58 protein-coding genes (2 of these 58 only partly in view) are annotated in these 56,819 nt (G+C 68.7%); 34 read left to right on the forward strand and 24 right to left on the reverse strand.

Annotated features, from left to right (window positions below; translation table 11 throughout):
- The 6 genes in view from IU449_RS13285 to IU449_RS13310 are tightly spaced (at most 45 nt apart) and all read left to right on the forward strand, a layout consistent with a single transcriptional unit that may run on beyond the window.
- Window positions 1-2,402, forward strand: the 3' portion of a protein-coding gene (locus tag IU449_RS13285) for a sensor histidine kinase (protein WP_324188214.1). The gene continues 394 nt to the left of window position 1, outside the view; only the last 2,402 of its 2,796 coding nucleotides appear in the window; its start codon lies off the left edge, out of view; the stop codon is at window positions 2,400-2,402.
- Entirely contained in the window at window positions 2,399-2,809 is a 411-nt protein-coding gene (locus IU449_RS13290) for a roadblock/LC7 domain-containing protein (RefSeq protein WP_040798443.1), read from the forward strand. Before IU449_RS13285 ends, IU449_RS13290 begins: the two co-directional genes overlap by 4 nt.
- Before the next feature lie 7 nt (window positions 2,810-2,816).
- Window positions 2,817-3,191 carry a DUF742 domain-containing protein gene (locus IU449_RS13295; protein ID WP_051027397.1) on the forward strand — a complete coding sequence of 125 codons (375 nt, stop codon included), beginning with the start codon at window positions 2,817-2,819 and terminating at the stop codon, window positions 3,189-3,191.
- Window positions 3,172-3,807, forward strand: a complete 636-nt coding sequence (locus IU449_RS13300) for an ATP/GTP-binding protein (protein ID WP_324188215.1) — start codon at window positions 3,172-3,174, stop codon at window positions 3,805-3,807. The genes IU449_RS13295 and IU449_RS13300 overlap by 20 nt, the downstream gene beginning before the upstream one ends.
- A gap of 13 nt (window positions 3,808-3,820) precedes the next feature.
- On the forward strand, window positions 3,821-4,648 hold the full coding sequence (locus IU449_RS13305) for an MHYT domain-containing protein (protein WP_195002082.1): 828 nt from the start codon (window positions 3,821-3,823) through the stop codon (window positions 4,646-4,648).
- Window positions 4,649-4,693: 45 nt separating this feature from the next.
- On the forward strand, window positions 4,694-5,128 hold the full coding sequence (locus IU449_RS13310) for a hypothetical protein (RefSeq protein ID WP_195002083.1): 435 nt from the start codon (window positions 4,694-4,696) through the stop codon (window positions 5,126-5,128).
- Window positions 5,129-5,517: 389 nt separating this feature from the next.
- Here the strand turns inward: IU449_RS13310 and rpmF are convergent, their stop codons facing one another.
- Genes rpmF through mrf form a run of 3 tightly spaced genes read right to left on the reverse strand, consistent with a single transcriptional unit; the run spans window position 5,518 to window position 7,377 of the window.
- On the reverse strand, window positions 5,518-5,691 hold the full coding sequence (gene rpmF / locus IU449_RS13315) for a 50S ribosomal protein L32 (RefSeq protein ID WP_195002084.1): 174 nt from the start codon (window positions 5,689-5,691) through the stop codon (window positions 5,518-5,520).
- Between the two features lies 1 nt (window position 5,692).
- Entirely contained in the window at window positions 5,693-5,959 is a 267-nt protein-coding gene (locus tag IU449_RS13320; RefSeq protein ID WP_195002085.1) for a type B 50S ribosomal protein L31, read from the reverse strand.
- Window positions 5,956-7,377, reverse strand: coding sequence for a ribosome hibernation factor-recruiting GTPase MRF (gene mrf, locus IU449_RS13325; RefSeq protein WP_324188216.1), 1,422 nt, complete (start codon window positions 7,375-7,377; stop codon window positions 5,956-5,958). Before mrf ends, IU449_RS13320 begins: the two co-directional genes overlap by 4 nt.
- A gap of 105 nt (window positions 7,378-7,482) precedes the next feature.
- Here mrf and rpmB point away from each other — a divergent pair, with 105 nt between their 5' ends.
- From rpmB to IU449_RS13370, 9 genes are all read left to right on the forward strand, one after another.
- Window positions 7,483-7,719 carry a 50S ribosomal protein L28 gene (gene rpmB / locus IU449_RS13330; RefSeq protein ID WP_195002087.1) on the forward strand — a complete coding sequence of 79 codons (237 nt, stop codon included), beginning with the start codon at window positions 7,483-7,485 and terminating at the stop codon, window positions 7,717-7,719.
- An 11-nt stretch (window positions 7,720-7,730) separates the two neighbouring features.
- Window positions 7,731-7,901: a 50S ribosomal protein L33 gene (gene rpmG, locus IU449_RS13335; protein ID WP_195002088.1), complete on the forward strand. Its 171-nt coding sequence runs from the start codon at window positions 7,731-7,733 to the stop codon at window positions 7,899-7,901.
- Window positions 7,901-8,206: a 30S ribosomal protein S14 gene (rpsN, locus tag IU449_RS13340; RefSeq protein WP_195002089.1), complete on the forward strand. Its 306-nt coding sequence runs from the start codon at window positions 7,901-7,903 to the stop codon at window positions 8,204-8,206. The genes rpmG and rpsN overlap by 1 nt, the downstream gene beginning before the upstream one ends.
- A gap of 30 nt (window positions 8,207-8,236) precedes the next feature.
- Window positions 8,237-8,491: a 30S ribosomal protein S18 gene (rpsR, locus tag IU449_RS13345; protein ID WP_011211513.1), complete on the forward strand. Its 255-nt coding sequence runs from the start codon at window positions 8,237-8,239 to the stop codon at window positions 8,489-8,491.
- Between the two features lie 383 nt (window positions 8,492-8,874).
- Window positions 8,875-9,870 carry a beta-ketoacyl-ACP synthase 3 gene (locus tag IU449_RS13350; protein WP_267468266.1) on the forward strand — a complete coding sequence of 332 codons (996 nt, stop codon included), beginning with the start codon at window positions 8,875-8,877 and terminating at the stop codon, window positions 9,868-9,870.
- Window positions 9,871-9,905: 35 nt separating this feature from the next.
- Window positions 9,906-10,895: an AvrD family protein gene (locus tag IU449_RS13355; RefSeq protein WP_195002091.1), complete on the forward strand. Its 990-nt coding sequence runs from the start codon at window positions 9,906-9,908 to the stop codon at window positions 10,893-10,895.
- 25 nt (window positions 10,896-10,920) lie between these two features.
- Window positions 10,921-11,562, forward strand: coding sequence for a hypothetical protein (locus tag IU449_RS13360; RefSeq protein WP_195002092.1), 642 nt, complete (start codon window positions 10,921-10,923; stop codon window positions 11,560-11,562).
- Window positions 11,563-11,600: 38 nt separating this feature from the next.
- Entirely contained in the window at window positions 11,601-14,933 is a 3,333-nt protein-coding gene (locus tag IU449_RS29030) for a DHA2 family efflux MFS transporter permease subunit (RefSeq protein ID WP_228803955.1), read from the forward strand.
- 36 nt (window positions 14,934-14,969) lie between these two features.
- Window positions 14,970-15,758, forward strand: a complete 789-nt coding sequence (locus IU449_RS13370; RefSeq protein ID WP_195002093.1) for an AAA family ATPase — start codon at window positions 14,970-14,972, stop codon at window positions 15,756-15,758.
- An 84-nt stretch (window positions 15,759-15,842) separates the two neighbouring features.
- On the opposite strand, the gene IU449_RS13375 is transcribed toward IU449_RS13370, so the two are convergent.
- Window positions 15,843-16,409, reverse strand: coding sequence for a LysM peptidoglycan-binding domain-containing protein (locus IU449_RS13375; RefSeq protein ID WP_195002094.1), 567 nt, complete (start codon window positions 16,407-16,409; stop codon window positions 15,843-15,845).
- Between the two features lie 174 nt (window positions 16,410-16,583).
- Between IU449_RS13375 and IU449_RS13380 the strand changes: the two genes are divergently transcribed.
- Complete coding sequence (locus IU449_RS13380; RefSeq protein WP_228803956.1) at window positions 16,584-17,078, forward strand: hypothetical protein; 495 nt, start codon at window positions 16,584-16,586, stop codon at window positions 17,076-17,078.
- On the opposite strand, the gene IU449_RS13385 is transcribed toward IU449_RS13380, so the two are convergent.
- The 7 genes from IU449_RS13385 to sucC form a co-directional block, all read right to left on the reverse strand.
- Entirely contained in the window at window positions 17,065-17,952 is an 888-nt protein-coding gene (locus IU449_RS13385) for a TIGR01777 family oxidoreductase (RefSeq protein WP_195002095.1), read from the reverse strand. The two genes, IU449_RS13380 and IU449_RS13385, sit on opposite strands and share 14 nt — an antisense overlap.
- Window positions 17,953-18,051: 99 nt before the next feature.
- Entirely contained in the window at window positions 18,052-19,629 is a 1,578-nt protein-coding gene (purH, locus tag IU449_RS13390; RefSeq protein ID WP_195002096.1) for a bifunctional phosphoribosylaminoimidazolecarboxamide formyltransferase/IMP cyclohydrolase, read from the reverse strand.
- Window positions 19,626-20,258 (reverse strand): phosphoribosylglycinamide formyltransferase, encoded by a 633-nt coding sequence (gene purN, locus IU449_RS13395; protein ID WP_195002097.1) that lies wholly within the window; start codon window positions 20,256-20,258, stop codon window positions 19,626-19,628. The genes purH and purN overlap by 4 nt, the downstream gene beginning before the upstream one ends.
- A 242-nt stretch (window positions 20,259-20,500) precedes the next feature.
- On the reverse strand, window positions 20,501-22,153 hold the full coding sequence (locus IU449_RS13400) for a DUF6350 family protein (protein ID WP_324188217.1): 1,653 nt from the start codon (window positions 22,151-22,153) through the stop codon (window positions 20,501-20,503).
- A gap of 213 nt (window positions 22,154-22,366) precedes the next feature.
- Entirely contained in the window at window positions 22,367-23,440 is a 1,074-nt protein-coding gene (locus tag IU449_RS13405; protein ID WP_195002099.1) for a DUF5336 domain-containing protein, read from the reverse strand.
- 351 nt (window positions 23,441-23,791) lie between these two features.
- Complete coding sequence (gene sucD / locus IU449_RS13410) at window positions 23,792-24,706, reverse strand: succinate--CoA ligase subunit alpha (protein WP_195002100.1); 915 nt, start codon at window positions 24,704-24,706, stop codon at window positions 23,792-23,794.
- 25 nt (window positions 24,707-24,731) lie between these two features.
- Window positions 24,732-25,898: an ADP-forming succinate--CoA ligase subunit beta gene (gene sucC, locus IU449_RS13415; protein WP_195002101.1), complete on the reverse strand. Its 1,167-nt coding sequence runs from the start codon at window positions 25,896-25,898 to the stop codon at window positions 24,732-24,734.
- A 565-nt stretch (window positions 25,899-26,463) separates the two neighbouring features.
- Here sucC and IU449_RS29845 point away from each other — a divergent pair.
- A complete protein-coding gene (locus IU449_RS29845) occupies window positions 26,464-27,873 on the forward strand; it encodes a M23 family metallopeptidase (RefSeq protein ID WP_416382142.1) in 1,410 nt (469 codons plus the stop codon).
- 184 nt (window positions 27,874-28,057) lie between these two features.
- On the opposite strand, the gene IU449_RS13425 is transcribed toward IU449_RS29845, so the two are convergent.
- Both IU449_RS13425 and IU449_RS13430 read right to left on the reverse strand, forming a co-directional pair.
- The gene (locus IU449_RS13425) at window positions 28,058-28,486 is read right to left on the reverse strand and encodes a hypothetical protein (RefSeq protein WP_195002102.1); all 429 of its coding nucleotides are present in this window, start codon (window positions 28,484-28,486) and stop codon (window positions 28,058-28,060) included.
- A gap of 95 nt (window positions 28,487-28,581) precedes the next feature.
- Complete coding sequence (locus tag IU449_RS13430) at window positions 28,582-31,203, reverse strand: UvrD-helicase domain-containing protein (RefSeq protein WP_228803957.1); 2,622 nt, start codon at window positions 31,201-31,203, stop codon at window positions 28,582-28,584.
- A gap of 311 nt (window positions 31,204-31,514) precedes the next feature.
- Between IU449_RS13430 and IU449_RS13435 the strand changes: the two genes are divergently transcribed.
- Window positions 31,515-31,832 (forward strand): chorismate mutase, encoded by a 318-nt coding sequence (locus IU449_RS13435; RefSeq protein ID WP_067853569.1) that lies wholly within the window; start codon window positions 31,515-31,517, stop codon window positions 31,830-31,832.
- A 73-nt stretch (window positions 31,833-31,905) separates the two neighbouring features.
- On the opposite strand, the gene IU449_RS13440 is transcribed toward IU449_RS13435, so the two are convergent.
- Window positions 31,906-33,357 (reverse strand): NAD-dependent succinate-semialdehyde dehydrogenase, encoded by a 1,452-nt coding sequence (locus tag IU449_RS13440; protein ID WP_195002103.1) that lies wholly within the window; start codon window positions 33,355-33,357, stop codon window positions 31,906-31,908.
- A 129-nt stretch (window positions 33,358-33,486) separates the two neighbouring features.
- Between IU449_RS13440 and pgi the strand changes: the two genes are divergently transcribed.
- A complete protein-coding gene (gene pgi / locus IU449_RS13445; protein WP_195002104.1) occupies window positions 33,487-35,124 on the forward strand; it encodes a glucose-6-phosphate isomerase in 1,638 nt (545 codons plus the stop codon).
- Window positions 35,125-35,130: 6 nt separating this feature from the next.
- Here pgi and IU449_RS13450 read toward each other — a convergent pair whose 3' ends face one another.
- Window positions 35,131-35,703, reverse strand: a complete 573-nt coding sequence (locus IU449_RS13450; RefSeq protein WP_195002105.1) for a potassium channel family protein — start codon at window positions 35,701-35,703, stop codon at window positions 35,131-35,133.
- A 213-nt stretch (window positions 35,704-35,916) separates the two neighbouring features.
- Window positions 35,917-36,612 (reverse strand): nucleoside/nucleotide kinase family protein, encoded by a 696-nt coding sequence (locus tag IU449_RS13455; protein ID WP_324188218.1) that lies wholly within the window; start codon window positions 36,610-36,612, stop codon window positions 35,917-35,919.
- A 91-nt stretch (window positions 36,613-36,703) separates the two neighbouring features.
- On the opposite strand from IU449_RS13455, the gene IU449_RS13460 reads away from it, so the two are divergent.
- The 5 genes from IU449_RS13460 (at window position 36,704) to IU449_RS13480 (ending at window position 39,829) form a co-directional block, all read left to right on the forward strand.
- A complete protein-coding gene (locus IU449_RS13460; protein ID WP_195002106.1) occupies window positions 36,704-37,099 on the forward strand; it encodes a phosphopantetheine adenylyltransferase in 396 nt (131 codons plus the stop codon).
- A 39-nt stretch (window positions 37,100-37,138) separates the two neighbouring features.
- Complete coding sequence (locus IU449_RS13465; protein ID WP_195002107.1) at window positions 37,139-37,843, forward strand: helix-turn-helix domain-containing protein; 705 nt, start codon at window positions 37,139-37,141, stop codon at window positions 37,841-37,843.
- A 130-nt stretch (window positions 37,844-37,973) separates the two neighbouring features.
- Entirely contained in the window at window positions 37,974-38,573 is a 600-nt protein-coding gene (locus tag IU449_RS13470) for an NUDIX hydrolase (protein ID WP_195002108.1), read from the forward strand.
- A 283-nt stretch (window positions 38,574-38,856) separates the two neighbouring features.
- Entirely contained in the window at window positions 38,857-39,405 is a 549-nt protein-coding gene (locus IU449_RS13475) for a DUF3558 domain-containing protein (protein WP_195002109.1), read from the forward strand.
- Window positions 39,406-39,664: 259 nt separating this feature from the next.
- The gene (locus IU449_RS13480; RefSeq protein ID WP_195002110.1) at window positions 39,665-39,829 is read left to right on the forward strand and encodes a hypothetical protein; all 165 of its coding nucleotides are present in this window, start codon (window positions 39,665-39,667) and stop codon (window positions 39,827-39,829) included.
- 143 nt (window positions 39,830-39,972) lie between these two features.
- Here the strand turns inward: IU449_RS13480 and IU449_RS13485 are convergent, their stop codons facing one another.
- From IU449_RS13485 to IU449_RS13495, 3 genes are all read right to left on the reverse strand, one after another.
- A complete protein-coding gene (locus tag IU449_RS13485) occupies window positions 39,973-40,311 on the reverse strand; it encodes a hypothetical protein (RefSeq protein ID WP_195002111.1) in 339 nt (112 codons plus the stop codon).
- A 16-nt stretch (window positions 40,312-40,327) separates the two neighbouring features.
- Window positions 40,328-40,525 carry a hypothetical protein gene (locus IU449_RS13490; RefSeq protein WP_195002112.1) on the reverse strand — a complete coding sequence of 66 codons (198 nt, stop codon included), beginning with the start codon at window positions 40,523-40,525 and terminating at the stop codon, window positions 40,328-40,330.
- Between the two features lie 361 nt (window positions 40,526-40,886).
- The gene (locus IU449_RS13495) at window positions 40,887-41,219 is read right to left on the reverse strand and encodes a hypothetical protein (protein ID WP_195002113.1); all 333 of its coding nucleotides are present in this window, start codon (window positions 41,217-41,219) and stop codon (window positions 40,887-40,889) included.
- A gap of 211 nt (window positions 41,220-41,430) precedes the next feature.
- Here IU449_RS13495 and IU449_RS13500 point away from each other — a divergent pair, with 211 nt between their 5' ends.
- From IU449_RS13500 to IU449_RS13530, 7 genes are all read left to right on the forward strand, one after another.
- The gene (locus IU449_RS13500) at window positions 41,431-42,723 is read left to right on the forward strand and encodes an XRE family transcriptional regulator (RefSeq protein WP_195002114.1); all 1,293 of its coding nucleotides are present in this window, start codon (window positions 41,431-41,433) and stop codon (window positions 42,721-42,723) included.
- Window positions 42,720-43,595 carry a phosphotransferase family protein gene (locus IU449_RS13505; RefSeq protein ID WP_195002115.1) on the forward strand — a complete coding sequence of 292 codons (876 nt, stop codon included), beginning with the start codon at window positions 42,720-42,722 and terminating at the stop codon, window positions 43,593-43,595. The genes IU449_RS13500 and IU449_RS13505 overlap by 4 nt, the downstream gene beginning before the upstream one ends.
- A gap of 387 nt (window positions 43,596-43,982) precedes the next feature.
- A complete protein-coding gene (locus IU449_RS13510; protein WP_195002116.1) occupies window positions 43,983-44,411 on the forward strand; it encodes a DUF4189 domain-containing protein in 429 nt (142 codons plus the stop codon).
- A 1,016-nt stretch (window positions 44,412-45,427) separates the two neighbouring features.
- A complete protein-coding gene (locus tag IU449_RS13515; RefSeq protein ID WP_195002117.1) occupies window positions 45,428-45,724 on the forward strand; it encodes a type VII secretion target in 297 nt (98 codons plus the stop codon).
- A complete protein-coding gene (locus IU449_RS13520; RefSeq protein WP_195002118.1) occupies window positions 45,721-46,947 on the forward strand; it encodes a DUF6973 domain-containing protein in 1,227 nt (408 codons plus the stop codon). The genes IU449_RS13515 and IU449_RS13520 overlap by 4 nt, the downstream gene beginning before the upstream one ends.
- A 1-nt stretch (window position 46,948) precedes the next feature.
- Window positions 46,949-47,476, forward strand: a complete 528-nt coding sequence (locus tag IU449_RS13525) for a hypothetical protein (RefSeq protein ID WP_195002119.1) — start codon at window positions 46,949-46,951, stop codon at window positions 47,474-47,476.
- Between the two features lie 99 nt (window positions 47,477-47,575).
- Window positions 47,576-49,384, forward strand: coding sequence for a serine/threonine-protein kinase (locus IU449_RS13530; protein WP_324188219.1), 1,809 nt, complete (start codon window positions 47,576-47,578; stop codon window positions 49,382-49,384).
- Between the two features lie 129 nt (window positions 49,385-49,513).
- Here the strand turns inward: IU449_RS13530 and IU449_RS13535 are convergent, their stop codons facing one another.
- The 4 genes from IU449_RS13535 to IU449_RS13550 all read right to left on the reverse strand — a co-directional run bounded on the left by IU449_RS13535 (window position 49,514) and on the right by IU449_RS13550 (window position 53,666).
- Window positions 49,514-50,809 (reverse strand): RNA polymerase sigma factor, encoded by a 1,296-nt coding sequence (locus tag IU449_RS13535; RefSeq protein ID WP_195002120.1) that lies wholly within the window; start codon window positions 50,807-50,809, stop codon window positions 49,514-49,516.
- 37 nt (window positions 50,810-50,846) lie between these two features.
- Window positions 50,847-51,266, reverse strand: a complete 420-nt coding sequence (locus IU449_RS13540; protein ID WP_195002121.1) for a YciI family protein — start codon at window positions 51,264-51,266, stop codon at window positions 50,847-50,849.
- A gap of 143 nt (window positions 51,267-51,409) precedes the next feature.
- A complete protein-coding gene (locus IU449_RS13545) occupies window positions 51,410-53,032 on the reverse strand; it encodes an acyl-CoA dehydrogenase family protein (protein WP_195002122.1) in 1,623 nt (540 codons plus the stop codon).
- Window positions 53,019-53,666: a TetR/AcrR family transcriptional regulator gene (locus tag IU449_RS13550; RefSeq protein WP_195002123.1), complete on the reverse strand. Its 648-nt coding sequence runs from the start codon at window positions 53,664-53,666 to the stop codon at window positions 53,019-53,021. Before IU449_RS13550 ends, IU449_RS13545 begins: the two co-directional genes overlap by 14 nt.
- 76 nt (window positions 53,667-53,742) lie before the next feature.
- Here IU449_RS13550 and IU449_RS13555 point away from each other — a divergent pair, with 76 nt between their 5' ends.
- Window positions 53,743-54,534 carry a crotonase/enoyl-CoA hydratase family protein gene (locus tag IU449_RS13555; protein WP_195002124.1) on the forward strand — a complete coding sequence of 264 codons (792 nt, stop codon included), beginning with the start codon at window positions 53,743-53,745 and terminating at the stop codon, window positions 54,532-54,534.
- Window positions 54,531-55,979 carry a hypothetical protein gene (locus IU449_RS13560; protein ID WP_324188220.1) on the forward strand — a complete coding sequence of 483 codons (1,449 nt, stop codon included), beginning with the start codon at window positions 54,531-54,533 and terminating at the stop codon, window positions 55,977-55,979. Before IU449_RS13555 ends, IU449_RS13560 begins: the two co-directional genes overlap by 4 nt.
- 5 nt (window positions 55,980-55,984) lie before the next feature.
- Here the strand turns inward: IU449_RS13560 and IU449_RS13565 are convergent, their stop codons facing one another.
- On the reverse strand, window positions 55,985-56,680 hold the full coding sequence (locus IU449_RS13565) for a pyridoxamine 5'-phosphate oxidase family protein (RefSeq protein ID WP_195002125.1): 696 nt from the start codon (window positions 56,678-56,680) through the stop codon (window positions 55,985-55,987).
- A 79-nt stretch (window positions 56,681-56,759) separates the two neighbouring features.
- Here IU449_RS13565 and IU449_RS13570 point away from each other — a divergent pair, with 79 nt between their 5' ends.
- Window positions 56,760-56,819: the beginning of a PLP-dependent aminotransferase family protein gene (locus tag IU449_RS13570; RefSeq protein ID WP_324188221.1), read on the forward strand. Its footprint extends 1,557 nt past the window's final position; only the first 60 of its 1,617 coding nucleotides appear in the window; the start codon lies at window positions 56,760-56,762; its stop codon lies off the right edge, out of view.

Here is a 56,819-nt window from a genome sequence, read left to right on the forward strand (position 1 = left end):
CCGCCACCGCGGTGTCGAACTCGCTGGAAGAGGTCACGATCCAGCGGTACTTCCTGCAGCTGGGCCTGATCGCCAACAAGCGCCGCCTGCTGACGCAGGAACACATCATGGTGGCCTTCGCCGACGCCAACCCGGCGAGCCGGGCCAACATCCTGACGATGCTGGGCGCGGAGATGGTGCTCATCAACGTCTACGCCTATCTGAGCCCGGAGTCGGCGACCAACGCCGATGTCCTGCTCGAGGCGGTGCAGACCCGCATCGGCGCGCTCGGCCAGAACACCGGCAGTCTGTCGGACAACGAGGTCGTCTACGACTCGCTGCGCCGCAGCACCGCGGCCTATACCGAAGCCACCGGAACGCTGCTCGACCTGGTCGACCGCTCGCTGGCGGACCGGACCGCCGAACTGCGCGGCGTGGTCCTGCGCGATATCGCGATCGTGGTCACGACCCTGCTGGCCGGCCTGGCCCTCGCCCTCGCGGTCGCCCGCTCGCTGGTCGTTCCGATTCGCCGCCTGCGCCACGGCGCACTGCAGGTCGCCCATGTCGACCTGCCCAACGAGCTCGAGGTGGTGCGCTCCGGCGGCGCCACCCCGGAACCGACCCGCGTCGAGGTGCACACCACCGAGGAGATCGGCCAGCTCGCCCGAGCCGTCGACGACATCCACGGCGCCGCGCTCCACCTGGCCGCCGAACAGGCCCGTCTGCGCCTGCAGATCGGCAGCATGTTCGAGACCCTGTCGCGGCGCAGCCAGTCCCTCGTGGAGCAGCAGCTCTCGCTCATCGAGGAACTCGAGCACGACGAAGACGATTCGGGCCGGCTGCAGAGCCTGTTCCGCCTCGACCACCTCGCCACCCGCATGCGCCGCAACGGCGACAACCTGCTCGTTCTGGCCGGCACCGCGCTGCGCCGCGGTCATCTGCCGCCGGTGCCGCTGTCGGACATGCTCTGGAGCGCGGTCTCGCAGGTCGAGGACTATCAGCGCGTGGAGATCGGCGCCGCGCCCGACGGCGTGGTGCCCGGCGAGCCCGCCGTCGACATCGAGCACCTGCTCGCCGAGCTGATCGACAACGCGTTGCGTTACTCCCCGCCCACCACCTCGGTGGCGGTGTCGGTGGCCCGATCGGTCGATGGCGGCTACCTCATCGAGATCATGGACCGCGGCCTGGGCATGTCGGCCGAGGATCTGCAGACCGTGAACAGCCACCTGGCCTCCGGTGGTGAGGTCACCGTCGAGACCGCGCGCCGCATGGGCCTGTTCGTGGTGGGCCGCCTGGCCAAGCGCCACAACATCACCGTCAACCTGCGCCGCACCTCGGCGATGACCCAGCAGCCGGGCATCACCGCCAGCGTGCACCTGCCCGGCTCGCTGGTCACCGCGCTGCCGCCGAACGACAAGCACCCGAAGGAACTGCTCTCCCCGACGCCCTCGAAGTCCGAGCAGACTTCCTCCTTCGAACTGCCCGGCTCGCCGGCGCCGCGGATCCTGCAGCCGGTGCCCAGCCCGGCCTCGGCCGAGCACGGTATGCCCTCGGAGCCGGGGCCGCGCGGCGGCACCGGCAGCGGCCTGCCCCAGCGTCGGCCGGCCATCCGGGTGGCCCCCGCGCCCGATCGCGGTGGCGACCGGCCCGCGTCCGGCGGCTTCGCCGAGGAGTCGCCGAAGGTCGACGTGTGGGCCGAGCCGGAGAACTACGCGGACACCCCCGCCCCCGCCCCCTTCTCCTCGGAGACGCAGGCTCAGGACTCCTACTCCACCGCGGGCTACCCCTCGCAGTCCTACGCCACCGAGACCTACGAGCCCGCGCCGACCGGCGCCCAGCCCTCCGGATCGCTCGGCGCCGCCGACTCGCATCCGACAGAGGTCTACTCCAGCTCCTCGGCGCGGTCCTTCGAGGCGTACCAGGGCGACCCGTACGTCACCGACGTCTACGTCCCCGGCGACCCGGTGCCCCAGCAGGTCCCGATCCCCGGACGTGAGGAGGCGGGGTCCGCACAGACCGCGCCCTCGCAGACCACCTCGACCGGATTGCGTCCGGTCACCACCGAGTCGCCGACGCCGATCTACCAGCGCATGGTGTCGGAGTGGCTGGTGGAGCCCGCATCCTCGGGCTCGGAGAGCGAGGACGACAAGGACAACGGCGCGGGTGGCGGCGAATGGGCCGCACCGGGCGACACCGGCTGGGCCGCGGCGGCCGAGGCCAGCAAGCCCACGGTGTCGGGGCGGACCAACGGCGGTCTGCCGATCCGCCGCCCCGGCGCCCAACTCGTGCCGGGCGGTCTCGCACCGGCCAACGAATCGAATGCGCGTGATCCGGAAGAGATCCGCAACAGTTTGACCAGGCATCTCAGCGGGGTCCGCAGTGGGCGGGCCGACGCCCAGTACAACGACGGAGGGCTCGAGTGACCGAGAAACCAAGCACCACAACGGACGAGAACCTGAACTGGCTGGTCACCCGCTTCACCAGGGACGTGCCCGGGGTCACCCACGCGGTGCTGGTTTCCGCCGACGGCCTGCTCCAGGCGACCAGCCCGCACCTGCCCGCCGACCGTGCCGAGCAGCTGTCGGCGGTGACCGCGGGTCTGGCCAGTCTGTCCGCCGGTGCGGCCCAGCTGTTCAACGGCGGCAAGGTGATGCAGTCCATCGTGGACATGCAGCGCGGGTACCTGCTGGTGATGACGGTCGGCAACGGTTCGCACCTGGCGGTGCTGGCCAACAAGACCCACGACATCGGACGGATCGGTTACGAGATGGCGCTGCTCGTCGACCGGGTCGGCTCGGTGGTCCAGGCGACCGCGCGCAGCGCCGTCTGAGAGTGGCATGTCCACCCCATCCGGCGGGGGGCCGGGTATACCGCCTACCCGAGTCCGCCCATACGCGTTGACCTCGGGCCGGACCGAACCCGCGGTCGACCTTCCCCTGGAGGCGGTCATCGAGACCATCTCCTACACTGCCCATCTCGAATGGCCGGTCGGCGATATCCGCACCGATATCGTCAGGCTGGGCACCGCGCGTCTGTCGGTCGCCGAGATCACCGCCAAACTTCAGCGTCCGCTGGGTCTGGTGCGCGTCGTGATCGGAGATCTCGTCGTCGCTGGAACGCTGCGTGTGCATTGGACCCTGAGTGACCAGGCGAGCTATGACGAGCGCCTGTCCCTGATGGAGAGGACTTTGCGTGGACTCCGCGCCCTATAATCCCACGCCGTTCGGTGGCGGCCCGGCGCCGCAGGACAACCGCACTGCCTCGACCAAGATCGTCGTCGCGGGAGGTTTCGGCGCGGGTAAGACCACCTTTGTCGGTGCCGTCTCGGAGATCGTGCCGCTGCGCACCGAGGCGATGGTGACCGGGTTCTCCGACGGCATCGACGACCTCGCCGCGACGCCCGGCAAGGAAACCACCACGGTGGCGATGGATTTCGGTCGCATCATGCTGCCGGGCAACCTGACGCTGTACCTGTTCGGCACCCCGGGGCAGCGCCGGTTCTGGTTCATGTGGGACGACCTGATCCGTGGCGCCATCGGCGCGGTGGTGCTGGTCGACACCCGGCGCATCGAGGACAGCTTCGCGGCGGTCGACTTCTTCGAGGCCCGCGGCCTGCCGTTCCTGGTGGCGGTCAACCGTTTCCCCGACGCCCCCCGCTTCCCGGTGGCCGAACTGCGGGAAGCGCTCTCGGTGCGCCCGATCGTGCCGATCGTCGACATCGACGCGCGCAACGCGATGGAAGTGCGCCAGTCGCTGGCGGCGGTGACCGAGTACGCGATCCAGCGTCTGGCCGCGCAGCAGCGGGAACAACCGGTCGGACAGGTGTGAAGGTGCTGTCGCGGTGAGCTACTTCTCCATGGGCTATTGGGTCCTCGGCCTGGCGGCGCTGGTCTCGACGGTCGGCGCACTGGTCGGCTTGATCTGCGTGCGGCAGTCGACGCAGTCGGTGACCCAGAAATTCCGCCTGGTCTGGCAGGTCGCGGCGGCGGTGTGCCTGGGCGGTGTGGGCACCTGGCTGGCGATCTTCATCTCGATGCTCGGCGTGGCCCCCACCGACGACGGCCTGATCCGCTACGAATCCGCCCGTCTGGTCACCGCCGGCGTGATCGCGGTGGTCGCCGTGCTCGCCGCGCTGCTGGTGCTCGGGATGCACGCCGACCTGCCGCGCCTGGCGGTGGCCGGCCTGATCATGGGCCTGGGCACCACGGGGATGATGTACGTGGCGATGAACGGCGTCCATGTGCGCGGGTCGGTGCAGACCGCGTGGTGGGCGGTGTCGGTGGCCGCGGTGATCGCGATCGGCATCGCCACGGCCACCCTGTGGTTCATCCTGCGGCGCACGCCCATCCGGGTGCTGATCGCCGCCGCTGTGCTGTTCGCGGTGGGCACGCTGGGCATGCACTACGTGCGCCTGGCCGGTATGGCGATCGAACTCGACGAGAGCATCGCCCGCCCGCCCGGCGACGATCTGTTCGGCTTCCTGGTCCCGATGTTCGTGCTCGGCATGCTCTCGCTCGCGGTACCGATCACCGCGGTGCTGGTTGCGCCGGACCGGCGGCTGCGCACCGTGCCCGCCCCTGCCACCGCACCGGCTCAGGCGCCCGGCACCGGACAGCCGGGGGGCTTCGACGCGGGTGAGACGATGGTGATCGGCACCTCCCGCTTCTAGATCCCGCGCGCAACCTTCAGCCCTGCCCAGGAGAGAGGAACGGACGTGACGCCGGAGCAGGACGCCGTGCTGCGCGACATCCAAGTTCAATTGCGCGGTCCCAGCCTGGCCGGCTGGCCGCAGCTCGGCGTCGACGCCGAGGGTAGGGCCCGTTCGCTGGTGGACGGGCTGGCGGCGGCATTGCGCCGTATCGACGACTTGACCGCCGAAACCGCCGAGTTGCGTGCGCAGATCACCGAGCTGCGCACCGAGATCAGCGAATTGGAGGCCGGTGCGGCCGATCTCGCCGATCAGGTGCAGCGTTCGCAGGGCAGGAGCCTGCCGTGGCCGCTGTCGCTGATCGAGGGTCCGGTGGAGCTGATCGTGGCTCAGCTGGCCCGGCTGGAAGCGTTGCTGGCCGAAAGGCCGTCGGCCCCCGAACAACTGAGTCTGCCCTGCCGGCCCGGCGAGCGCGACGGATCGCATCGACCGGCGCGCTGATCGACCGGAGCAGGAGATCATCCGGCGAAGAGCCGGGCCGAACGAGTTTCTTCCGGGAATCACCGGAGATTGCCACAAGTTTGGCGATGAGCGGGTTCTCCCTGTACGGGAGAACCCGCCCTCGATGGATGAATGTACTCCGTCGCGGCGAGGAAAGCAGCTGTTCACCGAGAATTTCCCATCGAAAATCTGTCCGCGCCTGCGGTTTTCGATCTTCAGCTACTCCAGGGCAAGCACCTGCGACACGTTTCCGCTGCCGCCCCCACACACTTCCTTTGCCGCACATTTGCTCTCATGCCCCGCGGGTGGCGTGGCGAGATGCGAGTGGGGTGGGTTCCGGCGAACCCACCCCACTCCCCCTCATCGATGAACCGGCGACCGCGGCGGTCTCACAGCCGCTGCGGGTCGATCAATCCGCGCCGCACCGCCGCCACCAGTCGGCGCGGCACACGGTGGGTCACTCCCGCCACGGTCACCGTGACCAGTTCCGGCGCCTCGGCCTTCCACTGCGCCCGGCGACTGCGGGTATTCGACCGCGACATCCTGCGCTTGGGCACCGCCATCTCAGTCCTCCTTCCCGGCGCGCACCCGGCGGCCGTACTTGCGTTCGAATTTCTCCACTCGCCCCTGGGTGTCGAGCAGCCGCTGCGATCCGGTCCAGAACGGATGCGAATCCGAGGTCACATCCACCACGATGAGCGGGTAGGTGTTCCCGTCGGTCCATGTCACGGTCCGTTGCGCGGTCGCCGTGGAACGGGTGAGAAATCGCTTGCCCGTGCTCGAGTCCTCGAACACCACGGGCCGATACTCGGGATGGATTCCTGTCTTCACTGCACCTCTCCTGTCCGGCCTTTCGGCCCTGCGATATTGCCGCGGTAGGCATCGTCGATCTGCTCGTCCACGTCCGCACACGGGTCGGCGTGCCAATCGCCGAAGGGGTCCTCCCATCGCGCCACCCGTTCCGGCGCGCGCTCCACCATGCGCAGTTCGTCGTCGTCGACCAGCGCCCAGTGCAGCGCGGTCCGGATCTCGTCCGGATCGGCCTCGCAGGTCAGCACCACCAGTTCGGTGTGGCGATCCCCGAATCGCTCGTCCCAGCCGATGGCGGCCATCGCCCGCCGGGTCGGATCGGCAGCGGCGTAGTCCTCGGCGCTCATGGCGGCCAGCCACCGACCCGCGCCGCCGACCCGCAAGCCCCCGCCCGCGGATTCCAGCCACACCACCTCGTCGGCCTGCGTGGCCAGCCACGCCCTGCCGCGCGCGCAGATCACACCGTCGAGCAGGACATCGAGTGCGTCGTGCAGGCGAGCGGGGTGAAAGGGCCTGCGCGCGGAGAACTCCACGATCGTGACACCGTGTTCGACGGTCAACGGCGGCTCCCCGCGCAGCAACGGCGCATGCGCGTCGAAGATCCGGCCGCGGCGGGCAGCTGCGGGAATGCGCGCGAGCAGGTCGTCGACGAACGCAACGGCGTCGGTCACCTCGATTGCGACCCCGGTCTCGCGCAGCCCGTCGTCGAACACAGCGTCCGCCACCGCCTGCCCGTCGAGCCAGACGACCGGCGCGGTGGGCGCCAGCCTGTCCAGCGCCGCCGTCAGACGGGCGCGCTCGAGCGGGTCGGCCGGAGGGTCGGCGACGAGCACGGCGTCGGCGAATTCCACGGCGCCCACCGCCAGTTGGGCGACGGTGCGGTCGTCGTCGTCGGCGGTTGGTACGCCCGCGCCCGCGGCAGCTGATCCACGTTCGGCGACGGTCTCATCGCCGGTGGCGTCCGCGAGCCAGTGCTCGCCGTCCAGACAGGCGAGCACAGCCTCGACGCGAACGTTCCTGGCAGCGGGCCCGTCCACGCGCCCGTGCACCCCGGTCACCACCGTGTCGGCGATGGCGCCGCAGATCGCTTCGGCTTCGAAGGCCGGATCCAGGGCGAGCACGATGCGGTCCACCGAATCACGGGCGGCGAGCGTGCACAGCAAGGGGAGCAGATCGGCGCGCAGCGTGCAGGAAACACAGCAGTGCGCCAGCTCGAGCACCGTTCGGCTCTCGCGCCCCCCGATGGTCAGCGTGCGGCGCACGACTCCTTCACGCAGTTCGCTCAGGTCATGGCGCACGACGACTGTTCTCTCCGCTCGCCCCAGCGTCGCGGCCGACCGGCGCACGACGGACTCGGCGCGGCCGGGCGGACTCGTGAGCAGCAGCACCGGGGTACGGCGATCGGGATCGCCGATCTGCGGGGCGGAATCGAGCGGCACCGGGAGCCCCTTTCGATAATGATTGTCATTTCGGTCGCCGCCAGCGTACAGTGCCCCACGGTCGTTGTCGAAAATGATTACCAACAAACCGAGGAGGTCCCGGACATGTCCGCCCACTGCCAGGTCACCGGGCGCAAGCCCGGCTTCGGCAAGTCCGTCTCGCACTCGCATGTACGAACCGGCCGGCGCTGGGATCCCAATATCCAGCGCAAGACCTACTTCCTGCCCAGTGAAGGCAGGCGCGTCACCCTGACCGTGTCCGCCAAGGGCATCAAGACCATCGACCGCGACGGGATCGAGGCCGTGGTCGCACGCCTGCGCGCCCGCGGCGAAAAGATCTGAGGAGCGCCCGAGTGGCATCGAAATCCACCGAACTACGGCCCATCGTCAAGCTCAAATCCACAGCGGGCACGGGCTATACCTATGTCACCCGCAAGAACCGGCGCAACGACCCGGACCGCATGGTGTTGCGCAAATACGATCCGGTCATCCGCAAGCACATCGACTTTCGTGAGGAGCGCTGATGGCGAAGAAGTCCAAGATCGCCCGTAACGAGCAGCGCGAGCTGATCGTCGCCCGGTACGCCGAGCGCCGCGCGGAACTGAAGGAATTGATCCGCCGCCCCAGCACCCCGGTCGCGGACCGGGTGGCCGCGCAGGCCGCCCTGCAGCGACTGCCGCGCGATGCCAGTCCGGTAAGATTGCGCAATCGGGACGCCGCGGACGGACGACCGCGCGGTCACCTCCGCAAGTTCGGTCTCTCCCGTGTGCGTGTGCGCGAGATGGCCCACCGCGGAGAACTTCCCGGTGTGCACAAGTCGAGCTGGTAGAACCACCGATACCGCAGAAGGAATCCTGATATGGCAGTCAAGCGAGCACCGTCGAAGAAGGTCCGCGCGGAGCAGGCCCGCCGCCCGAAGAAGAACCCGCTCATCGCCGCCGGGATCGAGACGGTGGACTACAAGGACGTGAATCTGTTGCGCACCTTCATCTCCGACCGCGGCAAGATCCGCAGCAGGCGCGTCACCGGCCTGACTCCGCAACAGCAGCGACAGGTCGCGGTCGCGGTGAAGAACGCCCGCGAGATGGCGCTGCTGCCGTTCACCAGCCGCTGACGCAAGCCCCGTAAGTCGAGGGCGGGCCTGATCCATGGATCGGGCCCGCCCTCGTCGTTTCTCTGACGAAACGCGTCTGACCAGCAGCGTTCCGACGCTCGACGACTCCGGTGAACATATTTGTTCACTTTCCGGGTCCCGACCCATGCAGCGAACGATATAGTTCGCAATATGGCGAACTGACCAGTAGCTTCGGTTATGTCAATGCCGCATCAAAAAACGTGACCTTCATCACTGCCGCACGTTATGCACGTGTTATAGCCGTGTGATCTGATACCAGCACTTCACCCCGGTGCTAGGTTGATTCACAAGTGATTCACTTCATAAACGCTCAGGGGGGTGAGTATATGACGACGCTGCGAGAAAAGGCTGCAAGACAGGATATGACAGTCCAGCGAGCCGGAATGCTCATGATCGGATCGTATCGTCCTCACCGAATTATATCCAATTCGGAACTCGCCGCCCGTCTCGGCGTCGACGAGCAGTGGATCCTCACCCGGACCGGAATCGGCGAACGTCGTTTCGCCGGGCCCGAGGAGACCGTGATATCGATGTCGGTCCACGCCGCCGACAGCGCGCTGAGCGCTGCGGGTGTATCCGCGCGCGACGTCGACGTCGTCCTGCTGGCCACCTCCACACACATGAACCAGACCCCGGCCGCCGCCCCGATCATCGCCTCCGAACTCGGTTGCGCGGGGCCGGCGGCATTCGATGTTTCGGCGGGTTGCTCCGGCCTCGCGCACGGCGTGGGACAGGCCGCCGCGCTGATCAACTCCGGCCAGGCGGGCAATGTCCTGGTCATCGGTGCCGAAAAGCTCAGCAACGTAGTCGATCCCGACGACCGCGGGGTGGCGCCGATCTTCGGTGACGGTGCGGGCGCGGTACTGATCGCCCCGACCGCGAGCGGCCACATCCGCCGAACCGTCTGGGGCAGCGACGGTTCGCTCGCCCGGCTGATCCGCCAGGAGCCGACCTGGGAGGCGTTGCGCGCCGCACCCACCACCACCCCGACCCCGATGCTGCGGATGGAGGGCACCGAGGTATTCCGTTGGGCCACCGGCGCGGTGCCGCAGATCGTCGAGCGGATCGCGATCGCCGGCGAGATCGGCCTCGACGAGGTAGAGGTCTTCATCCCGCATCAGGCCAATCTCCGGATCATCGACAGTGTGGTCCGCAAACTGGGCTGGCGGGAAGAGTCGGTGGTGGTCGCCGACGATGTGCGCCACACCGGAAACACGTCCGCGGCAGCGCTGCCGCTGGCGATCGACGACCTGATTTCCTCAGGTCGGGCCAAGCCGGGTCAGCTCGCGCTCCAGGTGTCTTTCGGAGCGGGTCTGTCGTACGCGGGACAAGTTTTCGAGCTGCCTCGCGTCGCCTGAATACCGGATTATTTCGCTGTTCAAAGGTTGTACGTATGAGTGTTCACTTCTCCAGCTACGACGAACCCCTCGGGCCCCGTGCCACCCGATATTTCGGGGAAGGCTACCGAAAGGTCGGACCGGAACTGACCATGTTGCGTCTGGGTAATTCCGTCCGGCCCGGCGCGCGTCATTCCGCGGTGGCCCGGCTGGAATATCCGGCGGCCTGGTCGACCAAAAAACACCGGGAACTCGTCCCGCACGTGAGCAGCGTGGACACCATCATGCTCGCCGCGACACTCTGCGACGCCGCGGTGACCCGCGCCCGCGGCCTGACCCCTGAGCAGTCGGCCCGCACCTGGGTCCGGCACGGTGCGGTCCGGGCGGGCGCGGCCCCCCACGAAGACCTCGACCACATACCCGTGACGGCCGAGGTCACCGCTCTCGCCGAAGACGGTGACAGCGCCGAGACCACCTTCAAGTTCCAGGTCGCCAACCTCGCGGGCACACTGACGCTGGTGCACGCGCTCGGCACCGGCAGCGGCCCCGAACTCGAGGGCGTCGACGCCTTCGACAGCCTGACCGACATCTTCGGCCCGGCTCCGCACTACTACCTCACCGGTGTGAAGGACCACAGCCTCAGCGCCACCGCTCTGACCGTCGACGCCGCGGCCACCCGCGTCACCGGCAGGCAGAGCGTGCGTCCCGGTGCCGAGGGCGGTTACGTCGGCGCCGAAGCGGCCTACTGGGATTCGGTGTCCCCGATCGACGCCATCGTCGGCGCCGCCCAGCTCTCGCAGATCCTGCTCTATCAGATGGATGCGCTGGACCGCACCAACAGCGACACCCTGTGGATGCGCAAGCTGGAGTTCTTCTCCGAGGCACCGCCTCGCCCGTCGACCGAGGAATTCGACGGCACCGTGGAGATCAAGCGAGCCTCGATCATCGACCGCGGCGGACAGCGGTGGCGCAGCGCCGATCTGCTGATCAAGGAATTCCAGGGCGTGACCGGTTCGTGCCTGCTCGCCCACCGGCTCCCCGACTGAGGCGGCGATGACGGATGATGCGGCGATGACCGACGACGACCTCGACAACCCCGGCCCCGTGCGTATCGCCATCACGGGTGCCCCCGGCACCGACCGAGCCACGGTGTGCACCGCGCTCGCGCTGGCCACCGGCCTCGACTGCGCCTCCGTCTCCGACGGTCTGGTACGTCCGCGCACGCCGCGACGCCTGGCCGAGACGGTGGACGCGGCGGTGCGTGGTTTCGAGCAGCGCGTCGACGGCGAAGCCAGGCTGCCCGGCAGTTTCCTCTCCGACGGCTCGGTGCTGCACGAATGGGCGGTGGCCGAAGCCACCAGGCGCACCAGGCGGTTACGGCACTGGGCGCTGGCTCCGATGGACCTGCCGTACCGTATCTTCGAAGAACGCTATCTGCTCGCGCACCACCGCATCGTCGCGCGGCACGCGACCACGACCTACGACGGGTTCGTCCATCTGCGCCTTCCCCGAGACGCGGAGGCGAGCGAGGACGATGTCCTGCCCACCGTCGTCGACCGGCTGCTGCTGGACACCCTGCAGCAATCGTCGTTGCCGTATCTGGTGGTCGGTGGATCGCTCGAGCAGATCGTCACCCACGTGACCGGAATGTGGCAGCTGCCGCAACGTATTCCGGTCGGCGACGCGGTGTCGGCAGCGTTGCGCGCCGCCTGACGTCACGTCGCGGCGTCGAACTTCGAAGGGATTCCCACATGGCCACCGCCGGTGCCGAGACCGGACCACAGCGGTCGCCGGGCGCGATCTGGACCCTCGTGGTCGTCGCGCTCGCGACCTTCATGTTGATGCTCGATCTGACGGTCGTGAACGTCGCGCTGCCCGACATCCGCGCGGCGTTCGACTCGTCTTTCTCGGCGCTGCAATGGATCCTGGACGCGTACGCGCTCGGCTTGGCGGCCGTGCTGCTGGCGGCGGGCTCGCTGGCCGACCGGCTCGGACGCAAGCGGGTGTTCGATGTCGGCCTGGTCGTGTTCGTGCTCTCCTCGCTGGCCTGTGGACTCGCGCCCAGCGACGAGGTGCTGATCGTGGCGCGGTTCGTCCAGGGCTTGGGCGGCGCGATTCTCTTCGCGGTCGGGCCTGCCCTGCTCGGACACGAATTCCGCGGTAAGGACCGGGGTATGGCCTTCGGCGTCTTCGGCGCCGTCACCGGCCTGGCCATCGCCTTCGGACCGCTGATCGGTGGCGGCCTGGCCGAGTCGGCGGGCTGGCGCTGGATCTTCCTGATCAATGTCCCGGTCACCGTCGCCGCGATCGTCATCGGCTATCTCAAGATGCGCGAGTCCCGCAGCGAGACACCGCCGCCGGTGGACTGGCCGGGGATGGTCGCCTTCTCCGCGGGTCTGTTCTTCCTGGTGCTCGGCTTCATGCGCGGCGAGGCGGACGGCTGGACCAGCTGGATCGTCCTGGGCTGCTTCGCGCTCGCGGTGGCGCTGCTGGCCGGGTTCACCTGGTTGCAGATCACCAAGCCCGAGCAGGCGATGTTCGATCTGTCGCTGTTCGGCAACCGCACCTTCAACGGCCTGTCGGTGGTCACCGCGCTGTGCGCGCTCACCGTGATGCCCGCGCTGTTCCTGCTGATCGCCTACGTGCAGAACATGCTCGGGCATTCGGCGTTCGCCAGCGGTCTGCGCTTCCTGCCGCTCACCCTGCTGCTCTTCGTCGCGGCGGCGGGCGCGGGCACCCTGGTTACCAAGGTGCATCCCGGTGTGCTGGTTGGCATCTCGCAGCTGCTCATCGCCGCGGGCCTGGCCGCGGTGGTGCTGGTCGACACCGAATCGGCGTGGACCGCGCTCATCCCCGCGATGATCCTGATCGGCCTCGGCATGGGCGTGTTCAACCCGCCGCGCGCGGCGTTCTCCATCGCCGTCACCACGCCGGACAAGTCCGGAATGGCCTCGGGCATCAACGAGACCTTCCAGCAGGCCGGTGTGGCGGTGGGTATCGCGGCGGTCGGCGCGTTCTTCCACAACCAGGTCTCCGGTGCGTTCGCCGAGACCGACACCGCGCGCGAAGTCTTCGATGATCAGGCCGCCACCGCGGGCGACGCGGTCGCGGCGGGCGGACCCGCGGCAGTGCTGGAGAATCTGCCCGCCGCGGCCACCGATGTGGTGCGCTCCGCGGCCGAGGCCGCCTTCGTCGACGGCCTGCACACCACCATGCTGCTTGTCGCCGCGCTCGCGGCGGTCTCGGGCGTCATAGCGCTGTTCACCATGCGCCCGGGCGACCTCGACGAGGCCGCGCTGGACAGCCCAGGCGTACCGGCCGACGGCGCCTCCGGCTCGACCACCGACCGGCCCACCGACCGTCCCAGCGAGCTCGCCGCACAGCGGGCGGCGCAGATCATCGCCCAGGCGAAAGCCGACGCCCAGGATGCCGGCGGCGCCGGACGCACGGTCTCGGCGACCCTCACCGAAGCTCCGGCAGCGCCTGTCGACACAGCTCGGCGGAGCAAGAGCACACCGCGCTCCGCGCAGGCACGCGGCGGCGCCGCGACCGGGCAGCGGCACGCGGCGACGCCGGACAGCGATGAGGCCACCATCCGCACGGCGCCCGTCGGCCGCCCCCGTGACGCCGCCCCCCGCCGCAACTCCTCGACTGCCCGCCGCACCACCGCCGTGGACCGGCCGGTCACACCGTCCACCTCAGCGGGCGACCCCGGTTCGCGCACCACCGGTTCCACCTCGGCGAGCGCCCCCGGCTCACGCACAGCTCGTTCGGCACGGGGTGATGCGGCGACGGCCAGTGCGGTCGAGGGCGAGGCGGTCGAAAACCACACCGTCGAGCCGGCCTCGGCCGAACTCGCTCCGGTGAAGGGTGTCGCGTCCACGGGAGATTCCGTTCCGCGCTCGCCCATCTCGGGCCGCTTCACCGAGGCCACCGCACGGCGTGCGGCCCGCACGAGCGACATCGGCGCGACGAACGACCTCCCGGCAACCGAGCGCCCCGGCGTCGCCACGCGCACGGCTGCCCTCTCCGACGCCGAAAAGCGCGCGGCCGCGGGGAAGCACCGCCTGACCGACCCTGAGGCGATCGCCTCCGCGGCACGAGCAGCTCGTTCGGCATCGGCGACACCGACCGCGCCCACGGCCGACATTCCGGCCCCCGGCGAGGAGGCGACAGCCACCGCCGCGGCGAGCCCGGCCTCCGAGTTCGACAGCACCGCCTCCGCAGCGGCGACCGGGGCCCGCCCGGCCGAGGCCGCCACCGCCGGCGCGCCGGCGGCCGGATCCGCTGCGGAAGCTCCGTCCTCCGCCGGTCGGCGCGCCACCGCTCGGTCCAGGACGAACGGGGAGACAGGCGGCAAGCATCGCGCCTCCGGTGCCGATACCACAGCCGCGACGCCACGGCATGCCAGCGGACGGCGCGCGACCACGACTCCGCCTGCCACAACCCCGGCCGCCGCGACCTCACCGGTCGCGAACGCCTCTACGGCGACTGCGTCCGATGTGGGCGCCTCCGGCTCCACGACCTCGGGCTCCCTCTCCTCGGCCGCCACGGCGGACGCGGAGGCCGAATCAGCCGCCACGGAGCAGACCGCCGCGAAGCGGTCGACCGCCCGCAAACGCACACGCGGGGCCGCCAAAGCGCCCGCCGCACAAACCACGCCGCCCGGGCGGGCCACCGAGCAGCCCGCGAAAGCGGACGGTCAACCGGCGAAGGCAGCCAAACAGCCCGCCAAGCGGACGGCGAACGCGACGGCCAGGAGTACCGCGGCGAAGAAGGCCGCGGCCGGCGAGAAGGGCACGACGTCCGGCGCCCGAGGTACCACGTCCGGAACCCGAAGCACAGCGGCGGGGACCAGAAGCACGGCGGGGACCAAGAGCACAGCGTCCAGGGCCAGGACCACGGCGACCGGAGCCGAGAACACCGCGAAGACCACGGCGGCCGGAGCCAGGCGTACCGCGGCCGACTCGAAGAGCACGGCGTCATCCCACACGGAGGCCACGGCCGACGCGACGGGCACGGCGAACCGCGGCTCGTCGAGCGCGGCCGCGACCGGCGGCACGGGCGCCACCACGGCGGACTGAGCCGGGCCACAGGTTCGCACAAGGATCGGAGCGCACATGTACCTCGTCGGTGGACAGCGACGCGAGAGCATCAAACTCGCGATATCGGGCACCTACGGCACGGGTAAGAGCACCACCACCGAGACGTTGTCGATCGCCACCGGCATCGCGCGCACCCATGCGCTCACCTCGCGTGAGCTGCTGATCGACCTCGTTCCCGGCAAGACGGTGATGGAACTCAACTCCATCGAGCTGCTGCTGCTGGGCCTGCGACGCTTCGAAGAGCGGGTGCACAACGAATCCAGGGACGATTCCTTCATCTCCGACGGTTCCGTGGTGCACGAGTGGGTCTACGGCACCGCGAGGATGGCGGTGGGCATCAACCCCGGCGCCGGCATGCTGCTGCGCACCGTGAAGAGCGTGGCGGGCATCGGGCGCAAGAAGCCGCTGCTGGAGTACACCGACATCATCGGCGACATCGTCAAGGAGCGCGCCGCGCGGCTGTACGACGCCTACGTGCATCTGCCCGTGGAGTTCGAGATGCGCAAGGACGGCCATCGCCCGGTCTCCGAACCGTTCCGCAAGCTGTCCGACGACACCCTGCTGCAGGTGGTCAAGGACATCGGCCTGCCCTACGAGGTGGTCGGCGGCAGCGTCTACGAACGGGTCACCAGGATCATCGAACTGTTCGACCTCGAGACCGTGATGCCGGTCGAGGAGGCCATCGAAGAGGCGCAGCGGCGGGTCACCCAGGCCACCGCCGTGCTCGAGCAAGACGATCGGTTCAAGGCGGCCCAACGCCAGAAGTCGCTGTTGCGCAAGCTCTCCTACGCGATGCGCTACTGACCCTCCGCCGGCGGATGCGTGGGGCCCCGCGGCGTGCCGCGGGGCCCCACCTCTGTCCGCTGATGTCGCGCGGCGCTCCCGGCCTTACGGGATGGTCAGAACCTGGCCGGGATGGATCAGGTCCGGATTCGCGATACCGCTGGCGTCCGCGATCTCCTGGTAGCGGTTGCCGTCGCCGTAGAAGCGCTCGGAGATCGCCCACAGGGTGTCACCGGGCTCGACCGTGTAGGTGCGGATCTCCGGCGCGGGCGGCGCAGGCACCTCCTCGGCGACCGGCGCGGCAGCGACCGGCTCCGGCTCCGGCGCGGGCAGCGGGTTGTCGGTGTGGGTCCCCGAGGCCCACACCGCGGAACCGTCGGTGCCGTAGAGCACCACGTTGCGGTCCGGCTGTACGACCAGCCGGTCGACGTTCTCGCCGTCGGTCTCGGTGGACCATGCGGCGCCCTCACCCTTGTAGAGGACGAAGTTGCCGTCCGGCTGCAAGACGGCGCGCTGGACACCCTGATCGTGGGTCTGGGTGGCCCAGACGACCTCGCCGTCCGGTTCGGACAGCACGAGGTTGCCGTCCGGCTGCAGGGTGAGAGTGTACGCACCACCGGTCAGGGAATCGCCGAGTCCGAGTTCTTCGCCTACACGCAGCGTGTCGACCACATTAATCCTCTCGAAATGTCTTCGTGCACAGCACCTGTCGCTGATGCGCGGCGATGGACGACGCGCATCGCCGCCGAATCTACCGTCACACGGACTGCGCCGGCAGGAGGAACGCGCAAGGTTCGCGGAAAGTTCACTGTGGGGAATATCCCACCGTCGGACTAGGCTGAGCGCATGCACAGGATGCCGAGCCGACCCACCGTCGCCGCGTCTACCGCGTTGACCGCCTTGCTCGTCGGGCTCGCCGCGACGGGCTGTGGCTCGGGAGGCGGCGCCGGCGACGATGCCGCGCAGGACGATACGCGTTCCAGCGGCTTCGCCACGACCGCACAGCCCACCGAACCGGCCACGCCGAGCGAGGCGCCGCAGCCGACCGGCACTCTGGTGACCGCGGACCCGACCATCGTGACACCGCAACCGATGCCGTTCAGATCCTGGTCGCGCGTGGCCGACGACCGGATCGCGATCAACTTCGAGATGGGCTCACCGGAGTGCTACGGCGTCGACGCGGTGACCACCGAAACCGATACGGCGGTCACGGTGGAGTTGCGCACGGGCATCCGCGCCGACGCCGTGGGCAAGATGTGTGTGATGATCGCGATGTTCGCCCACATGGAGATCCCGCTGAGTCGACCGCTCGGCGATCGAGCCGTGGTCAGCGCCGGGTGAACGTGTAGGCCATCGCCTCGTCGAGGGTGGGGTGGGTGAACTGGAATCCGCTGCCCACCAGCGCCTTCGGCACCATTCGATGTCCGTGCAACAGTTCTGCGCCCGCCTCGCCGCCGATCAGCTTCAGCAACGCGCCGGGTACGGTGAGCAACGCCGGGCGGCGCAACGCACGGGCGAACGCCTTGGTGAACACCGCGTTGGTGACCGCCTCCGGGGCAACGAGATTGACCGGACCCGATACCGGCTCGACGAGCAGCCAGCGCACGGCCGCGAGCCAATCCTGCAACGTGATCCACGGGACGTACTGGCGGCCGCTGCCGAACTTGCCGCCGAGTCCGAGCTTGAACAGCGGGCTGAGCCCCTCCACCATCATGGAGTCCGCGGCCAGCACGTTCGAGGTGCGCAACAGGACCACCCGCGCGCCCCCCTCCACGGCCGCGGCCGTCGCCGCCTCCCAGTCCCGGCACATGGTGCCGAGAAAGTCGTCGGCGTTGGGAGTGAACTCGTCGACCTCGCGATCCCCGGAATCGCCGTACCAGCCCGCCGCGGACGCGTTGAGCAGCACCGGTACCGAGGCCTCGGCCACCGCGCGCGCCAGGACCCGCGTGGGCAGGATCCGGCTCTCCCGCAACTCCTGCTGGTATTCCGGAGTCCATCGCTGCGCCGCGACCGGCGCGCCGCACAGGTTGATCACCGCGTCGACTCCGGCGAGCACAGCGCTGTCGAAGTCCGAACCTGTGGGATCCCAGGTGATCTCGTCGGCGCCGGTGGCGGGACGGCGCACCAGCGTCACCACCTCGTGGCCTTCGCTCCGCAGCGTGGAAACTAGATTTCGACCCAGATGTCCCGATGATCCGGCGACTACGATACGCATTCGCTCATTGTGCCGTAGGGCACCGGGCCCGGCGCGACGGGACGAGAAACGGCGAGGGTGGACACCTGCGCGTCCACCCTCGCCGTAACGTTCTCGCGCTCAGTGCGCGAAGTGACGGGATCCGGTCAGATACAACGTGACCCCCGCTTCCTTGGCCAGGTCGATGGTCTCCTGGTCGCGCACCGAACCGCCGGGCTGCACGATGGCACGCACACCGGCCTGGATCAGCTGCTGCGGGCCGTCCGGGAACGGGAAGAAGGCGTCCGACGCCGCGACCGAGCCCTTCGCGCGATCCCCGGCCCGGCGCACCGCCAACTGCACCGCGTCCACCCGGTTGACCTGGCCCATGCCCACACCCACCGACGCGCCGTCGGCGGCCAGCAGGATGGCGTTGGACTTCACCGCGCGGCAGGCCACCCAGGCGAACGCCAGATCGGCGAGGGTCTGCTCGTCGGCGGCCTCACCGGCGACCAGGGTCCAGTTGGCCGGGTCGTCGCCCTCGGCGTCGAGGATGTCGCGCTGCTGCAACAGCGCGCCGCCGCTGATCGGACGCAGTTCCACGCCCGCGCGCTGCGGCGGCTCGGCGATGAGGATGCGCACGTTCTTCTTGCGCTGCAGCACCTCCACGGCGCCGTGGGCGTAGGAGGGGGCGACGATGACCTCGGTGAAGATATCGGCGACCTGCTCGGCCAACTCGACGGTGACCTCACGGTTGGTCGCGATGACGCCGCCGAAGGCGCTCACCGGATCACAGGCGTGCGCCTTGCGGTGCGCCTCGGCCACATCGGCGCCGATCGCGATGCCACACGGGTTGGCGTGCTTGATGATCGCGACCGCCGGGCTGGTGTGGTCGTAGGCGGCACGCCACGCGGCGTCGGCGTCGGTGTAGTTGTTGTACGACATCTCCTTGCCGTGCAACTGCTTGGCCTGGGCCAGGCCGGGCTGCCCGTCGGCGGTGTACAGCGCCGCGGACTGATGCGGATTCTCGCCGTAGCGCAGCACCGCGGCACGCTCCCAGCTGCCGCCGATCCACGCCGGATACGGGATGCTCGGCGCCTCGCCCGCGGCTTCGGCCACCGCGGGGGCGCGCACGCCGGTCATCCAGCTCGCGACCGCGACATCGTAGGCCGCGGTGTGCTGGAAAGCCTTGGCCGCCAGCGCGGTTCGCTGCGCGAGGGTGAAACCGCCCTCGGTCACCGCGGCCAACACGTCGGTGTAGTCACCGGCGTCGACGACCACGGCCACCGACGGGTGGTTCTTCGCGGCCGCGCGCACCATCGACGGGCCGCCGATGTCGATCTGCTCGACGCACTCGTCCTGGCTCGCACCACTGGCGACAGTCTGGGTGAACGGGTAGAGGTTCACCACGACCAGCTGGAACGCCTCGACGCCCAGCTCGGTGAGCTGGTCCAGGTGCTCGGGCTTGCGGGTGTCGGCGAGGATGCCCGCGTGCACCCGGGGGTGCAGCGTCTTGACCCGGCCGTCCAAGGTCTCGGGGAAGCCGGTCAGCTCCTCGACCTTGGTCACCGGGATACCGGCCTCGGCGATCTTGCCCGCGGTCGAACCGGTCGAGACCAGTTCCACGCCCGCGGCGTGCAGACCGCTCGCGAGCTCCACGAGTCCGGTCTTGTCGTAGACGCTCACCAGCGCCCTGCGGATCGGCTTGCGTTCAGTCACCGGTGCACCCGCTCATCTGGAATTACTGCCTTTCGTCCGTCGGAGACAATGCCTCGCGTGGCGACGGCGGCGACGACTTCCGCCAGCAACCGTCGTTCGACAACCTTGATGCGCTCGTGCAGGGTGGCCTCGTCGTCGCCGGGCAGCACCGGCACCGGCTCCTGCGCCAGGATCGGGCCGGTGTCCACGCCCGCGTCGACCAGATGCACCGTCGAACCGGTGACCCGCACCCCGTAGGCGAGCGCGTCGCGCACACCGTGCGCGCCGGGAAAGGACGGCAGCAGCGCGGGATGGGTGTTGATGATGCGGCCGCCGAAGCGTGCCAGGAAGGCCGGGCCGAGGATCTTCATGAAACCAGCGGAGACCACCAGATCCGGACGATAGGCGGCGACCTGCTCGGTCAGCGCCGCATCCCAGGCATCGCGGTCGGCGTAGTCCGGCAGCGCGACGCGGAAGTGCGGAACGCCCGCGTCCTCGGCATGGCCGGTGGCCGCGCAGGGGCGATCCACGCCCACCGCGACGATCTTCGCCGGGTACCCGGGCTCGCCCGCCGCGTCGAGCAGGGAGCGCAGCAGCGACCCGGTGCCCGAGGCGAGCACAACGACGGTGGCGGGGGCCGCGGTCGGCATCCACGTGGCATGCGAAGGCGTCAGCGCTCTACTCCTGCGTGTCGATCGGTCGGCGGGGGAACGTCACCGCCGGTGATCAGCGTAGTCGGTGGCATGGACGATCCCGACGACCGGTCGCCGGGGCGTGCTGCGGCGGGTGGCACGCGCCCGAGGGGACGCGACAGCCTCGGAGGACATGCGGCGGAAAACGCCGCCTGGGGCGCGACTGGGCGACAGCGAGGAGTGCTCGCCGGTACGGCAGATCAGCGGGCGGCGTCGGGATCGACTACTTCGGCGTCGACGATGTCGGCGTCCGGTTCGCGGCGCGGTCGGCTGACAGCAGGAGGGTCGTCGAGGACTTCGGCCTCGATCGCGTCGGGATGATCGCGGTCGGCCTCATCGAGATCGTGCTCCGCGACGTCGTGATCGGGATCGTCGTCGTACTCGCCGTAGCCGTGATCGGGATCGTCGTCCTCGTAATCATCGCCGTCGTGGTGGTCGTCGTCGTGTTGGTGGTGGTCACCGTCGTAATCGTCGTCGTAGTGGTCGTCGTACTCGTCGTACTCGTCGTCGTAATCGTCGTCGTAGTACTCGTCGTCGTGGTGCTCGTCGTCGTGGTGCTCGTCGCCGTCATGCTCGTCGCCGTCATGGTCGTCGTCGTAACGGTCGTCGTCGCGACCGATCTCGTGGTCGGCACGGGAACCACCACGCCGGTCGTAGTCGTCATCGTCGTAGTAGTCGTGGCCGAGGTGCACCGCGCGGCGGTCCAGGACCAACCTGGCCGCGATCAGGCCGATCCAGCCGGTGACCGCGAGAAGGAGGAACGATGCCGCGGCGAAGACCACCAGGTCCAGGCCGACGTGGCCGAAGCCACCCAGTTCGCCACCCGCCAGGAGCGCCGCGGCGAGCAGAACGAGCGTCGTCCCGGCGGCGCAGACCAGAACCGACCAGGGACGGCGGATCTCGTCGTCACCGGTGCGGGCCAGATCGAGACCGGTGATCACCCCGGCCACGGCGGGCAGCGCCATCAGCAACGGCCACCACCCGGCGGCGGGACCGACGGGCAGCGCGGCCAGCACGGGCACGACGGGCACCGGGCCGCCGACCACCTCGAACAGGCTGATCGAGGCCGCACCGAACTGCACGGGCGCGCCCATCAGCATCCCGAGCGCGCCCACCACGACATTGGGGAAATAGACCAGCGAGAGCGCCGTCAGACCGAACACACCCCAGACATTTCCCGCGCTCGCATAGCCCTCCCCCATCGCCGACCAGTGCGCGAGCAGAGACACGACGGTCACCACCGCCGCGCACGCGAGCAGTCGCAGTGCGGCGCGTCCCGAGCAGCGCAGACCCGCCTCCACCCGGTCCGGCAGCCGAAGCAGGTCGACCACGTGCGGGATTTCCCGGCTCACCATGCCCGCGACCGCCGCGATCAGGTGCAGCGCGAGCACCAAGCCGAAGGCGCCGAGCGCGTTCGGCGAGCGCACCGGCAGAATCGCCGACGCGTCCTCCACCACGGCCAGACAGACCGCGGTGACCAGCAGCGGTCCGCCGAGCGCCGCGCCGAGCAGCCATCCGAGATCGGCGCGGGAACCGCCCGGCACCATGGCGCGGGCGCACTCGCGCGCCGCCGCCCACAGCAGGACGGCGGTGGGCAGCAACGGCAGCAGTCCCAGCGTGGTCTGGCCGATGGTCAGCGGAACCTGGTGTATCGCAAGCCAACTGCCGGCGATCGCGGCGGAGGTGCCCGCCATGCCGTCGCCGGAGGTCAGCAGCGTGAGCAACACCAGAACGGCGACCACCAGCATCGCCTGCGCCGCCGGACGGACCGCGACGAGCAGCAGCACCCGAGCCCGCTCCGGCGTCAGCGACAGGAATCCCGGCTCGTAGATCTCCTCGGGCCCGCTACGCACGGGCCGCTCCGGCTTCCCGGGAGGTTCCCCGGTCCAGCGAACCAGCGAGTTTCTGGGTGAGCTCATGGGAATTCAGCGTGGCAGCCTTCGCGACGGGATCGGGGCAGGCGCGCCGCGAGCACCCGCCCTGGGAACGGGCCGGGTGCTCGCGGGATACTTCTTCGACCGATCTGGTTCGGTAACAGGTACTTCGAGACCGGGTGGAGCGACGACCTACTTGTTGTTGTCGTCGGAGGGCCGGAACGCCGTGGTGGCGTCGGCGGCCGGGTCACCGCCGGTCTCGCCACCGAACGGCTGCCCCTGCTGACCGGCCTGCGGAGCCGAGGGCTGCTGACCGTAACCGCCGCCGTACTGCTGGCCGGACTGCCCGCCGTAGTGCTGGGTCGCGCTCTCGTCGGGACGCGGCTGCGCACCGCCCGCGTACGGCGAAGGCTGCTGCTGCGCACCGTATCCCGGCTGCTGCTGACCGTAACCCGGCTGCTGGCCGTAGCCGGGCTGGCTCTGCTGGCCGTACGGCGAGGCGGCCTGATGGCCGGGCTGGCTCTGACCATAGGGCGAGGGCTGCGCCGGGTACTGCGCCCCGGAACCGTAACCGGGCTGCTGGCCGTAACCCTGCCCCTGCTGACCGTAGCTCTGCTGCCCCGGCTGGCTCTGCTGGCCGTACTGTGACTGGCCCTGCTGACCGTAGGGGCCGTATCCACCCTGCTGGCCCGGGTATCCACCCTGCTGGCCTGCCGGCTGAGCGGGCTTGGGGGCGGGCGGCTTCAGGATGCCGGCGTCGAACAGCACCGCCGCGACCGCGACACCGGTCTGCACCAGGGCCAGGAAGATCAGCACCCAGGCGCCGAACTTCGCGCTGTAGCCTTCGGGCAGGGCGATGACCTGGAACAGCAGCGCCAGGAAACCGGCGGCCGACGCCGCGGCGGCAGCGCCCTTCCAATCCTGCTTCGGCAGCAGCGACAGGCCCGCCAACAGACCGCCGAGCAGCAGCAGGGCGAGCAGCCCGGCCATGCCCATACTGAACGCCGACTGCGAATCACCGGTGATGGTGGCGCCGTTGAAGGAGTTGGTGATCTCGGGCTGAGCGAACGGCAGGAACCCGAGCAGGAAGTTGAGCACACCGAGCGCGGCGACGCCGACCACCATGAAGAACGGCAGCCCCTTGGCCGCGGCACCCGCGGCGCTCGCACCGGCGCCTGCACCGGTCGGCTGCCCGGGGCCGGGTGCGGAAGGTGCGGAGGGCGTCGCGGGTGTGTTGTACCCGGAGCCCCCGGTCGGGTAGGACATGTCGTCGTCTCCTCGGTCGAGTTCGTGTACTTCGGCTGGATTACTTCTGACGCTACTGCACGCGCCCGCACCGGTCATCCTCACCCGAACGGGTCGTCCTCGTGCGCGGAAGCGGAAGGACCGCCTTCCGGTTACCCGAAAAGCGGTCCTTCAACAAGCTTTATCCGATCGAGTCCGAGCGGATGGTCACTGTGAGATCAGGCGGTGCTGGATGTGCCTGATCGGGGCGGCCTCGGTGGCGACGCTTCGCTACCACCTCCAGCCGCTGACCCGATCAGGCGGCGTTCGATGTGCCCGATCGGGGCGGCCTCCGTGGTGACGCTTCGCTACCACCTCCGGCCGCTGACCCGATCAGGCGGTGATCGACGCCTGCTCCAGGATCTCGCGCGCGAGGGCGGCGGTCTCCGAAGGCGTCTTGCCGACCTTGACACCCGCGGCCTCGAGCGCGTCCTTCTTGGCCTGGGCGGTGCCCGAGGAGCCGGACACGATGGCGCCCGCGTGGCCCATGGTCTTGCCCTCCGGCGCGGTGAAGCCCGCGACGTAACCGACGACCGGCTTGGTGACGTTGGCCTGGATGTAGGCCGCGGCCCGCTCCTCGGCGTCGCCGCCGATCTCGCCGATCATGACGATGAGCTTGGTCTCGGGGTCCTTCTCGAACGCCTCGATGGCGTCGATGTGGGTGGTGCCGATGACCGGGTCGCCGCCGATGCCGATGGAGGTCGAGAAGCCGAAGTCGCGCAGCTCGTACATCATCTGGTAGGTCAGCGTGCCGGACTTCGACACCAGGCCGATCGGGCCCTTGCCGGTGATGTTGGCCGGGGTGATGCCGACCAGCGCCTCACCGGGGGTGATGATGCCCGGGCAGTTGGGGCCGATGATGCGGGTCTTGTTGCCCTTTTCCAGGTTGTAGGCCCACGCGTACGCCGTGTCCTGCACCGGGATGCCCTCGGTGATGACCACGAGCAGCGGGATCTCCGCGTCGATCGCCTCGATGATGGCGTCCTTGGCGAACTTCGGCGGCACGAACGCGATGGACACGTCGGCGCCGGTCTCCTTCATGGCCTCGGCGACGGTGCCGAACACCGGCAGCTCGACGGCGTTGCCGGCCTTGTCGGTGTGCGAGACGGTGGTGCCGGCCTTGCGGGCGTTCACGCCACCGACGACCTGGGTGCCGGCCTTGAGCATGAGGGCGGTGTGCTTGGTGCCCTCGCCGCCGGTGATGCCCTGGACGATGACCTTGGAGTCCTTGTTCAGGAAGATAGACATGAGATTCGGTCCTTACTCGTCCGCGTCAGCGGGCGGCTGCCAGTTCGGCGGCCTTGTCGGCGCCTTCGTCCATTGTCTGAGCCAGCGTCACCAGCGGGTGCGCGGCGTCGGCCAGAATCTGCCGACCTTCTTCGACGCGGTTGCCGTCGAGACGCACGACCAGCGGCTTGTTCGCCTCGTCGCCCAGGATCTCGAGGGCCTTGACGATGCCGTTGGCGACCGCGTCGCACGCGGTGATGCCACCGAAGACGTTCACGAACACGCTCTTGACCTGCGCGTCGTTGAGGATGACGTCCAGACCGGCGGCCATGATCTCCGCCGAGGCGCCGCCGCCGATGTCGAGGAAGTTGGCCGGCTTCACACCGCCGTGGTTCTCACCGGCGTAGGCGACGACGTCCAGGGTCGACATGACCAGGCCCGCGCCGTTGCCGATGATGCCGACCTCGCCGTCGAGCTTGACGTAGTTGAGGTCGTTCTGCTTGGCCTTGAGCTCGAGCGGATCGGTGGCGTCGATGTCCGCGAACTCTTCGTGCTCCGGGTGCCGGAAGGAAGCGTTCTCGTCCAGGGTCACCTTGCCGTCGAGGGCGAGGATCTCGTCCTGCGGGGTGCGCACCAGCGGGTTGACCTCGACCAGGGTGGCGTCTTCGGCGACGAAGACCTCCCACAGCTTCTGGATGGTCACCGCGGCGGAGTCGAGCACCTCGGCGGGCAGGTGGCCCTGCTCGGCGATCGAGCGGGCGAACGCCAGGTCGACACCCTTGACTGCGTCGACGGCGACCTTGGCCAGGCGGTCGGGCTTGGTGGCGGCGACCTCTTCGATCTCCATGCCACCCTCGACCGAACACATGGCCAGGTAGGTGCGGTTGGCGCGATCGAGCAGGAAGGAGATGTAGTACTCCTCGGCGATGTCCTTCGCCTCGGCCACCAGGATCTTCTTCGTGATGTGGCCCTTGATGTCCAGGCCGATGATGTTCTGGGCGTGGGTGAACGCGTCCTCCGGAGTGGCGGCGTACTTCACGCCACCGGCCTTGCCGCGGCCACCGACCTTGACCTGGGACTTGATCATCACCGGCTTGCCGATTTCCTCCGCGATGGCGCGGGCGTCCTCGGCCGTGTCCGTGACGCGGCCCTCGGACGAAGGCACTCCGTGCTTAACGAAGAGCTCCTTCGCCTGATATTCGAAGAGATCCATGTACTCACCATCTCGTCTGCGTTGCTATGACAACGTCTTTGTTGGCGGCCCGACGTCGGAAGCGGGTCGGGTCGGACTCTAACCAGTCACATGGAGGGCCAATCGGCCACGTTCATCCTAAGTGGCGCAGGTCACGCACCATAAGGCAGGGCACGCAAAACCGCTGGCCAAGGCTACTGGCGAGTAGCTTGTTGGCGTGCAGCCAGGTAGAGCGGCCCGCGCCGGAGGCCCGCGCCGGAGCGTCGCGCGGAGACCGGAGACATTCTCACTTCCGTGCCCAAAACGCGGTGAGATATTCCACGCCGTTACGGTGATGAATCTCACATGCCGGGAGAGAAACGGCGCAGCGCTTGCGGGCGACGCAATCGCTTCGTTACCGTCATGCAGTCGATGTCACAACTATGTCACGACTCCCCTGTTCCAGAGGATGAGGAGGACGGCAAGCCTTGATGCAGCACAGCGCTCCGCAATCGGTGAGCCGTTCGATCGAGACACCCCCGACATCGTTCACCTGCCGTTTCATCGGCACAGTGACCAACTCCCGCTTCACGATGTGGTACTGCCGATGAGTAATCGCTCGACTCTCACCGAACTCGCTGCCGGCGCTTTCGCTTCCGGCCCTCGCTCACGCTCCGGTCACCGCTACCGCGACGACGATCAGCCCTTCATGCCGGCTGCCACACCGTTGCCCCCCTCGACGAATCACCATGCCGCCCCGGCCACCGCGGGTTTCGGCACGCATGCCGCGGGCAACACCGCCTGGGACGAGACCGCGGCCTGGAGCCAGTCGGGTGGCGCGTGGAACGAAGACGCCTGGAGCGAGGGCTCGGCCTGGCACGAGGGGCAGGACGGCGTTTCCGCGGCCTCCGAGGCCCCCGAGGCCTCCGCGTGGGAGCAGGACTCGAACGCGGCATGGCACAACGACTCCGCGTGGAACGACGGCTCGGCCTGGACCCAGGACGAGGCCCCGGCATGGCATCAGCAGGGCTCCTGGACCGACGGCGGCGCGTGGGGCGCCGCCACCACGGAGTCCCCTGAGGCGCAAGGCTGGCACCAGGAGGACCTCAGCCAGTGGCAGGGCACCTGTGACAGCGATGCCTGGGCCCGCCAGTCGCAGTATCCGGAAGCCGAGAACGGCTGGAATGCCGAGGAATCCGACCATGAAGGGCCCGCCACGGGCCTTGCCGCAGCGCCTGTCGCGCCCACCTTCGTTCCCGGTCGCGGCGCCGCCCGTCGCGGCGGCGCACACCGCGTCCCCGCCCCGCCCGGATCGCTGAAGGGCCGTGCCGCGGTCGTCGCCGTCGCCGCGGGCGCCGTCGTCGCCGCGGGCCAGGCCGCGATGGCCGCGCCGGGCCAGCCCTCCCAGACCATCGACTACGAAGCCGCCGGCCAGATCCACGAGATCGCCGCGCAATCGGTGAGCCTCGAAGACCCGACCGCCTCCTCCTCGTCCGCCGCGCCGCAGGTGCTCAACGTCTCCGCACCCTCGAATCTCGGCCAGTTCGACGAGATTCTGGAGAAGGGCCGCAAGTACGCCGAGGAGCTGGCCGCCGCCGAGGCCGCCAAACTCCGGCCGCTGTTCACTCAATTCACCTACGGCAACTTCACTTCCGGCTACGGTGCCCGCTGGGGTGTGCAGCATCTCGGCGTCGATATCGCCGCCCCCATCGGCACCCCGATCTACGCAGTGGCCGACGGCACCGTGCTCGAGGCGGGCCCTGCCTCCGGCTTCGGGATGTGGGTGCGGGTCCTGCACGACGACGGAACGGTCACCGTCTACGGCCACGTCGACACCGCAGTCGTCTCCGCGGGCCAGTACGTGATGGCGGGCGACCAGATCGCCACCGTCGGCAACCGCGGCTTCTCCACCGGTCCGCACGTGCATTTCGAAGTCTGGCTCAACGGTTCCGACAAGGTGGACCCGCTCCCCTGGCTGGCCAGCCGCGGTATCGCCCTCGGTCAGATCCGCAGCTGACCTTCGGTCGCCGACCGACCACCGAACACCCCGGAGCCCTTCAGCGCCGGGGTGTTTCGCTGTCCGGTCCAGTCACACAGCATTTTCGGCACACAGCATTTTCGGCACACAGCGTTCCGGCATACAGCGTTCCGGCACAGAGTGCCCGGCTCACCAGGCCCGTGCGGGCCGGGAGTCTTGTCGTTCAGGGCGCGGCCACGATCGCCAGACCGATCAACGCGATGACCTTGACCACCTCGAACGCGACGTAGTAGTAGTGCACGGTCGAGCGAGGCAGATCCTCTCCGGCGGCCAGCACCTGGTTCGACCGCCGGGTCAGCGGCGGCCGGATCGCCACGAGCTGGATCGCCAGCGCGGCCACCGCGACACCGAGCCAGACCCACACCGAGTTCGACGGTCCCAGCACCACACAGGCGATCAGAAGCAGTACTGCCCATACGGTTTCGGCGGTATTCAATGCCTTGAACACGATGCGACCGATGCCGAGGCCGAGCGGCACCGTGACCCCCGGCGCCCGGAACTTCAACGGCGCCTCGAGGAACGAGATGGCCAGGACCATCCCCAGCCACAGCATCGGAAGGAACCAGAGCAGGTGGTGCGCGAAGGTGTCCACACCTCGACGCTACCCAGTGACCATGGCGCGCAGAAGAGGCCCCGGACCAGGCCGAAGGACCCTTGCGGACCCCCCGGACTCGCTGTCGGCCGGGCTCAGAGCTTGACCAGAGTCCTGCTGTGCTGCGGGATGAGCCGGACCCTGCCCACGTCACCGCCGAAGTCGATGGTCACGGTCTGCATCGTTCCGACAGTGTCGACGGCGATCACCCGGCCCAGGCCGTACTTGTCGTCGCTGACGCGATCACCCACGGCGAGAACCAGAGTGGAGGTGGCGCGCCCCGCCTTGCCCGGCGCGGGCCTGGCCGGACCGCGTCCGCGCGTCCCGGTGCGTGACTCGGACCAGCCGTCGCCGCGGGTCCAGTCCCGCTCCATGTCGTCCGGGCCGCCGCGACGGCGCGGACCGGGCGAATTCGCGGGCTCGAGCCTGCGCCAGTCCATCAGGTGACCGGGAATCTCCTGGAGGAAACGCGATTCCGGGTTCGACACCGGCTGGCCCCAGCCGGAGCGGACCACCGCGCGGGTCAGGTAGAGGCGCTGCCTGGCGCGGGTGATGCCGACGTAGGCGAGCCTGCGTTCTTCGGCCAGTTCGGTGGGGTCGCCGAGCGCGCGCATGTGCGGGAACTGCCCATCCTCCCAGCCGGTCACGAAGACCACCGGGAACTCCAGGCCCTTGGCGGTGTGCAAGGTCATCATGGTGACCACACCGGACCCCTCGTCGGGGATCTGGTCGGCGTCGGCGACCAGCGAGACACGCTCCAGGAACGCCGCCAGCGAACCGGGCTCGGGCTCACCCTCGCCCTGTTCGGGCAGCAGCCCCTCTTCGCGCGCCGCCACCGCGGCGTCGTAGGCGCCTGCGCTGAATTCCCGCGCCACGCTGACCAACTCGTTCAAATTGTCCAGCCGCGCGCCGTCCTGCGGGTCGTCGGAGGCCTCCAGTTCGGCGCGATAGCCGGTGCGGTCGAGCACCGCTTCCACGACCGCGCCCACGTCGGGGAAGTCCGCGTCCGGCTGTTCGCCCGCCGCCCTGATCTCCTCGAGCAACGCGAGGAAGCCCGCGATGGCCCGCTGGGCGCGGGTGTTCAGCAGTGCCACTCGTCCCTCGGCGGCATCACGCAGCGCCGCGGCGAAACCGAGGCCGCGCTGTTCGGCGTGCACAGCCACGCATGCCTCCGCGCGATCGCCGATACCGCGGCGCGGGGTGTTGAGGATGCGGCGCATGCTCACCGCGTCTTCGGGGTTCTCCAGCACGCGCAGGTAGGCCACGATGTCACGGACCTCCTTGCGCTCGTAGAACCGGACGCCGCCGACCAGCTTGTACGGCAGCCCCAGACGGATGAAGGTCTCCTCCAGCGCCCGGGAGTTGTTGTTGGTGCGATAGAACACCGCGACGTCGTTGTAGTTCGCTTCACCCGCGTCGACCAGACGATCGATCTCGCGGGCCACGAACGCGGCCTCGTCGTGCTCGTTGTCGGCGACGTATCCGACGATCTGCTCGCCCTCGCCCGAATCCGTCCACAGCCGCTTCTCGCGCCTGCCCTGGTTGCGGGTGATGACCGCGTTGGCGGCGGACAGAATGTTCTGCGTGGACCGGTAGTTCTGTTCCAGCAGGATCGTCTCCGCGTCCGGGAAGTCGCGCTCGAACTCCTCGATATTGCGGATGGTGGCACCGCGGAAGGCGTAGATCGACTGGTCGGCGTCGCCCACCACGCACAGTTCGCTCGGCGGCACGGCGTGCTCGTCGACCGTGCCCTCCCCATTCTTCGGCGCGTGCCCGACCAACTCCCTGATCAACACGTACTGCGCGTGGTTGGTGTCCTGGTACTCGTCGACGAGCACGTGCCGGAAGCGGCGGCGGTAGTACTCGGCGACCTGTGGATGACTCTGCAGCAGGGCGACGGTCTCGCCGATGAGGTCGTCGAAGTCCATCGCGTTGGCCGAGCGCAGCCTGGCCTGATATTCGGCGTAGACGCGGGCGACGAGCACGGGCAGCTCGGAATCGGCGGATCCGGCGGCCTCGGCGGCGGCCCGTTCCGGATCGATCAGCTCGTTCTTGAGGTTGGAGATGGCGGTGGCGAGCAGGCGCGCGGAGTACTTCTTGGCGTCGATCTCCAGGTCACGGCTGATCATGGTCAGCAGGCGACGCGAATCGTCGGCGTCGTAGATGGAGAAGTTGGAGTTCAGTCCGGGCAGCAACGCCGCCTGGGTACGCAGGATCCGCACGCAGCTGGAGTGGAAGGTCGAGACCCACATGGTGACCGCGCGCGGGCCGACCAGCCCGGCGACGCGCTCGCGCATCTCGGCGGCGGCCTTGTTGGTGAAGGTGATCGCCAGGATCTCGCCGGAGGCGACGTCGCGGGCGGCCAGCAGATAGGCGATGCGCCGGGTGAGCACGGCGGTCTTGCCCGATCCGGCCCCCGCCACGATCAACAGCGGCGCCCCCGCGTGCACGACCGCCGCCCGCTGCTGCGGATTGAGTCCGTCGAGCAAGCGCTCCACCTGCTCGACGCGCTGCTGTTCCCGTTCGGCGCGGCGCCGGGCCTGCTCCTCGGCGGCCTGCGGGGCGCGCTCGCCGGCCGGCCCTCGCCCCTCGGCATGCCTTCGGGCCAGCTCATCGGCCCGCTGTTGCGCCCGTTCGGCCAGCGATCGGCCGGTAGAGTTCGGTTGGGGAGCACCCGAGGGGGGAGCTGTCGTCTGGGGAGCCGCCGTCATGTCCATTGCCCGTCCACGCTACCGGCGGACACCGACAGGCGCGACGCCCCATCCCCTCGACGGCCGTGCCCCGCAGAGTTGAAAAATGACATGTTTTGCATTGTTCGCAACCCGTGGCAGACTGGCCGTCGCGCATCGGCTGGCCACGATGCGTCCGTGTTGACGGTTCGTCGGCGACCGAGATCTCGAATCCGGTAGCTGAGCGCGTACTGCTGGGGGGAGTATGGAACCCACCAGGTCTGTTTCACGGTGAAAGAACGGGTCGGTAACGCGCCACACGCCCGCGCCGATCCAGGTTCTGACACGAGGAGATGAATATGAGCACCCCTGCCACGACCACCGGGTCGGATGCAGCGCAGCCCGCCGGATCCGACTCGGCGCTGCCGCAGTCGGAGGCGGAGATCGACAAGCTCCGTAAGGAGATCGACCAGCTCGACGCGGAGATCCTCGCCGCCATCAAGCGCCGTACCGAGATCTCCCGGCTGATCGGCCGAACCCGGATGGCTTCCGGTGGCCCGCGCCTGGTGCACAGCCGCGAGATGAAGGTGCTGGAGCGCTTCAGCGAACTGGGCCAGGAAGGCCACACCCTCGCCATGCTGTTGCTGCGTCTGGGGCGCGGTCGGCTCGGCAGGTGAATACCGGCGGAACTCACTCACGAGGGTCACGGTCCGCGATGGACCGTGGCCCTCGTTTCGTGCACGGGTTGCCTCAGAGCGCGATGTACTTCGTGGACAGGTACTCCTCGATGCCCTCGAAGCCGCCCTCCCTGCCGAAGCCGGATTCCTTCACACCGCCGAACGGCGCGGCGGGGTCGGAGATGACGCCCCGGTTCACCCCCACCATGCCCGTCTCCAGCCCCTCGGCGATCCGCAGCGCGCGGTCCAGATCACGGGTGTAGACGTAGGCCACCAGGCCGTAGCGCGTGTCGTTGGCGGCCGCCAGGCCCTGCTCCTCGGTGTCGAAGGTGACGATGGGCGCCACCGGACCGAAGACCTCCTCGCTCAGGATGCGCGCCTTCTCCGGCACTCGGTCGAGCACCGTGGCCGGGTAGAACCAGCCCGCACCACCCGGGGCGGAACCGCCGTGGAGGACCCGCGCGCCGAGTGCCACCGCGTCCTCGACGAGGTCGGTGACGGTGGCCAGCTGTTCGGCGTTGATCAACGGTCCGAGCGTGGTCTGGGGGTCGGCGCCCGGACCCATCCGCACCGAGTCCCGCACGGCCGCCACGAACTTGTCGGTGAACTCCTCGGCCACCGCACTGTGCACGTGGAACCGGTTGGCCGCCGTGCACGCCTCGCCGCCGTTGCGCAGTTTGGCCAGCATCGCGCCCTGCACCGCGGCGTCGACATCGGCGTCGTCGAACACCACGAACGGCGCGTTGCCGCCGAGTTCCATCGACGTGCGCAGCAGTTTGCCCGCCGACTGCTCGACCAGCTTCTTGCCGACCTCGGTGGAACCGGTGAAGGTGAGTTTGCGCAGGCGCGGATCGTCGAGCAGCGCACCGGTGACCGCGCCGGAGCGCTTGGTGGTGATCACCGAGAGCACGCCGTCCGGCAGGCCCGCCTGGGCACACAGCTGGGCGAGCAGCAGCATGGTCAGCGGCGTCTCGGAAGCGGGCTTGACGATCATGGTGCAGCCCGCGGCGAGGGCGGGACCGATCTTGCGGGTGCCCATCGCCAGCGGGAAGTTCCACGGCGTGATGGCCAATGCCGGTCCCACCGGCTGCTTGTGCACGACGATGCGCCCGGTCCCGGACGGCGCGTGCTGGTAGCGGCCGTGCACCCGCACCGCTTCCTCGCCGAACCAGCGGAAGAACTCCGCGCCGTAGCGCACCTCGTTGCGGCTCTCGGGCAGCGCCTTGCCCATCTCCAGGGTCATGAGCAGGGCGAATTCCTCGGCTCGCGCGGTGATCGCGTCGAACACCGCGCGCAGGATCTCACCACGTTCGCGGGCCGGGGTGGCCGCCCACTCCTGCTGCACCGCGGCCGCGGCGTCGAGGGCGCGCAGGGCGTCCTCCGGGGTGGCGTCGGCGACTTCGGTGAGCACGCGCCCGGTGGCGGGATCGTGCACCGGGAAGGTGGCGCCGCCGGTGGCGTCGACGGGTCCGCCGATCCACAGTCGCGTCGGGACGGATTCGAGTAGTTCGCGTTCGGACACCATGTCGCCAGCCTAGACAGCACGGACCAGCCTGGGCGGTGCCTTCGAGCGAGATATCCACATCCTCGCCGTTGTCCCCCGCAGCGGGCATTGCCCGTGCGCGCCCGCGCGACGGTGGGTAACCTCGGCGGCGTGAGCAGCGACATCACCGCATCGGCGGCCTGGCGGAAACTGCACGATCACCACGGCGTTCTCGCGCAACGGCACCTGAGGGAGCTGTTCGCCGAGGACCCCGGACGCGGCCGCGAGCTGACGGTACGGGTCGGCGACCTGCACATCGACTACAGCAAACACCGGGTCACCCGCGAAACCCTGGCGCTGCTCGTCGAATTGGCCCGCGAGTCGCAGGTGCCGGAGCACCGCGACGCCATGCTCGCGGGCGCGCACATCAACACCTCGGAGAACCGCGCCGTCGGCCACGTCGCGCTGCGCCTGCCCGAGGGCGAATCGCTGCGCATCGACGGCGAGGACGCGGGCGCGCAGGTCCACGAAGTACTGCGCCGGATGGGCGAATTCACCGACGCGCTGCGTTCTGGACAGTGGCGCGGCGCGACCGGGGAACGCATCCGCACCGTCGTGAACATCGGCATCGGCGGCTCCGACCTCGGCCCGGTCATGGTGCACCAGGCCCTGCGCCACTACGCCGACGCGGGCATCGCCGCGCGCTTCGTCTCCAATGTCGACCCCGCCGATCTCGTCGCCGAACTCGACGGCCTCGACCCGGCGACCACGCTGTTCATCGTGGCGTCCAAGACCTTTTCGACACTCGAGACCCTCACCAACGCGACGGCCGCCCGGCGCTGGCTGGTGGCCGCGCTCGGCGAGGACGCGGTCGCCAAGCATTTCGTCGCGGTCTCCACCAATGCCGAGCGGGTCGCCGCCTTCGGCATCGACACCGAGCACATGTTCGGCTTCTGGGACTGGGTCGGCGGCCGCTACTCGGTGGATTCGGCCATCGGCCTGTCGGTGATGGCGACCATCGGCAAGGAGCGCTTCGCGGAGTTCCTGGCGGGAATGCACGCCGTGGACACCCATTTCGCCACCGCCCCGCTGGAGGCGAACGCTCCGGTGCTGCTGGGCCTGCTCGGCGTCTGGTACTCGAACTTCTTCGGCGCGGAATCACGCGCGGTGCTGCCGTATTCGAACGACCTCGCCCGATTCCCCGCCTATCTGCAGCAGCTGACGATGGAGTCCAACGGCAAGTCCGTGCGGGCCGACGGCACCCCCGTCACCACCTCCACCGGCGAGATCTTCTGGGGCGAGCCGGGCACCAACGGCCAGCACGCCTTCTACCAGCTGCTGCACCAGGGCACCCGCCTGATTCCGGCCGACTTCATCGGATTCGCCCGCCCCACCAGCGATCTGCCCACCGTCGACGGCACCGGCAGCATGCACGACATCCTGATGAGCAACCTGTTCGCCCAGACCAAGGTGCTCGCCTTCGGCAAGACCGCCGAGGAGATCGCCGCTGAAGGCGCCGACCCGGAGGTCGTCCCGCACAAGGTCATGCCGGGCAATCGCCCCAGCACCACCATCCTCGCCCCGCAACTGACGCCGTCGGTCGTCGGGCAACTCATCGCCCTCTACGAACACCAGGTATTCGTGGAGGGAACCATCTGGGGCATCGACAGTTTCGACCAGTGGGGCGTGGAACTCGGCAAGCAGCAGGCTCTCGCGCTGGCTCCCCTGCTCAGCGCCGCCGAGGATCCCGATCCGCAGGACGACTCCTCTACCGACGCCCTCATCCGCTGGTACCGCGACCACCGCTAGCGCGGGTCAGGGCTCGCCTCCGCTCGTGTCCTCCTGCTGAGTTCGCCGATCGCGGCGACCGATCTCCCCCCGGGCGCGCACGATGCTCGACGTCATGACCGCGAGCAGCGTGCCGATCACGATCAGATCGAACACGATCTGGATCATGACGGCGATGCGCGCGCCCTGCCCGACGGCGTAGACGTCGCCGAAGCCGACAGTGCCCAGCGTGACGATCGTGTAGTACAGCGCGTCGGTCCGGGTGCTCAGGCCGTCGAACTGGCTCGGATCGTGGATCTCGAGCCGGAAGTAGAACTGGGCGAAGAACACGATCACCACCATGAGCAGCAGCAGGATGCCGTCGACCTGCTGGCCCGCGCCCTCCGGCGCGGCGAGATAGCGACGGATCTGGCGCGTGACCAGCCACAGCAGCCCGATCACTCCGACCAGGAAGGCCACCGTGGCCGACACGCCGCCCATCAGCGCACCGTCCGGTCTGCGCGCCACCGGCACGTTGTAGTAGAGCAGCAGTGCGCAGATCACCGCCGCGGCGTTGCGCAGCAGACGGATACGACCTGATGGTGGACGGGTCTCGGCCATAGGGTTCATGGTCCGCCCAGCGACCGCATATCCAGGGCATACGCGCCGAGGAGAACACGCACCGGCGGGATCGCGTAGATCCCGGGGTCGAGGCGGTCGAGCTCGGCCATACCCCACGCGCGGGCACGGTCAGCGGCAGCGGTTCGGGTCGAGTACCACACATCGCCGATTGCGGACCTGGTACCGGGTGTTCATCCCGTCGTTCGGATGTGATCAGGTCGGCTTTGCAAGCACCGCATAGCGGCCGCCCTCGGCCCGCAGGACCAGATCGGCGCGGGGACGGGTGGCCGCGACGAGATCGGCGTTTCGCAGGTCGCTGCTTGTGACCTTGTCACGCGCCGCCTCGTCGGTACGCCCACCGTCGAGGTGGCGCCGCAGCAGGCGCTCCGTCAGCACCGCACGTCCCGCGTCCAGATACCAGCACTCGTCCAGCAGCGCGCGCACCTCCGGCCAGGCCCCGAGGCCCGGGTCGTCGACGAGCAGGTAGTTGCCCTCGGTCACGACGATGCGCTCGGCGGCGAACACCACGCCCGCGGGAGTCGGTTCGTCGAGCGTCCGATCGAAGGTGGGCCACTCGACGGGCGCACCGAGCGGCAGGCCGCGCAGCCTCGCCAGGTTCTGGACGTAACCCGCGCTGTCGAAGGTGTCCGGCTCTCCCTTCGCCGCCCGCCTGCCCATCTCGTCGAGGCGAGCGTTGGGCAGGTGATAGCCGTCCATCGGCGCGATCTCGGCGATCCGCCGGCCCGCGCGAGCATTCAGCGCCGCGCACAAGCCGCCCGACAGCGTGGACTTCCCCGCGCCGGGCGGGCCGGCGATACCCACCAGGTACCGGCGATCCGTGGCGGACGCCCGCCCCTCCAGGGCGGCGGCCAGGGCCGCGATCGAGGTCTCCCGCACTGTGCCCGTCACCAGTTCACCGTAGGCGGTTCACGACCGCTCCGAACACTGAGACAGCAGGTTTTCGGAAGCGCGTTTCCATCGCCGCTTCGAGGATGACGACATGAGATGTCGTTTCGACGGACACGCCGCCGCCCTGATCGCGGTGGGAGTACTGAATGCGGTGCCCGCCCTGGGCGTGGTGTCGGTGCAGCGGATGCGCGAGGCCTACGGGCTCCATGCGGTGGACGAGAACGTCGGCCTGCTGCTGCGGCACCGCGCGGTGTTGTTCGGGGTGCTCGGCATCGGTCTGATCGTCGGTGCCCGGCGGCCGCGCTGGCGAGAGCCTGCGATCGCGGCCAACGCGGTGAGCCTGGTGAGCTTCCCTGCGCTCGCCGCCGCCACGGAGTCCGTCGCTCCACAGTTGACCCGGGTGGCGGCGGTCGATGTCGCCGCCGCGGCGCTGCTGGGTGGTGTATGGCTGTCGATCCGCCGCTCTCAGCGTCGGGGCGCACGCTGACGTCGACGCTGCGTGCCGATGTCGGGAATGATGGCTGGTATGGATGCCGGTTCGACGGGTCCGAAGATCTGGCTGTGGCCCGAGCAGGCTGTCTACGTCGGCCCCGCGCTACCTCTCGACCCGCACGCCACCGCTGTGGACTGCTATGCCCTCGGCATCGACGCACCGTTCGTCCTCACGATCGGCCGATCGAGGCTGCGGCTGCGCAGCACGCTGATCCCGGCCCGCACCCGCCACCACATCGACGCGGGCACGAGCCGAATGGTGTTCTTCTACAACCTCGCTCCCGCGCACACTCCGGCCCGCCCGCAACTGCGCGCGCTGCTCACCCACCTGACCGGCCCGCCGGACCCGTCGATCCTGCGAGACCTCATCGTCGGCGCCGTCCCGGCCGGCCCACCCGATCCCCGCGTCCGTAGCGTCATCCGCACCCTCTTCGCCGACCCGGCAGCCCCCCATTCGGCCGCCGACGCCGCCGCTGCCGTCGGCCTGTCACCATCGCGATTCCTGCACCTGTTCACCGAGCACACCGGAACGAGTTTCCGCCGCTACCGTATGTGGGCGCGGCTGGTGCGCTTCGGCGAATGCGTGGCAGTAGGCAGCGATTTCACCCGCGCCGCCGCCGACGCCGGCTTCGCCTCCCCGAGCCACTTCAGCGACACCTTCCGCGCCGTCTTCGGCATCACCGCATCCACGCTGCTCGCCCATGGCGTCGACATCGCGGCAGCATCCGGGCCGGCATGAGCCGGGACCGGCGACCACATCGCCCGTCGACGGCTGGTTCGCACCCGAGACCACTCCACCTCATCGTTCGTCCAACTGGCGACGACGAACGGCGGGCAGCGGTCGGGGCTTCATGTATACCGTGGGAATCATGACCGAGCCGCCGCGAACCCAGGTGCACAACGAGCGGACCATCTACGACGGAAAGCCATGGCTGACCGTCACTCGGAACGAGATCACCACTCCCGACGGCGTGCGCCGGTCTCACCATGCGATTCGCCTGAACACCGTGGCGACGGTGACCACGGTCGATGAGCACGGACGCGCGTTGCTCATGCGGCGACATCGCTGGGTCGTCGAAGCGGTCGGGCTGGAATCGCCGGGCGGAATCGTCGAACCCGACGAAGACCCCCTGACGTGTGCTCGACGGGAACTGCTCGAAGAGACCGGGTTCGACGCCGGACACCTCGACCTGGTGGCCGATATCGAACCCGTACCGGGCATGGTGCAGACCCGCCATTTCGTCTACGTGGGACACGACGCGCGGCAGGTCGCATCGCCCACCGATCTGGAGGAAGCCGCCGAACTTCTGTGGATTCCGTTGAGTGCCACAACAGACCTGCTCGCCGCGGGAAGGCTCCTCGGCACCGGTACCGCGATCGGAATGATGGCCGCGGCCATTCGTTACGGAGGCCGCGCGACAGCCGACGTGCCCGGGCAGCAAGCCGTGCCCGCGTTCGATCCGACATGAACTGAACGGACCTGATTGATCGATCCCCCTCGACTTCCGTGCAGATCGCCGGGCCAGGCCGGCTGCTGTGCCCCCGATCGGGCGAGTCGAGTATGCCAAGCATGCGAACCGGAGCGGGCGCCGCGCGTCGCGGCTCCACGATCGATGCTCGCGATTTCGCTGGATTCGCGGCGTCACAAAGGAACAGGGTGAAGTCGGATGCCGATTCGATCAGCCCGGTGAACCGCCAGGTGCCCCACCGTGTCCGATATGTTGACTGTGCTGTCGAATCCAGGGAGGGGACATGCACACCACCGCCTCCGCCGCACGCACCGCCATCGCCGCCGCCGCGATTCTCGGCCTGGTCACCGCGTGCGGGGATCTCGGCCTCAGCAGTACCGAGCCCGGCACCCCCACCGCGGCGGAGCCGGAGATGGACAACCTGCTCGACCCCTGCACCGACATCCCCGACGAATGGCTCATCGAACTCGGGCTCGACCCCTCCACCGAGCAGAACATCGTCAACCCGGACAAGGTCTCGTCCTGGCGGATCTGCGGGTGGGAACCCTCGGTCTTCAGCTACCGCATGGACCTGCTGTCCACCAGCCACACCATCGACGAAGCCCGCAAGAATCCAAAGCTCGAGATCCTTCGCGAGATCACCATCGGGAACCGGCAGGGACTCCTGAACAGGGACAAAATCGAAGCCGGTACATCGTGCTACGTCAGCATGCCCGCCGAACAGGGCATGTTCGAGATCGCCGTCGACTGGTTCGACGACAGGCCCATCGAGGAGGCCTGTGACCTCGCGATCGAACACGCCACCACACTTGAACCGCATCTACCGAAATAGCCGAACATTTCTCTGGGGGACTGCATGGCCGACACGGAATCACACCTGAAGACCTGGCAGGAATTCAAAGAGCAGGGTATCAACGGGGAATTCAAGCTTGATACCGAAATCGGCCAAGCCTTGTACAACCGTTGCGAAGAACTCCGGCGGCAACTGCTACGCATCAGGCGCGATGCCCAACGATTAGGCCGCCTCGCCGGCTACGGCGGCCTACCGTCGGCCAACGCCCTGAGGGTGAAGTTCGAGCAGAAGGCCACCGATGGCTCCCTACACGACCCCAACGACAACGTCCTCGCCCGCCGACCAGCACATCGAAATCGTCACCACCATGCGCGACGCCTACCAAGCCGCCATCGGACAGCTCCAAGCAGTCGATGAGGAGTCCAGCCGCAAGCTGACCGACCAAGGCGACGAAATCAACTGAGCGAAGCCTCTTTCCATCGATACACCAGTTTCAGCCCGGCCCATCGAGTCGGCCCGCCGAGCACCAGGTCGATGTCGACCACGCAGTGAGCCAGTGGCGCATCGGACGCACATTCGAGGGTCGCGGCCTCCGGATAGCCGACGCTAAGCGGAACTGATGTGTCGCATCAACTCATCGGAATCGGGTCCGGTCACCGAAACCACGACAGCAGGCGGACCGGCCGGTGTCGACTCCCCATGCGTCGAGCCGGGCACAATCGCAGCGGCCAGGTTGCGGATCTGCGTGTACGCCTCCCCGAGTCCATGTGCTTCGGCGTGCCGCCCGAGCAACGCCTGGTCGTCGTCGAGCAGGACCGCCAGCACGTCTTCCACCCCGAACCACCCACGCTGCCGCCGTTCCGCGAGTTCCGCGGCCTGACGCAAGGCGCGCAGCAGAGCGGGGGCAGCACCGGTCACGGTCGCTCGCGTTTCGTTCCTAGCCATGTGATGAGCTCCTTGTTCAGTGCGGGAGAATCTGAAGACCTGTGTAGAAGCCGCCGAAGCATGTCCGTGTGCCATCCATTTCGGCGATGATGACACCACCGCCCTCATGGGTGCACTGGGACTCGGTCACCGCGCCGGCGCGACCAGCCGAAGCGGTGATCGCGACGAGTGCGCCCAAGGCGGCGAGAACCAACCTGATCAGCAGAAACCTCAAGATTCATCCTTCCAGCTGGTCGAGTAGTCATCGGAAACGCGGTCTCCACTGTCCGACGGCCGCCATCGCCGGAGAGCCTCGGCCACCCGCACGAGGACGGCGGGCGAGACCCGAGGGACCGGCTTCGGCCGAGCGGACCTCGGTATGCGTTGCGGCAGCACGGTTCTCCTCAATCGTTGTCATGATCGGTCCGCGGCGCGACGGAGAAACTCGAGCGCCGTTCGCTTTCGCGGGCACGGCGGCTCACAGGCTTCGTGGATGACGACGATCCCGCTCGCCTGCGCCGCGTCGATCTGTAGAACGGTCGCGTCCTCGCACCCCTCTCCCACGGGACGATTCCGACCCCCTGCCGACTCGGCACTCATGCCCACAGCCCTCCGCGTCGCCTCTGTACCGGGTAGCGCGTCATCCCGGCGGCGATGAGCACGCTGAGTGCCGCCGCCTTCGCGCCGCAGCGCTCCGGGCTGCAGCACGCGTGCGCCCGAGCGACGCCACGCGCGGCGGCGACGGTGTAGGGGCGGAAGGGCGGGGCATGCCATCCAGACGGGTGGTCTCGGTCCATCCGGCCGGAAGGCGGTTCGAAGCCGTCGCATCTTCGCTCCGACCAGGCAGGTAGGACGCCGAAGAGAAGGATGAGCAGCGCGACGACGACCGGCGAGACAACCAGCCAGATGGACAGTTCGCTACTTACCATTACTTCTCTCCCCTTGAGAATCGAGGTGTCGCAGGGCACCGGAGACCACGTGCGCCGAAGCGCCTGGCAAGGCAGCGCACCGCGTATGGACTCGTCATAGTTTTCAGCGCCGCGCGGTATTTCAGCAGGGCAGATTGAGGGGCAGATCTCTCGGAACGGCTGTCGGCCCACCTGCAGTCGATAGAATTCGGCGGGACACCGAGGGGGTTTGATGTCGTCACCGAACCGGAAGTTGCAGCAGCGCAGAGAAGCAACTCCGTCGCCCGTCGTCGCCGGGCAGCCGATGAGCCGGGCAGAGTTGGCCGAAGCAGTCAACGACTACCTCTGGCGCGTTGACGGGCAGCGAAGTGATCTCGATGCGCATGCGATCGCACGCTACGAGCGGGGTGCGGTGCGATGGCCAGGGGCGCACTATCGCCGAGCGATGTGCGCAGTCCTTCATGCGACGGAGCGGGAACTGGGTTTTACAGCTCGCCGACACCGTGCAGACTTGGAGCGAGATGCGCTTTCTGTCAATGTGTTGAGTCCTTTCGATCCCGACGCAGCACTCCTTGCGACCAATGCCCGGTCCACCAGCGCGATACGAGTAGGCTGGGAAGACATCCACAACATCCGCAGCATCACCAGATCGATCGCTTCCATGGAGAATGCTCACGGTGGGGGCTCCGCCGCCGAGGTCGCTGCGACGCAGCTTGCGGCAGTGACACCGCTACTCGGCGGTCGAGTCGCGCCCGCAGCCCGCCACGCATTATTCGAGGCCGTCGGCAATCTCAGCGGAATTGCCGCGTACTGCGCATTCGATATCGGCGCTCATGCCACAGCCGAACGCCACCTCAGATTCGCCCTCTGGTGTGCCGACAGTGCCGGATCCTGGAACCTGCGGGCGGCGACCTTGGCCGATATGGCGCGCAGATCTGCCTATCTCGGCAATGATGACGGCGCGCTGTCCCTTATCGAACTGGCGCAGGTCCGTTCGGACCGGTTGACCTATACGACGCGCGCGATGCTGTCCACGATGCGTGCGCAGTTCCTCTCCCGACTCGACCGGTTCGATGAAGCGTCGTCGGAGGTTGCTCGCGCCGACGAGCACTTCATGCAGCGTGAACCCGAGAGGGACCCACCCTGGATGTGCTATTACGACCTCGCAGAGCACTTGGGAAGCGCCGGAAAAGCACTCATCCCTGTGGCCATGGCATGTAACGACGCCGAGCCGGCCGAGTCCCGAATCCGAGAAGCGATTCGCTTGTACGGCGAGCAATACCCGCGATCGCGTGTCTTCTCACGAATACGCTTGGCCACTCTGATCATGTGGATCGGTGATCCACGCCATGCCACCATGACGGGAATGATGGCAGTGGAAGAAGGCGCCCGATTCCGATCGCGACGCGTCCGGGACGAACTGCGGGGCATGGCAGATGCCGCGACACGTCATCGACGGATCCCCACGGTGGGAGCGCTTCTCGACACCCTCGAGCACGTGACGAAGGCCGAGATGCGCCCATGAGTCCAGCGACGGCGGAAATCCTCGTCCAAGCCGCAGCCGCTGTTCACATCGACGCGACCGACGCAATTCCGCTTCGGGTCGGCACCCACGCGACATTTCTGCTACCCGGCGGAATCGTGGCTCGCATCGGCGAACCGGGCAGCCGGCCGGTCGCCGTACGTGAACTGAGGATTTCCGCCTGGCTCAACCGGTCCGGCGTACCGACGGTCGAAGCCGCAGACCTGGATCAACCGATCGTCATCGACCACAGGCCGATCACCTGGTGGCGCTTCATCCCTGAACATCGGACCGCCACCCCGGCAGAACTGGCGACTGCCCTCCGCCGCCTCCACGCGCTCCCGCCGTCGACGACGCTCGAACTTCCCGCGCACGACCCCTTTGCCGAGATCCGGGAACACATCGATAGATCCACAGCCATCCCCTCCGAGGACCGCGCCTGGCTGCTGCGGCATGAGCAGGACCTACGACAACGCTATGTGCGCTTACCCTTGCCCGAGCGACCCTCCGTTATCCACGGAGACGCATGGCAAGGAAACGTGATCGTGCCCCCCTACGGGACACCGATCCTGCTCGACCTCGCCACAGTCGCCTTGGGCAGACCGGAGTGGGACCTGATTCCCATCGCGGTCGACCACACCGACTTCGACCGGCTGACCTTCGCCGACTACCGAGCCTTTGTCGACGCCTACGGCGGATACGACCTGACCCGCGCCGCCGACTTCCGCATCTTCGCCGATATCCAGGAGCTGCGCTGGACAGCGTTCGCGATCGAGCTCGCCGACCGCCGCGAGGACGCGCGAGCCGAATCCAGGCATCGAATCGCCTGTCTCCGTGAGCAAGTCGAAAGGCCATGGAGCTGGAGGGCGCTGTAAACGCGTGGGCCACTATGCGAGGCGTTCTCGCCACGACCACGCTGATCGCACCGAAGATCGCACCGGCCTTCTGCCAATCCGGCCCGCTGGGCGAGCTGGTGCCGCCGGACGCGGCGGTGCTGCTGTTGCCGACACCGGCGTTTCCGCCTGTGCCCGACGGTGTTGCCACCTATATCCCCCTCTGCGGCGGGATCGTCAGTATCCGGCGACCACTTTGCCGTATGCGTGCGTCCGTACGTACCGAATCAGCCAGGCTGCGTTCATCGGCTCGATGTACTGCGGGGCCGTATTCGGGGCCCGGCGGCTCGAATTGCGCAGGCGGCAGGCGGGTGGTTTGCTGAGCGGTTCCGAACTTCCGGAACAGGGTTTCAAAGGAGAGAATTTCGAATGAGTTTCATGGGGAAGGCCGGCTTCGCCGTCGCGGCGCTCGGTCTCGCGGCCGGCTCGGTGTTCGGTGCCGGCCAGGCGGAGGCGGCGAGCCTGCACGGCGCGATCGCCTTCAGTCCCGGACAGTGGACCTACGAGTCGAGTTTCGACTGGCCGACCTCGCAAGAGGCGCACGAGGTGGCGTTGGCACGTTGCGGCTACGACGACTGCGAAGTGGCGGTGTCCTGGGCGAATGGATGCGGGGCACTGGTGTGGAACAAGGAGGGCTGGGTCGCCGCCGCTTGGGGACCCACCCGCAGCGAGGCCGTGCGTAACGCCATCGACAAGCTGGCCGAGGGTGTGCCGCTCGCCCGGCTGGCCAACTTCGGCTCGTCCGACCTCAGCGGCACCAAGGTCGTCGAGGTCGTCTGCACCTCGAACGCACACTGAGGCGTGCCCTTGGCGGACGCGGGGTAGGTCGGGCTGATCGCGTCGAAGCGGTTGGACCTGACGCGCGGTCAGGAGATGTCGCGGAAGAAGGTGCGGATGTCGTCGCCGAGCCGGTCCGGCTCGGCGACGAGGCGTTGCTGGATGGACTGAGGAAACCGGTGTCATCGGCAATCAGCACCGCGTCCCGCTCTTCCAGCCGCCGGACCGCGTAGCTGCGGGCATCGTCGCAATTGTCCTCGTGGACACTGGGCACGCTGATAGCCGACCTGTTACACGGATTCGGCCCACCTCGGAGCGGTTGCGCCGCAAGATGTTTCACACAGCTGGTGACTCAGCACCAGAGGCCGTCCCCACCACGGGTAGCGCTCCACCTCTACGTCACGCCATGAACACATCCCATAAAGACGGTATACATTCTCGGGCGGGGATGTCGCCGTGAGCCGTCCCGAAGGAAGCAGCGGGCAGGGTGGGGTGTGAGTATGGAGAGAGACGACTCCGAGTTGGATCGGCAAATCGCGTCGGTGCGAGGTGAATCGACCTCGGCTGACCGAAGTGTCGCGATCGAAACCGATGCGGCTGGTCGGATCACGCGGCTCTACGTCGCCGACTACGCCATGGACGACGGACCGGCCCGCCTGGCCGCGACCCTCGTCGACCAGCACCGAGCGGCACACACCGCAGCGCGGGACCAGGCGGCGGCGGTCCTCGGCTCCGGCTCGGGAGGCCGCCATGAGTGAGGATCTCAACGAGATTGCCCGGCGTGTAATCGAACTCGACAGAGCGGTCGAGAGCGTCCGCGGGGAAGCCCACTCACCGAACGGTGCTGTCCAGTTGGAGGTCGACCTCTACGGTTCCATCACCGGCCTCCGATTGACAGATTTCGCGATGGAACGCGGCCCGGAGCAGTTCGCGCGACTTGTCGCGGATTGCCAACGGAGGGCACACGAGATGGCTGTCGCGAATGCGCGCCGAATCCACGAGTCCGTTCGTCGGCAACAGGCTTCACGAGGTGCGTGGTGAACGTCGATCCGGTCGCCATGCGAGAACTCGCCACGAGTTTGCGATGGCAGGCGGGGCTCATCGAAGGCCATCAACCGCTGGCGAAGAGTACGCGCGACGGCGCACGCGACGGGATCGTGAACTCCCAGACGTTCACGCGAGTGCAGGAGGTGCTCGAGGCTCTGGACCGCGTCGTCCGCTATCACGCGAGCCAGATGCGAACGGTCGCCGATGAGATCGACACTGCCGCGACTACGTACGAAGCTCGTGACAACGCGACGGCGAAATCGATCGAACAGGCGGGCCCACGGTGACCGATGAAACTCCATTTCGGATTTCCATTGTGCGCGAATGGACAATCAGTCCTGCCGAACGACTGCCGACGGAGTTGGGCTCGCTGGCCGATACCATCGAGACCGACGTCGAAGCAGCCAACCGTGACGTACAGAACTCACGCGACTACTTCGACAGCGCGGCGGGCGATGCGATGCGCGCCCGATTCGAGACCGAACGACGGCACGCACTCGCGACCGTCGATGCGATCGACTCGATGAAAGCGCCGATCCAGCAGGTCGCCTCCATCTTCCGGACCGCGAAGTCCACTGTCATCGACACCATCCGACTGATCGAGGCATCCGAATACGAACTCTTCTACACCGACGACGGTCAGGTCTTGTCGAAGAAGTCGGTAATGGACTGGATGGACGACAGCCTGCTCACCGGAATCACGAAGGCATACGCCGTCGAGCGGACGCGCCGCGGGTTCCAGTCAGCTCTGCAGGGAGCATTGAACGACATCTGGACGGCCGACCTCGAGTACAACGCCAAGATAAATCTCGTACTGGAGGAACTGCCGCAGCAGGTCCGCGAAGCACTGATCACGACTCCGAGCGATCCCGAACTGGCTCGTATCCTCCAGGAGTATCAGGTTTCCGCATCCGACACGACGGTGGTATTCCCGTCCGGTGCCCTGCTCGACATGATCCGGACCTTCAAGCCGGATATCGAGCCCAAGGCGATGACGCAGGAGGAGGCGCTGGCGCTGATCCAACTCGCCGGTACACCGCCGGAGGGTGTGTACAACCTGAAGAAGTTCTACGACATCCAGGATGAGGCCACCCTGGCGGCTGAAACTGCTTTTCCCAATCTCTCCTTTGATGAGAACAAATTCTCCCTGGCCGACGGGCACTCCGATGCTTTCCGCCACATGTATTGGAATGCTCGCATGACCCAAGAGTTCGGCCCGGAGTGGACAAGCACTTTCGCCGGCGCCCATGAGATGATCGGGAGCAACCCCGCAGCACGCGAGGCTATGGATCTCTACAACAACGAAGTGGGCCGGAGTATCGGCGCACAGAGTATGGATGCGAGCCCGGAGGAGTTGCAGCAGAAAATTCTCGCGGCGATCAACGACAACAAGGCGATTGTGATACAAGACACTCCCGACGGTGGTCAGATCGCTCTCAGCAACACGGTGATTCCGGGAGGAAACACTATTCTGCCCGGGGCCGACATTCCGATGCCGAAGGGAAACTGATATGCGCGTCGTCCTTGCAGCCGCGATAGCAGCGTCGACGCTGTTCTGCACTGCGGCATGCAGTACCACCACGGTCGAGCCGAAGACCGCAACGTGTCCATCGGAGACCTTCGATCTCGAGAATCGTGCAGAACCGCTGGGATCTTCCGATTCACTGATCGATGCGTTCGACGCCGCCGCCGCGCATCAGATCGAAACGACCACGATGTTGGATATGGCGCGTAGCGCGGGCTGGTCAGAGGGATGGGATCAGGTGATCTACATCGACGCGCTGACCACCGACGAGGCACTGAAGCGGAAGGTGTCCCCGGACCTTCATCTGGCATGCTTCACGAATCGGCCACCGAAGAGTCCCGATCCCGACCAGCCCAGTCCGCACACGACGGTCTTTATGGCGGCGGGCAAGCCGGTTCAGGCTGTCTGGTGGAGGGACAGGGAGCCGAGTCTGAGGTTCGGCAAACGTGATTTCCTACTACCGGCGACGGTGATCCGATACAACCCGACGACGGGAACGATGACAGCGGAGTAGGCCGCGAGGTGCAGGACCGCACGCTCTTGCACCGACGAATTCGGACCGCGAACCCGGCATGCCCTCGCATCCGAATTCCCCGCCCCATAGGCTTGCGCCGTGGTTTCCGAGCGGGTGATGGTGGACGGACGTTTCGAGTTGCTCGAACCGCTCGGCAGCGGCGGCATGGGCACCGTGTGGCGGGCCTACGACGTGGCGCTGCATCGCGAGGTCGCGCTGAAGGAGGTGCGGCCCGCCGATCCGGAGAGTTCCGCGGGCGCCCCCGGCGTACAGCGGGAACGGGTGCTGCGCGAGGCGCGCGCGCTGGCGCGGATCGGTCACCCGAATGTGGTGGCGGTGCATCACATCGTCGAATCGCCGCCGCCGGGGCATCCGTGGATCGTCATGGAACTGGTGCGCGGGCGTTCGCTGTCGGATCGGCTCGCCGACGGCCCGATTACGCCGCAGGAGGCGGCGCTGATCGGGCGCGGCATCCTGGCGGGCCTGCGCGCCGCGCACCAGGTCGGCGTCCTGCACCGCGACATCAAACCCGCCAATGTGCTGCTGCGTGAAGACGGTTCGCCGGTACTCACCGATTTCGGCATCGCCGCGCTGCACGATGCCACCGGCCTCACCGGCACCGGCAACCTGGTGGGTTCGCTGGACTACATCGCGCCGGAACGGCTGGCCGGGCAGGAGGGCAACCCGGCCTCCGATCTGTGGTCGCTGGGACTGCTGTTGTTCGTCGCGGTCGAGGGTTATCACCCGATGCGTCGCGACACCACGGTCGCCACCCTGGCTGCGGTCCTGCAGGGCACCGTTCCCGCCCCGCGGCGGGCCGGATCGCTGACCCCGGTGTTACAGGCGGTGCTGGTGCCGCAGCCGGAGCGCAGACCCTCGACCGAGGAACTGGACCTTCTGCTGACCCGGGTGATCACCGTCCCGGATCGGCCGTGGCCGGGGCCGTCACCGGCGATCTCGGGCCCGCAGTCCCTATCCGCCGGGCAATCGACTGACTTCGACCCGTCGCTGTCCGGGCCGTATCCCGTCACACCGGGGCCGTACTCCGCGCAGTCGGGACCGCGTCCGGTCTCGACCTCACCGGAGTCGACTCCCTATCCGTCCGCGCCGGGATACGCCTCGCCCGGATACACCGGCCCCTCGGGCGGACATCCGGCAGGGCTGCCGGGGTATGTCGCGCCGCCGCCCTATCCGGCTCCCCCGGGTCGCTCACCCGCCGGGCGCAGCGCGCTGCCGCCCGTTGCGCGGATAGGTCTGGCCGCAGCGGGATCGCTCGCCGTTGTCGTCCTCGTCACCGCGGTGGTACTGCTGCGTCCCGGTGCGACGGAGACATCGGCCGGCGGAACGACCACGACAACCGGAGGGATCGTCGTGCCGGGCGGGACCGCCACGACAGAGCCGCCCGGCACCGGCGGCGTGCAGATAACGGCCACCAACTCGACTGGCAGCCCGAACACCGCCGATCTGCTCACCCCGGACGGGGTACGCGCCGCTGTGACCGCACTAGGGCAACTGACAGGCGGGACGGAGTTCACCGAGTTCACCGTCTACCCGAACTACGTCAACGCCAGTGCGCCGGTGGCGACGCAGCCCCGCCTCTACGACGAATACAGCTATCGCAACGGAGTCGCGACCCGTGAGGGCGCGGGCGGCGAACTCGACGACGACGACGCGACCATCCGCCTCGACAGCATCGACTGGAACGTCCTGCCTGCCCTGTTCGCCACCGCGAACGCCGAACTCGGCGTGCCGAATCCGACGCTGCGCTACCTCATCGTCGAACCGGCCTGGACCTTCAACGACGACAAGCCGACCTTGCTGGTGTATCTCACCGACGACTACGGCGGCGCCTACCTCGCCGCGAACCTCGACGGTTCTCTCGTCACCATGTACCCCCGGGGCCGCTGAGACCACCGACTGAGGCCCGTAAGTCCGAATAGCTCGAGAGGTCTCACTCTATTCCGAACAACTGCGGCCCACCTTTTTCGCGACGCACCGGTCGCCGTCCCCCTGCGCACAGTCAGTGGCTCCGGTGCATCACCCTAGTGCGTCGCGTTTGCGGCGGAGCAGCGCGCGTTCACTCTCGTTGCCCGCCAACAGGATCGCGTTCTCGTATTCGTCGCGAGCATCGGCAGGGCGGCCCAGCTGGGCGAGCAGTTCGGCCCTGGCGGCGGGCAGGTAGTGGTACCGGGCCAGTTTCCCCTGCTCGACCAACTCGTCCACGATCCGCAACGCCGCGGCCGGGCCGTTGGCCTTGGACACCGCGACCGCGCGGTTGAGTTCGACGACCGGGGAAGGTGCGAGCCGGCCCAGCGCTTCGTAGAGCACCGCGATGCGTTCCCAGTCGGTGTCATCCACGGAGGCGGCCATAGCGTGGGTCTCGGCGATGGCCGCCTGTAATCCGTAGGCGCCGCGGCCACGGCCGAGTGCGTCGGCACGGGCCAGAGCCGCTCGTCCGCGCAGGATGCGGCCGCGATCCCAGCGGGAGCGGTCCTGGTCGGCCAGCAGGACGGGCTGTCCGTCGGCGTCGAGGCGGGCCGGGAAGCGCGCGGCGGTCAGTTCCATCAACGCGACCAGGCCGTGCACTTCCGGTTCTTCGGGCACGGTGCTCGCCAGTACTCGGGCCAAGCGCAACGCTTCTCGGGAGAGGTCGGGGCGCATCCAGTCCTCGCCCGTCGCGGCGGCATGCCCTTCGTTGAACACCAGGTACAGCACGCCGAGCACCCCGGCCAGCCGATCGCCGAACTCCGCGCGCGGTGGCACGGCGAACGGCACCTTCGCCGCCGCGAGGGTCTTCTTCGCGCGCACGATGCGCTGCTGCACGGTGCTGGTCGGCTGGAGGAAGGCGCGGGCGATCGCCTCGCTGGTCAAGCCGCCGACCACGCGCAATGTCAGCGCCACCTGTGCCTCCCGGGAGAGCACCGGGTGGCAGGAGACGAACAGCAGTCGGAGCATGTCGTCGTCGATGTGGTCGGGGTCGAAGGGCAGCGCGGCGGCCGCGCCGACCGCCTCGGCCTCCTCGGCGGCCACCTCGCGCGCGAGCGTGGCCAGACGCTCGTCGTAGCGTTGCTGCCTGCGCCAGCCGTCGATCGCCTTGCGTTTGGCGACCGTCGTCAGCCATGCCCCGGGGTTGGCGGGCACGCCTGTGTGCGGCCATTGCGCGAGCGCGTCGGCCAGTGCCTCCTGGGCCAGGTCCTCGGCCAGCGAGAAGTCGCCGACGGCGCGGGTCAAGGCGGCGACGATGCGCGCCGACTCGATCCGCCACACCGCCGCGACCGAGCGCCGCGCGGACTCCAGGCTGTCCGCGCGGCCGAGTTCGTTCTTCGGGGTCATCCGTCGGTCCGGGTTCTGCGAACTCGTGCCTCGCGACTCAGCTCTGGCGCGACTCGAGTTCCTCGCGCCAGCCCGCTTCCTTCTGGACCCACTCGTTGTCCTGCGGGAAGTCCGCGGCTTCGGTGACGCGGCGCAGCTCGATCTTGGAGCCCGGGCCCAGCGGCACGCGCTTGGCCCATTCGATCGCTTCCTCGGTGGTCGCGACCTCGATGAGCCAGAATCCGCCGAACAGTTCCTTGGTCTCGCCGTAGGGGCCGTCGGTGACCAGCGGCGGGGTCGAGGAGAAGTCGACGACGAACCCTTCCTCGGGGACCAAGCCCTCGCCGCCGAGCAGGACGCCCGCCTTCATCAGGGACTCGTTGTAGCGGCCCATGTCCTCGATGATCTGCTCGAACGGGATGTCCTTCGACGCCTCGATCGCCTCGTCGGTGGCGCGCATGATCAGCATGTACTTCATCGGTTCACTCCTTCGTCCGGGGCCGCGATTCGACCCTCTCATCATGGCGTCGAACCGTACGCGCCCCGATCGACACACGGCGGAAAAAAATTTTCGGAGCATGCCGTCGAAGCGCCTTTCGATGCCTGCGGACCGCGAACCGATCAATCCACGAACGCCCGCTCGATGATCGCCTCGGTGTTCACCCCGACCGGCAGCGTGCCGAAGGCGATCCCCCAGTCGTCGCCGAGCCGGGTGGCGCAGAACGCGTCGGCGACGGCGGCGTGGCCGTGCCGAACCAATTGCGCGCCTTGCAGAACCAGCGCCATCAGTTCGACCACCCGGCGGGCGCGATACTCGATGTCGGACAGGTCGGACAGTTCCTTGCCGACGCGATCGATCGCGTCGTCCAGGCGTGGGTTCTCACCGCGGGACTTGTTCACCTCGTCGAAATAGGCCTGCACAGTCTCGGGCTGACGGCCCATCGCGCGCAACGCGTCCAGCGCCGCCACATTGCCCGAGCCCTCCCAGATCGACATGAGCGGGGACTCGCGGTAGAGCCGGGGCATGCCGGACTCCTCGGCATATCCGTTGCCGCCCAGGCATTCCAGGGCCTCGGCGGTGTGCATGGGGGCGCGCTTGCACACCCAGTACTTGGTGATCGCGAGGGCGATGCGGCGCAGGGCGGCTTCGGCGGGGTCGCTGCCCGCGCGGTCGGTGGCCCCGGCCAGGCGCATCATCACGGTGGTGGCGGCGTCGGACTCGATGAGCAGGTCGGCCAGGACGTTGCGCATGGCGGGCTGGTCGACCAGTTTCGCGCCGAAGGCGGAACGGTGCCGGGCGTGGTGCGCGGCGAGCACCGTGGCCGCGCGCATGTTGGTGGCCGAGCCGATCACGCAGTCCAGGCGGGTCATGTTGACCATCTCGATGATGGTCTTGACGCCCTGCCCCTCGCCGCCGACGAGCCAGCCGGTGGCGTTCTCGTACTCGATCTCCGAGGACGCGTTGGACTTGTTGCCCAGCTTGTCCTTGAGGCGCTGGATGCGGATCGGGTTGCGGGAGCCGTCGGGCAGCACCCTGGGCAGCAGGAAGCAGGACAGGCCGCCGGGCGCCTGGGCCAGGGTGAGGAACATGTCCGACATCGGGGCGGAGGTGAACCATTTGTGGCCGACGATGCGGTAGCTGCCGTCCGCGTGCGGGGTGGCGGTGGTGGTGTTGGCCCGGACGTCGGAGCCGCCCTGCTTCTCGGTCATCGACATGCCCGCGATGAGGCCGGACTTGGTGGACGGTTCGCGCAGGCCGAAATCGTAGTCGCGGGAGGCGAGCAGCGGCTCGTAGGCGGCGGCGAGCTCGGCGTTGTGGCGCAGAGCGGGGACCACGGCGTAGGTCATGGAGATCGGGCACATGTGGCCCGCGTCGGCGAAGCCCCAGGTGGCGAACTTGGCGGCGCGGGCGACGTGGGCGCCGGGGCGATCGTCGAGCCAGGGGGCGCCGTGCAGGCCGTGCTCGACGGCGACGGTCATGAGTTCGTGCCAGTACGGATGGAATTCGACTTCGTCGACACGGTGGCCGTAGCGGTCGTGGGTACGCAGGACGGGCGGGCACTCGTTGGCGAGCCTGCCCCATTCCTGGGCGCGCGGACTGCCCGCGAGCAGGCCGAGTTCGCGTACTTCGGCTTCGGCCCAGCCCGCGCCCTCGCGGTGCAGGCCCTCCAGGAGCGCCGGATTGCGCGAGAAGTCGAAGGGGGTGATGTCGGGGGCCTGGTTGAAGACGTCATGAGTGTGCATCGGGCGCTCCCGGTAGAGGTGTGGTGGTGGCATCGGTGCCTGTGGGCGCGCCGAGCGCTCGCAGGGCGAAGGCGACGAGGTCGGGCACGACGGCGGCGTTGTGCGGATTGGTGGCCAGCGGCCCGGCGAGCACCTCGCCGATCGCGCCGACCAGCGCCGCGCCGGTCGTATAGGGGTTCTGGGCGGGCAGCTCGCCGGCCGCCACGCCGTCGGCGACGGCCGCGACGAAGGTGTCGGTGAAGGCGCGCCGGAAGCGCAGGCGTTCGATGTCGACCACGGCGTCCACCGGCTCGACCAGCAGCACGTAGGCGAGTTTCGGATTGCGCAGCGCGCGTCCGGCGAAGGTCTGCACGGCGGCGACCACGCGCTCGGTGGCGCTGCCGGAGGACGACGCCGCGACGACGGCGTCTGCCTCTCTGCCGACCACCGCGCGGAACACGGCGGTCACCAGTTCGGCTTTGCTCTCGAAGTGCTTGTAGACGGTGCCGGTGGCCACGCCCGCGGTCGCCGCGACGGTGGCCATCGACAGCCCGGCGAAGCCCTGCTGGGACAGCACCGTCGTCGCGGCCTGCACGATCAGCCGCGCCTGCGCGTCCAGCCTGGCCTGCATGGCAGGGCTTCGGCGATACACCATACAAAAAGTGAACCACTTATTCACTTCTTCGCGCAAGGGGTCGCCCACCAGCGCTTTCGGGGGCTATGTTCGAGCGATGAGCCACAGCGCCTCCGAGGCCACCGGACCCGCCGTGCGGGTGGAACGCGACGGTCCGGTCACGACGGTGATCCTGCACCGTCCCCAGGCCCGCAATGCCGTCGACGGACCGACCGCCTCGGCCCTCGCCGACGCCTTCCGCGAGTTCGACGCCGACCCGGACGCCTCGGTCGCGGTGTTCTGGGGAGACGGCGGAACCTTCTGCGCCGGAGCCGATCTCAAGAGCCTGGGCACCGAGCGGAGCAATCGCGCGGAGCCCGACGGCGACGGGCCGATGGGGCCGACGCGGATGGTGCTGAGCAAGCCGGTGATCGCGGCGATCGGCGGACACGCCGTCGCGGGCGGATTGGAGCTGGCCCTGTGGTGCGATCTGCGCGTCGCCGAGGAGGACGCCACGCTCGGTGTCTTCTGCCGACGCTGGGGTGTGCCGCTCATCGACGGCGGCACAGTGCGTTTGCCCCGGTTGATCGGGGCGGGACGGGCGATGGACCTGGTGCTCACCGGGCGTCCGGTGGATGCGCGGGAGGCGCTGCGGATCGGACTGGTGGATCGTGTGGTGCCCACCGGGCAGGCGCGGGCCGCCGCCGAGGAACTCGCCGCCCAACTCGCCGCGCTTCCCCAGGCCTGCCTGCGCTCGGACCGCATGTCGCTGCTGGAGCAGGAGGGCATGGACGAGGCGACGGCGCTCGCCAACGAGTTCCGGCACGGGCTCGCCGCGCTGAGCGCCGGAGCACTCGACGGGGCGCAGCGGTTCGCGGCGGGCGCGGGTCGGCACGGCGCCGCGGAGTGAACGGCACGGGTGACATGCGGGTCACGGGTGTGCCCAGCGACGTCGGCGGTGACCGTGGCTCGAACGCGATGAGCGGTATACCGGCCCCGAGCGCCACGACCGGCACCGGCGGCCCGCACGCCCCGGAGCGGACGAGCGCGACGAGTTCGACTCGGCTCGGTGTCGTCGACGAGATCTTCCTGCGCGGGCACCGGGGGCTCGGCACCCCGAATGTCCTGCAGGGCCTGTGGCGCACCGCCGATCGCGTGGACCCGGATCTGCTGCGCAGGCTGCACGCGGCCCTGCGCACCGGCGATCTGGGCAGACGCGTGATCCGCTCGCGTGTGCCCGGCGCCCGGCCCGCCTGGCGCCCGAACCAGCGCGCCCACCCGCTCGTGCTCGCGAGTGCGCCGCTGACCGCCGCGCAGGCGCTGACCTGGGCCGATGGTCAGGGCGAGGGTCTCGATCCCGAGTTCGGGCCCGGCTGGCGGTTGTCGGCCACACCGTTGGACGACGGCGGCACCATCATCGCCCTGACCTGCTCGCACGTCCTCGCCGACGCGCGCGGGCTCGTTCTCGCGGCGAGCCTTGCGCTGGCTCGGCTCGAGGCGGACGGCCCGAACACCCCCGGCGGCAGGCCGTCGACACCTGCCGGTATCGAGTCGGAATGGCGAGACGCGGCGCGGCAGTGGTCGATCGTGGTCGGCGGGACGCTGCGCGCGGTGCGCGGTCTGGGCGCACATCCGGTGCGAGCGGTTCGTGACGCGGCACCGAATCGCGACGGTCACGCTCACGCGGCGGATGATCCGCTACCGGTGCACAGCGTGGCAGCCCAGTGCGACGCGGCCACCTGGGACCGGGTCGCGACCGAGCGTGACGGCACCGCCAACAGCCTGTTCATCCAGTTGGTCGCCGAGACACTGCGGACAGCGGGCGCCGCGCGGGATTTCGCGTGGGCCGGGATCGAGGCGAGCCTGCCGGTGGACACCCGGGACGAACCGCGGGTGGCCAACGACATCGCGGTGACCTCGGTGGTCGTCGAGCCCACCGACACACCGGCCACCCTGCGGGCGAAGGCGCGCGCCGCCTACGAGCACCGGATGACCGGCCCGGCCGGTGTGCCGGAGGAGATCCTCCAGGTCGTCGGCGACCGGCTCGCACATCGGATGGCCGCGGGCGCGGGCGAACGCGACATCCTCTGCTCGAATATCGGCGATCTGCCCGAGCAACTGAACAGCTTCGGCCCGCATCGATGCCTCGGCGTGGCAGCCCGGGCGATCCACCCCGGGCTGACCGTCCGCACCCGGCCGAGGACCCGGCTCTCGGGCTACCTGTGCCGCATCGGCGCGGACTACACGCTGTGTCTGGTGGCCCTCGACCCGCCCGGCGTCGACTCCCCGGACGCGCTGGCCGCCGCGGCCACCCGGGTCGCCTCGGACCTGGGGCTCTCGCTGTCGTTCTGGTGACCGGGTCAGACGAGCTCGCCCTGCCGAGTGACGCGGGCGAGGACCGAGTCCGGCACCGCCACAGCGGGTTCCAGGTCGATGGCGCCGACGGGCGGATCGAAGACCTGGCGCATCGGCAGCACACCGGCCCACACTCCGCCTTCGGCGATGTCCTCGGAATCGTCGCGAGGGCCGCCCTCACGCACCTTGACCGAGGCTTCGGTGAGGTCGACCGCCAGGACCAGGGTCGCCGCCATCTCCTTGCGGTTCGGCGGGCGCACCCGCTCCCACGCGCCGGGGGCCGCGTGCTCGACGATGATGCGCAGGGCCCGCATCCGCTCGCCGGGGTCGGTGATCTCCACCGCGCGCCCCCGGATCACGGCCGAGCGGTAATTCATCGAGAAGTGCATGGCCGAGCGGGCGTAGACGACGCCGTCGACATGGGTGACGGCCACCGAGATCTCCGCGCCGAGCGCGGCGCGCATATTGCCCGCGCCGGTCGATCCGTGCAGGTAGAGGAATCGGCCGTCGTGACCGTAGGCGGTGGGCAGCACCACGGGGTCGCCGTCGAGCAGCACGCCGAGGTGGCAGACGAGTCCGGCGTCGAGCACGGCGTCGAGTTCGGCGCGATCCGTGCGGCCCCGGTCCTTGGCTCGGGTCGGCGTGCTACGTGGGGTCGGGGACAGCGGCGGGCGGGTGGGGGCGGGGAGATCTGCTGGCATGGATTCAGCATGCGGCCCCCAGTGGCATGATCGAAGGGCCAATTCCACGAGGATTCGACAGTCCACTTGGGGAGAGATCGTGCTCGACGAATTGCCGGTCGTCCTCGACCGCGCCGCCGCGGAGCCGCTCGCGGTGCAG

The organism is Nocardia higoensis (genome assembly GCF_015477835.1).
GTDB lineage: Bacteria > Actinomycetota > Actinomycetes > Mycobacteriales > Mycobacteriaceae > Nocardia > Nocardia higoensis_A.

Coding starts and splice junctions, on each gene's coding strand:
- IU449_RS13535 (WP_195002120.1), bottom strand. CDS start 50,809: ATGACCCCGAAGAACGAACTCGGCCGCGCGGACAGCCTGGAGTCCGCG.
- sucD (WP_195002100.1), bottom strand. CDS start 24,706: ATGTCTATCTTCCTGAACAAGGACTCCAAGGTCATCGTCCAGGGCATC.
- IU449_RS13495 (WP_195002113.1), bottom strand. CDS start 41,219: ATGGTAAGTAGCGAACTGTCCATCTGGCTGGTTGTCTCGCCGGTCGTC.
- IU449_RS13550 (WP_195002123.1), bottom strand. CDS start 53,666: ATGGTGTATCGCCGAAGCCCTGCCATGCAGGCCAGGCTGGACGCGCAG.
- sucC (WP_195002101.1), bottom strand. CDS start 25,898: ATGGATCTCTTCGAATATCAGGCGAAGGAGCTCTTCGTTAAGCACGGA.
- IU449_RS13545 (WP_195002122.1), bottom strand. CDS start 53,032: ATGCACACTCATGACGTCTTCAACCAGGCCCCCGACATCACCCCCTTC.
- IU449_RS29030 (WP_228803955.1), top strand. CDS start 11,601: ATGGCCACCGCCGGTGCCGAGACCGGACCACAGCGGTCGCCGGGCGCG.
- IU449_RS13350 (WP_267468266.1), top strand. CDS start 8,875: ATGACAGTCCAGCGAGCCGGAATGCTCATGATCGGATCGTATCGTCCT.
- IU449_RS13525 (WP_195002119.1), top strand. CDS start 46,949: ATGCGCGTCGTCCTTGCAGCCGCGATAGCAGCGTCGACGCTGTTCTGC.
- IU449_RS13360 (WP_195002092.1), top strand. CDS start 10,921: ATGACCGACGACGACCTCGACAACCCCGGCCCCGTGCGTATCGCCATC.
- purN (WP_195002097.1), bottom strand. CDS start 20,258: ATGCCGACCGCGGCCCCCGCCACCGTCGTTGTGCTCGCCTCGGGCACC.
- IU449_RS13510 (WP_195002116.1), top strand. CDS start 43,983: ATGAGTTTCATGGGGAAGGCCGGCTTCGCCGTCGCGGCGCTCGGTCTC.
- IU449_RS13465 (WP_195002107.1), top strand. CDS start 37,139: ATGGATGCCGGTTCGACGGGTCCGAAGATCTGGCTGTGGCCCGAGCAG.
- IU449_RS13565 (WP_195002125.1), bottom strand. CDS start 56,680: ATGCCAGCAGATCTCCCCGCCCCCACCCGCCCGCCGCTGTCCCCGACC.
- rpmB (WP_195002087.1), top strand. CDS start 7,483: ATGTCCGCCCACTGCCAGGTCACCGGGCGCAAGCCCGGCTTCGGCAAG.
- IU449_RS13470 (WP_195002108.1), top strand. CDS start 37,974: ATGACCGAGCCGCCGCGAACCCAGGTGCACAACGAGCGGACCATCTAC.
- IU449_RS13555 (WP_195002124.1), top strand. CDS start 53,743: ATGAGCCACAGCGCCTCCGAGGCCACCGGACCCGCCGTGCGGGTGGAA.
- IU449_RS13460 (WP_195002106.1), top strand. CDS start 36,704: ATGAGATGTCGTTTCGACGGACACGCCGCCGCCCTGATCGCGGTGGGA.
- IU449_RS13500 (WP_195002114.1), top strand. CDS start 41,431: ATGTCGTCACCGAACCGGAAGTTGCAGCAGCGCAGAGAAGCAACTCCG.
- IU449_RS13480 (WP_195002110.1), top strand. CDS start 39,665: ATGGCTCCCTACACGACCCCAACGACAACGTCCTCGCCCGCCGACCAG.
- rpsR (WP_011211513.1), top strand. CDS start 8,237: ATGGCAGTCAAGCGAGCACCGTCGAAGAAGGTCCGCGCGGAGCAGGCC.
- IU449_RS13380 (WP_228803956.1), top strand. CDS start 16,584: ATGCACAGGATGCCGAGCCGACCCACCGTCGCCGCGTCTACCGCGTTG.
- IU449_RS13430 (WP_228803957.1), bottom strand. CDS start 31,203: ATGGACATGACGGCGGCTCCCCAGACGACAGCTCCCCCCTCGGGTGCT.
- IU449_RS13475 (WP_195002109.1), top strand. CDS start 38,857: ATGCACACCACCGCCTCCGCCGCACGCACCGCCATCGCCGCCGCCGCG.
- IU449_RS13450 (WP_195002105.1), bottom strand. CDS start 35,703: ATGGCCGAGACCCGTCCACCATCAGGTCGTATCCGTCTGCTGCGCAAC.
- IU449_RS29845 (WP_416382142.1), top strand. CDS start 26,464: ATGAGTAATCGCTCGACTCTCACCGAACTCGCTGCCGGCGCTTTCGCT.
- IU449_RS13355 (WP_195002091.1), top strand. CDS start 9,906: ATGAGTGTTCACTTCTCCAGCTACGACGAACCCCTCGGGCCCCGTGCC.
- IU449_RS13435 (WP_067853569.1), top strand. CDS start 31,515: ATGAGCACCCCTGCCACGACCACCGGGTCGGATGCAGCGCAGCCCGCC.
- rpmF (WP_195002084.1), bottom strand. CDS start 5,691: ATGGCGGTGCCCAAGCGCAGGATGTCGCGGTCGAATACCCGCAGTCGC.
- IU449_RS13440 (WP_195002103.1), bottom strand. CDS start 33,357: ATGGTGTCCGAACGCGAACTACTCGAATCCGTCCCGACGCGACTGTGG.
- IU449_RS13540 (WP_195002121.1), bottom strand. CDS start 51,266: ATGAAGTACATGCTGATCATGCGCGCCACCGACGAGGCGATCGAGGCG.
- rpsN (WP_195002089.1), top strand. CDS start 7,901: ATGGCGAAGAAGTCCAAGATCGCCCGTAACGAGCAGCGCGAGCTGATC.
- IU449_RS13295 (WP_051027397.1), top strand. CDS start 2,817: ATGTCCACCCCATCCGGCGGGGGGCCGGGTATACCGCCTACCCGAGTC.
- IU449_RS13370 (WP_195002093.1), top strand. CDS start 14,970: ATGTACCTCGTCGGTGGACAGCGACGCGAGAGCATCAAACTCGCGATA.
- IU449_RS13485 (WP_195002111.1), bottom strand. CDS start 40,311: ATGGCTAGGAACGAAACGCGAGCGACCGTGACCGGTGCTGCCCCCGCT.
- IU449_RS13505 (WP_195002115.1), top strand. CDS start 42,720: ATGAGTCCAGCGACGGCGGAAATCCTCGTCCAAGCCGCAGCCGCTGTT.
- IU449_RS13405 (WP_195002099.1), bottom strand. CDS start 23,440: ATGTCCTACCCGACCGGGGGCTCCGGGTACAACACACCCGCGACGCCC.
- IU449_RS13385 (WP_195002095.1), bottom strand. CDS start 17,952: ATGCGTATCGTAGTCGCCGGATCATCGGGACATCTGGGTCGAAATCTA.